The organism is Streptomyces sp. NPDC012466, from assembly GCF_042955215.1.
Lineage (GTDB): Bacteria > Actinomycetota > Actinomycetes > Streptomycetales > Streptomycetaceae > Streptomyces.
Map to the genome: position 1 here is coordinate 261,310 of NZ_JBIBEQ010000003.1, position 55,954 is coordinate 317,263.

The following is a 55,954-nucleotide window of genomic DNA, read 5'->3' on the forward strand; positions in this document are numbered from 1 at the left end:
GTACAGTGGCGCGCTCCACCTGGACGCCATGAACCACGCCTGCTCCACGGTGTGTGGGTCGACGGCGTACGGGATGGGAGCTGGGGAGAGCGGTGGGTTGCTGAAGCAGGTAGCGCGACGCACCGCGATGAAGCCGCTAACGGCATCTAGAACCATCTAGGGGTAACTGGAGGCAAGACAGATATAGTGGGTTGACATTGCAACCTCGGATTGCAAGCCCGCAGCGCACCTAGGCCCTCCAGCACGGAGGCCCGGCCCAGGTTTGCCGACCAGGACCGGGCTCGTGCGTGGAGTAATCGAAGCGGGTCCGGCCGAGTTAGAGACGGTCGGACCCGCTTCGTTGCGGTCCACCATCGCCCGGCACCACTTCAACTCACGGCACTAGAGCCGCGCCAGCTGCTCCACACAGGCTGCGATAGCCGCCGCAGCGGTCAGAGTAGCGATCAGGAGCCGGAACCACCGCGGGTCCGGGTCGCGATCAGGCTTCTCTTCCCGCTCCTCAGGCTGTCGCTTCTCCATCTCTTCTCCTCACCTGAGTGGTAGGCCCGGCGAACCTGGGCCCCCTCGACCGTGTACAGGTCGAGAGCAAGGGTCGGTGAGAAGTCAGATGGCGACAGCTTACCTGTCGCGTTCAGCGCTCCACGGAGCGTAATTGGTAGAGCGAATTACCAAGCCGCGCAGATCAAATCATTCCTTCCAAGGTTCGCCGTGGCACGCCCTGGCTCAATCGGATGCCGAAATCCGGTATCCGATTCACATGCGTCCCGGACAGCGTACAGTACGACCAGCCGTAGTAGACGCGGCTGGACTAAGGAGGCGAGCAACCGTGACGGAGGTGAGCTCCGCGGAGCGCGAGGCCATCGAGTGGGACCTCGAACCAGGTGATGTGATCGAGCGCAAGCAGCTGCACGCCAAGTACGGCGGGCGGACGCAGGGCGGCATCGGACCATCGGCGAAGACGCCGAACGTGATGATCTTTACGGATCCGATCGCCGGCGAGAAGCATGGGTACTACGACGGCTGGATGCCCGATGGGCTCTTCCACTACAGCGGGGAAGGGCAGTACGGAGACCAGCGGATGCTCTCCGGCAACGCCAGCATCCTGAACCATGAGGCCGAGAGGCGAGCCCTGCGGGTCTTCCAGGGCGCCCGCGGCAACGTGACCTACCTTGGCCGTTTTGTCGTCGCGGGATGGTACGAAGCAGACGCGCCGGAGACCGGAGACGGCCCGCTGCGCAAGGTCATTGTCTTCAAGCTTCGGCCCTTGGACATCCCAGCCAAGCACCCTGGCACGAAGTTGGGCCGGCTACTCGCGGATCAGCATGAGACGGTCACTGAGATCGACATCGAGCGGCTCGAAACCGAGAAGACGTTCGTTGACCCGAACCGCGAGCCGTACGAGGCCGAGCGCCGAGAAAGCAAGCTGGTGCTGGACTTCAGCGCGTACCTGCGCACCAAGGGCTACCGGGTGATCCGCCAGCGCATCCTGCCAGGAGGGGAGACCAGGCCCCTCCTCACGGACCTCTACGTGCCAGACCTGGATGTTCTGATCGAGGCCAAAGGTAGTGTGACCAGGGAAAACATGCGTATGGCCCTGGGTCAGTTGATCGACTACAACCGCTTCGTGCGCGCCAGGTACCAAGCCGTTCTCGTGCCGAGCAAGCCCCGAGCTGACCTCATTGAGCTCGCGGATGCTGCTGGCCAAGCGATCATCTGGCCCCAAGGGAACGGCTACAAGTGCTCCGACGCTGACCTCCTACCCCACACTTGATCACCGTTCACGGGTTCCCTTGGTGGTTTCTCTGCCCAGGTGTCAAGGGGAGCCCTGACACCTGACACCAGCGGCTGACACCAACAGACGCGGACGAGGGCGGTCAGACCCGGCTCCCAGCGGAAGCGCCCCCGAGGCCGGGAGCTCGTTAGATGGTGCCGTCAGCTCGCCGTGATCGACCTGATAAGGATGAGGCCACAGGTTCAAATCCTGTTAGCCCCACCAGCGACACGAACCCCAGTCGATATCGGCTGGGGTTCTTCGCTGTACAGGGCCGCCGTCAGCCGCGGTCCGGTTCTCCCACCCAGCGCTTGAACCGCCTGTTTTCGAGCCATCCCCGTGCCTAGACTCGGTAAATGACCTTGGAATGGGAACAGGTAATCGTTCACGCGGTGGATCCGGTGGCCCTGGGGCAGTGGTGGGCCGACGCGCTGGGCTGGGTGGTGGTGTACTCCTCCGACGACGAGTTCGAGATCCGCCCCGAGCCGGATCGCATGCCAGGGCTGGATTTCGTCCGCATCGAGGAGGCCAAGCAGTCCAAGAGCCGGCTGCACCTCGACTTCAGGCCCGACGACCAGGCCGCCGAAGTGGCTCGCCTAGAGGCGCACGGCGCCAAGCGGGTCGACATCGGCCAGGGCGATCAGTCGTGGATCGTCATGGCCGACCCGGAGGGCAACGAGTTCTGTGTCCTCGGCCAGCGGAAGCAGTGAGAAGCGCATCGGCGCGATGACCCCCGACCGGTGACGGTCGGGGATTTTCCGTCTCTCCGGTGTGTCCTCGCGCGGTCGGCGGCGGGGGCCGGGACATGCGTGAGCCCGGCGGCTCTGTCGAGCTGCCGGGCTCTGTACGCGGGATCGCCAGGACGTCGTGCCGGAGGTTCAGCGCTGCAGGGGGGTGAAATGGTCCGCCTCGGCGTCGGGGTCCTCATCCGTGCAGTCGGTGCTGGGGGAGGCCGCCGTGTCCGCGGGCGAGCGGTGCCGGCAGCGGGGGGTCTTGCCATGGGCCTCGGCGCGGATGCGCTGCTTCATCGTGGGGGGCAGGGCCTTGGGGGAGGACCAGGGGAAGGCCGCCGGTGCCGCTGTCCGCTGCTGCGGGATGCTCGCGCCGCCGCTGTTGCTCTTCTGCTCGCTCTGCGGTACCGCCGCGGCGGCGGTCGTGGTGACGAGTCCGAGCGCCGTGCACAGCGCGAGGAAGGCGGTGACGATGGCGGTCCACAGCGTCATGACCTTGTTCCGGGCCATAACCCCTCACTTTCGGGTTGGGCGATTTGCGTACTTTCCTCATGATGTGTATGGGCGCCGAGAAGTGGTGGATCTCGACCCGTGGCGCGTCGATGTTCAGATGAACACCACCCGTATGGCCGCAAGGGGGGTGAAAACGTGAGGAGAGCGATGAAGAGAGGTCAAAGTAACCGTCCGTCCAGGTGTGATCACCCTCCGATCGGAACGATGTACTCCGCTTCTATCCCGGTTTCCGGGACGGGAGTTGACGGCCGACTCAGGTCACCGATCGGTCTCGGTCGGTGTGTATAGTCGGGCGCCAGAGGTCCCCTACGTCAAGGAAAGACGAGGTAGCGCGGTGAAGAAGCTTCTCCTGGTCGCACTGGCCGCCATCGGCGGGCTCCTCGTGTACCGCCAGATCCAGGCGGATCGCGCCGAGCAGGATCTGTGGACGGAGGCGACTGACTCCGTGCCCACGGGTTCGTGAGTCACGACAACCCAGACCGAGCACACCCCGGCCGCCTCGCGGTCGGGGTTTTGTGTGCCGAGGGCCGGTCGTGGACCCGGCCGACGCGGCAGGATGGGCCACGGTTTCACGGGCTGTGTGGTCCGGCGACGTGAGGGGTGGCGCGTGAGGGGACGGTGTCGTACGGCGCGGGGACGGCGCGCGGGAGCGTGGCGCGGCCGTCCGGCGCGGGCCGTACGCCTGGGGGCCGTGGCGGTGGTGCTGGGGACGACGGCGGCCGTGACGCCCGGCCGGGCCGACGCTGCCGGAGAGGCCTCCGCCGCCCCGGCCCCGTACGCCTTCGCTGACGGCGCGCAGAGCGTCGAGGGCGCGGCGAGCACCGGGGACGCCGCTCTCCTGGAGCCCGGCCGGACCTACAAGAGCTCCCTGCCCGGCAGCGGCAAGGTCAGCTACGGCCTCGAACTCGACGCCGCGACGAACGCGTACGTCTCCGTCACCGCCGTCCCCTCCCCCGGCAGCACCGTCTCCGTCATCGACGGGGTCAAAGTGACCGTGCAGGACGCCGAGGGGAACACCTGCTCCGTCGACAACACCGACTTCGGCGCCTCCCGCAGCCCCCACCCCATCGCCGCGTGGGGCATGCGCGAGATCTCGCCCAACAAGTCGCTGTGCCGCAAGGCGGGTGCGTACTACGTGTCGGTCGAGCGCGTCGACCCCGAGGGCGAGGGCTCCTCACCGGACGCCTGGGACCTGGAACTCGTCGCCATGACGGAACCGCGGACGGAGACGACCGGGGCGACCAGCGCTCCCGAGGTGTGGAACTCCGCCACGCCCCAGCCGGTCCAGGGACAGTCCCAGCGCCGGAAGGGCGGCGCGGGCTTCACCGGCGCCACACCCCTCGACCAGGGAGTCTGGCGGGACGACATCCGGCCCGGCCAGACACTCTTCTACAAGGTGCCCGTCGACTGGGGACAGCAGGTCTCCGTCACCGCCGATCTCGGCAGCTCGGGCTCCGGCGCCACCGGCTACACCTCCGACGCGCTGAACCTGGCCCTCTACAACCCGGCACGCGGTGACGTCGCCGACGTGGGTGTCGGTTACGACGGCGGCCAGAAGTCCGGGAGCCTGCCCCCGCTCCCACCGGTCGACCACGCCAACCGCTACGCCGCCACCGCGCAGGTGAGCGCGCTGCGCTTCGCCGGCTCCTACTACCTCGTCGCCCACCTCTCCGAGGGCGTCGCCGACACCTTCGGCGACGGGCCGTTCGTGATGACGCTGCGGGTCCGGGTGAGCGGGGAGGCGCGGAGCGGGCCCGAGTACGCGGGGGAGTCCGAGCCGAAGGGCGTCTTCGAGGTCTCGGACGAGGACCTGGAGGCGGCTGCGCAGGGCGTGGCCGGGGGCGATGACACCGCGATGAGGGCGCTCGCCGTGGGCGGGATCGGCACCGGCAGCGCGCTGCTGGTGGGGCTCGGGGTGTGGACCCTGGTGGCTCGGCGGAGGAACGCCGCGTAAAGGGAGAGCCGGGCGCTCCCCGGTCCGCCGCCGGACCCCTCAGATGCGGGTCAGGGCCCAGAAGCCCACGGCGTAACAGGCCAGCGCCAGGAGCAGCAGGGGCACCGCCACCTTGGCCGGAGGGCCGGGGCGGGAAGGCTTGTGCGCACGGTGCCGCGACGGTGCCTGGGGGACCGGCGGGGCCTGCGGGGTCCAGGCCGTGTACGAGGCGGTGGGGGCGTCCGTGCGGTACTGCTCCGCAGGGGGCAGGGAGGGGCCGGAGTACACAGGGGGGAGCGGCTGGGCGGTGGACAAAGGGTGCGTGGGGTCGTGAGGGGAGACCGGAGCCTGCGGGCGCGGGCCCTGGGCCGGTGCGGGGCGTGGTGCTCCGGGCGCCGGGGACGTGGTGACGGTGGCCTGCGGAGGCGGCAGCGGGAAGCTGCCGGTGTCCGACATGGAAGACGGCTGGGCGGCGGCCGACGGGTCGGTGGTCCGTCGCGGGTCGGACGATATTGACGACGCGCTCGCCTGGGACCGGGCATGACGTGACACGTCTGCGTGCTGCCCGCCGGGGACCGGCAGGTCCGCCTCGTCCGCTCCCCGCCCGGACTGCTCCTCGCCCGTCCCCGGGTGGGACGGCTCCGCTCTCGGGCCCAGCCCCTTCGCCCTCTCCAGCGGCCCTTCGGGCGCGAACCCCCGGGGAAGCGGGCCGAGTTGATCGAAGATCTCGATCAGCTCGTCGTCCGGGCCCGGCTCCGGGAGGAGCTCCGCGGCGGCGGCGAGTGCCTTGCGCGCCCCCGTCGCCGTACGGAACCGCGCCTCCGGATCCGGCTGGAGCAACATGGCCACCACCTGCCACAGTGGCTCCGGAATGCCTTTGGGCGCACCGGGCGTTCCGTGCTCGGCGAAGTACTGGATGAGCGCCTTGCTGTCCGGCTTGGCGCCCTCCAGCAGATACAGCGCGACCAGCCCTACGGCGAACAGGTCGGCGGGGAAGTCGGGTTCGGCGCCCATCATCTGCTCGGGCGCGAGATAACCGGGCGTCCCGACGACGAGATTGGTCTCGGTCAGCCGGGGCTCGCCCAGCCGCATCGCGATGCCGAAGTCGGACAGCCGCAGCCGCGGCCGGCCCGTGCCGGTGGCCTCCAGGAGCACGTTGGCGGGTTTGACGTCACGGTGCACCACGCCCTCCGCGTGCACCGCGGCCAGGCCGGCCAGCAACTGGTCGAGCAGGGTGCAGACGAAAGCCGGCGGCAGGGGGCCGTAGTCCCCGACGAGATGGACCAGTGATCCGCCCGCCACCAGGTCCATGGTGAACAGGACCTCGTCGTCGTCTGCGGCCCAGCTGGTGGGGGCGAGCACATGGGGGTGGTCGATCCGCAGGGCCTGTTCGCGGACAAAGCGCAGCAGCGAGTGCGCGTCGCTCTGGAGCAGGACCTTGGCGGCCACGTAGCGACGGCGGCGGTGGTCCCAGGCGCGCCAGACGGCACCGACCCCTCCGCGTCCGATCGGGTCGACCAGTTCGTACCGGCCGGCGAAGACCTCACCCATGGCTGTACGTCGCTCCTCCCCCTGGCGGCTTCCCCCCTTGCTTCCCCCTCGGTGAGCGCTACGACTCCCCGACGGGCGAAACGGCTCCCCCTGACGCCCCCCGACTCCCCCGATGAGTGATACGTCCCCCTCGCGTCGACCGGTCCCCCGTACGGCGCACGCCCCCTCGTGCCCGCCCGTACCGTGACGCGTCCCCCGTCACCTCACCCGCAGCCCGCTGCCGAACCCCCTTCGGCGGTCGGGCCGGGGATCAGCTCTGGTGGGACTGGTAGTGCGTGACCGCGTCCGAGGTGCGGCCGGCCCCGTAGACCCGGAGGAACTCTGCCAGCTCCGGATGGGTCGGGGCGAGGGTGTCGGCGGCGTCGATGATGTCACCCGCCGCCGCGACCGACCGCAGCAGCGACTGGATCTCGCGCACGACGCGCTTGACCGTGGGCGCCCCCGAACTGCTCGTGGTCTGTGTGGTGTTGCTGAGCACCGAGCCCCCTTGTGACTTCTTGATCTCCTCCATGCGCTCGGTGGCCTCGGCCGCGCTCACGCTGCCGTCCGCGACCTGACCCGCCAGGTCCTGGAGCAGCTGCACTCGCTGCACCACGGCCGGGTTGCCGATCTTCGCCCGCTGACCGCTCATCAGCTGTGACAGCATCGGAGCGGACAGTCCCAGAACCCCCGCGAGACGAGCCTGGTTGAGACCAAGATCGTCGATGAGCCTACGGAAGAGCGCCCCCAACGGCTCCCCGTACCAGTTCCGCTGCAGTTCCCGCGCTCTTGCGGTCGCTTCCTGCTGTGCGGCGTCCATTGCGTCTCCCCATCGCTTCCCCATGTACGGCGGTTCGCGGTAGCGAACCACGCCGAGCATCTTACGGAGAGTGGTCGACGACGGGGACCCCCAATCTTTTTGCGGAACTACGGGGGTGACCCGGTACTCTGGTCTCCGACGCCCGCCGGGACGCGGTTCCTCCGGTGGGATGTCACCTTCCGGGGCCTTAGCTCAGTTGGTAGAGCGCTGTCTTTGCATGGCAGATGTCAGGGGTTCGACTCCCCTAGGCTCCACCCCGAAAATGCCCTCCGAGCTGCGGAAACGCAGCCTCGGGGGGCATTGTGCGTTTCCGGGCGGATCCCGGTGACGCGTGTTTCACGTGAAACAGCACGGCGGGGCGGGAGACCCTCAAGTCTCCCGCCCCGCCGTGCTGTTGAATCCGGCGCCCTCAGGGACGGTCGTCGCGCTGCGAGGCCTCGTCCTCGGCCTGCTTCGCCTCGACCTCAGGATCCAGTACCGACTGGCCCGTGCCGTCCACGGAAGACAGGTGCCCCGACTCGGGCACCTCCGTCGCGGCCGGCGGCTCCACCAGCCAGTCCGGGTTGGCCTGCTTGTCCCACCACTTCCACGCGGCGAAGGCACCGCCCGCCACGGCACCCAGGATCACCAGCGTCTTCATGGCCTTACCGGCCCTGGCCCGCCTCTCGTGCTTGCGGACCAGCTTCTGGATCTCCTTCGACGAGACCTGACCGCGCAGCGCGGCCATGGCGGCCACGCTCCGGGCTGCGGCCTCGGCCGTGACAGGCACGGCCGCGGCCACCGCCTGCTCGATCCTCGGCCTGGAGTACTCCGCCGCCTGGCGGGCAGCCTTGCGGGTGCGTTCGGCGGCTTCCTGGGCGGCCTGGTCGACCTTCGGCGGCACATGCGTGCGGGCCTGCTCCAGATACGGCTGCACAAGGGTGCCGTACTGGACGCGCGCCTGCCCTGCGGCCTGCGTCACCTTGGGCGCTAGCCGTACGCGTGCCTCGTGTGCGTAGTGCGCGGCCCTGTCCTTGGCCGTGTCGGCGTAGGGCGCCACCACTTCCGCGGCGTGCAGCACGCTGTCCTTCGCCGAACCAGTCGCGGCGCGCACGCTGTCGATGCGGGTCACGGGTTCCTCCTCCTCGGTGGCGTACGGTATTTCGACTTTCCACCCTTTTACGGATCATGCCTCCCGGTGCACGACCAGGCATGCGCGGACGGGCATCCGGGTCACGCGAACCGGCATCCAGTGCCGATCGCGTGCGATAGCGGACGAAATAGGGGGCAACAGGAGCTTGTCGTCGACAATGCCACGGATCTCCGCCGCGCGCCCCCGCCGCGGGACTACTCGACCGGTTTTCTGTGAACCCCGCCGAGGGTTTCCCCCCGCTGCACCGAGCTCAGGCGACGGCGGGGCTGGTCCGTGCGAGGATCAGGGGGTCACGGAAAGACAACGGAAGGCAGATCGTGGCTGAGCAGCTCTATGCCACCCTGAAGACCAATCACGGCGACATCGAAGTCCGGCTTCTGCCGAACCACGCGCCCAAGACGGTCAAGAACTTCGTCGAGCTCGCCCAGGGCGAGCGGGAGTGGACCCACCCGGAGACGGGCCAGAAGTCCACCGACAGGCTCTACGACGGCACGGTCTTCCACCGGGTGATCAGTGGCTTCATGATCCAGGGCGGTGACCCGCTGGGCAACGGCACCGGCGGCCCCGGCTACCAGTTCGAAGACGAGTTCCACCCGGACCTGCGCTTCGACAAGCCCTACCTGCTGGCGATGGCCAACGCCGGCCCGGGCACCAACGGCTCGCAGTTCTTCATCACCGTCTCCCCGACCGCGTGGCTGAACCGCAAGCACACCATCTTCGGTGAGGTCACCGACGCGGCCAGCCAGAAGGTCGTGGACACCATCGCCACGACCCAGACGAACCCGCGCACCGACCGCCCGCTGAACGACGTGGTCATCGAGTCGGTCGTCGTCGAGACCCGCTGAGCGCGAAGGCTCCCGCAGGGAACCAATCGCCCCGCTCATCCGTAAGGATGGGCGGGGCGGGCTTTTCTCACACGACCTAGGGGAGACCATGGACGACCAGGCTGCGGGCAGCCCGCAGGACGCCCACAGCGTCCCCATGTGCTACCGCCACCCGGACCGCGAGACCGGGATCCGCTGCACCCGCTGCGAGCGCCCGATCTGCCCCGAGTGCATGGTCAACGCCTCCGTCGGCTTCCAGTGCCCCGAATGCGTCCGCACCGGCTCCGGCACGGGCCACTCGCCCACAGCCGCCATGCCCCGGACGATCGCGGGCGGTTCCATCGCCGCCGACACGCGGCTGCTGACCAAGATCCTCATCGGGATCAACCTGGCCGTGTTCATCGCCGTCCAGGTCCACGAGGCACTGCTGAGCGACCTCGTCCTCCTCGGCGCCTGGCCGCCCGCGCCCTTCACGCCCACCCAGGGCGTGGCGGGAGGCGAGTGGTACCGCATGGTGACATCGATGTTCACGCACCAGGAGATCTGGCACATCGCGTTCAACATGCTCAGCCTGTGGTGGCTCGGCGGTCCGCTCGAAGCCGCGCTCGGCCGCGTCCGCTACCTCGCGCTCTACTTCATCTCCGGACTCGCGGGCAGCGCCCTGGCCTATCTGCTGGCCTCCCCGAACACGGCCACACTGGGCGCCTCCGGCGCGATCTTCGGCCTCTTCGGTGCCACGGCCGTGCTGATGCGCCGGCTCAACTACGACATGCGGCCGATCATCGCCCTGCTGGTGATCAACCTGATCTTCACCTTCAGCCCGGGCTTCAACATCTCGTGGCAAGCCCACATCGGCGGCCTCGTCGCCGGTGTCGTCGTGGGATACGCCATGGTCCACGCCCCGCGCGAGCGGCGCGCACTGGTCCAGTACGGCACCTGCGCCCTGGTCCTGGGAGTGGTCGTGCTGGTGACCGTTCTGAGGACCGCGCAGCTCGTCTGAGCAGGCGTTGTCCACAGCGGGTGCCGGATCTTGTGCACGCTGTGCAGGAACACGTGTGCCCCCTGTCACCGACCTGCGTTTCCGCAGGTCAGGCAGGGGGCGAACAAGTTTTCGAGTGCCGGTACTTCCGTCATACCGGCGTCAACGTCCCGCGAGTTATCCACAGATCGTCTTTCTTTTCCCCATGTGGAAAACCGCTGTGGATAACTCAGTGAACAGCCCTGGGCAGAGCTGCGTTCACCTTCCGGTGACCGCTACTTCCACTGGGTCGAGACGCCGAATCCGGCGGCGATGAAGCCGAAGCCGACCACGATGTTCCAGTTGCCCAGCGAGTCGAGGGGCAGCGAGCCGTCGGTGACGTAGAAGACGACGATCCAGGCCAGGCCGATGAGGAACATGGCCAGCATGACGGGCGCGACCCAAGCACGGTTGCTCAGCTTGATGGCGGTCGTCTGCTTGGCAGCCGGCGGCGTGTAGTCGGCCTTCTTGCGGATACGTGACTTCGGCACGAGGGTCTCTCCTGTCGATGCGCTGCGTGGCCGCGCAGGTAACTGGGTCGGTCTGGGGCAGCGTAAGGGGACTCCGATTGCTCCCCCGGGCGTCCGTTAGCGTAGTGCTTCCGCCGCGCCGAAGGAGATAAGGGTACGTTGAGCAATTCTGCCGACTCCCCCGGGACGGGATCCACCCCTGGGCGCTCGCGCCGTTTCCGGCCGGTGCGGGTCCTCACGGCGGCCGTCTTCGCTCTCGCGGGTCTCATCTTCTTCACCAGCTTCGACACCGCCAAGGGCACCAACATCCGCACGGACTCCTCGCTGCTGAAGTTGTCCGACCTCATCCACGAGCGCAGCCGTGAGAACGGCGAGCTGGACGAGACCAACGGCACCCTGCGCAAGGACATAGAGGCGCTCGCCGAGCGCGACGACGGCAGCACCAAGGCGGAGGACGACAAGCTCTCCGCCCTGGAGAAGCGGGCGGGCACGCAGGCGCTCAAGGGCGACTCGCTCTCGGTCACGCTCAACGACGCGCCGCCGGACGCCACCGCCAAGCTCCCCGGCTATCCCGAGCCGCAGCCCGACTACCTGGTCATCCACCAGCAGGACCTCCAGGCCGTGGTGAACGCGCTGTGGCAGGGCGGTGCCAAGGGCATCAAGGTCATGGACCAGCGGCTGATCTCCACCAGCGCGGTGCGCTGCGTGGGCAACACCCTGATCCTGCAGGGCCGTGTCTACTCACCGCCGTACAAGATCACCGCGGTGGGTGACCCGGACAGGCTGCAGAAGGCGCTCGCGGCCTCCCCGGCGATCCAGAACTACATGGTCTACGTCAACGTCTACGGGCTCGGCTGGAAAGTCGAGGAGAACGGCCCGGTGACTCTGCCCGGCTACTCGGGCACAGTGGATCTGCACTACGCGAAGCCTGTGGAGTAGAGGCGAGGCCCGGGGGAGCCGCCGGTGCGCGTGATCGTCAGGACCGTCAGCGAACTCTGCATCACCGTCGGCAGCGTGATCGTGCTGTTCGTCGTCTACGTGCTCTTCTGGACCGGGGTGCGGGCCGACGGCGTCATGGACGACCAGATCGACCTGCTCCGGAAGGAGTGGTCCAAGCCCCGCCCGCCGGCCGGCGGCTCCCCGGCGGACCCTCCCGAGCCGGCGACGTACGCCGAGGGCAGGCCCTTCGCGATCATGTACATCCCGCGGCTCGGTTTCACGTGGAACAAGCCCGTGCTCGAAGGCACCGCCACCGGGACCCTGAAGAAGGGACTGGGCCACTACGCCGAGACCGCCCGGCTCGGGCAGGAGGGGAACTTCGCGGTCGCCGGTCACCGCCGCACCTACGGCGACCCCTTCAAGGACTTCCCCGAGCTCAGACGCGGTGACGCGGTGGTGCTGACCGACGGCACGACCTGGTTCACGTATCGGATCGACAAAGGCCCGTACAAAACAGTGCCCTCGGACATCGAGGTGATCGACCCTGTCCCACGTACATCCGGGTACACGCGTTCGGGACGCTATCTGACGCTGACCACGTGCGAACCGGAATGGGGGCACAGTCATCGGCTGATCGTCTGGGCGCACCTGGACTCCACCCAGCCCGTGGAGGCCGGGAAACCAGAGGCGCTGCGCCGTTAGTCTGGTGGCTGTACGGCGTGGGTCTGGTGCCGTGGTACGACGGAAGGGACGGCATGTACGGCTGGATCTGGCGGCATCTGCCGGGGAACACGTGGGCGAAGGCAGTGATCTCACTCGTCCTGGTCGTGGCCGTGGTCTACGTCCTCTTCCAGTACGTCTTCCCGTGGGCGGAACCGCTGCTGCCCTTCAACGATGTGACGGTGGACAACCAGTGAGCGCGCGCATTCTCGTCGTCGACAACTACGACAGCTTCGTCTTCAACCTGGTCCAGTACCTGTACCAGCTGGGCGCCGAGTGCGAGGTCCTGCGCAACGACGAGGTGTCGACGGCGCACGCCCAGGACGGCTTCGACGGCGTTCTGCTCTCCCCGGGCCCTGGCACGCCGGAGCAGGCCGGGGTGTGTGTCGACATGGTCCGGCATTGTGCCGACACGGGTGTCCCGGTCTTCGGTGTCTGTCTCGGCATGCAGTCGATGCAGGTGGCGTACGGCGGTGTGGTGGATCGTGCGCCCGAGCTGCTGCACGGCAAGACCTCGCTGGTCGAGCACGGTGGCGGGGGCGTCTTCGCGGGCCTGCCCTCTCCTTTCACGGCGACGCGCTACCACTCGCTGGCCGCCGAGCCGGCGACGGTCCCGGCCGAGCTGGAGGTCACGGCCCGTACGCACGACGGCATCGTGATGGGCCTGAGGCACCGCGAACTGCCGGTCGAGGGTGTGCAGTTCCACCCCGAGTCGGTGCTGACCGAACACGGGCACCGGATGCTGGCCAACTGGCTGGTGGAGTGCGGCGACCAGGGCGCGGTGGCGAGGTCGGCCGGGCTCGCCCCGGTGGTGGGCAGGGCCACGGCGTGACCGCGCTGCGCCCCGAGCGCGAGTCCGACACCTCGTACGGGCAGCAGTCGTACGGGGTGCCGGGTGCGTTCGAGGAGTGGCCGGGCGGAGGGACGTACGGTGCGACCCCGCAGCCGCAGCCGTATCCGGCGGGGCAGGGCGGGCAGCCGCAGTCGGACCCGCCGCAGCCGGAGCCGTACGCGTCGTACGAACCCGTCTCGGACGAGCGGTTTCTGCCGCCGGTCGACGAGGAGACGGTGGCGCTGCGGATACCGGACCCCCCGCCGGGGACCGGCGCGTCCCCAGCGGGCTCTGCGGCTTCCTCGGCCTCCCGGCAGGACGGATCCGCCCCGGGAGGTCGCGCGGCCCGCAGAAAGGCCGCCAAACGCCGTCACGGGCGTCATGGCGGGGCCTCGGACGCCCCGTCGGCCGCCCACAGCGGCAGCGACACCGGCAGCGGCTCCGCCACGGGGAGCCGGTCGCGGGCGCCGCTGTCACGGGTGGAGGCGCGGCGGCAGGCGCGGGCGCGCAAGCCGGGCGCCGCGGTCGTCGCGAGCCGGGCGATAGGCGAGGTGTTCATCACCGCCGGCGTGCTGATGCTGCTGTTCGTCACCTACCAGCTGTGGTGGACGAACGTGCGGGCGCATGCCCAGGCCGGCCAGGAGGCCAGCAGTCTCCAGAACGACTGGGCGAGCGGCAAGCGCAGCCCGGGAGCCTTCGAGCCGGGCCAGGGTTTCGCGATCCTGCACATTCCCAAGCTGGACGTGGTGGTCCCGATCGCCGAGGGCACCAGCAGCAAGGGCGTGCTGGACCGGGGCATGGTCGGCCACTACGCCGAGGGCGCGCTGAAGACGGCGATGCCCGGTGACAAGACCGGTAACTTCGGGCTCGCGGGCCACCGCAACACCCACGGAGAACCGTTCCGTTACATCAACAAGCTCGCTCCGGGCGATCCGATCGTCGTGGAGACGCAGGACGAGTACTTCGTCTACAAGATGGCGTCGATCCTGCCGGTGACGCCGCCGAGCAACACCAGCGTCCTGAATCCGGTGCCCACGGGGTCCGGATTCACCAAGCCCGGCCGCTACATCACGCTGACCACGTGCACGCCGGAGTTCACCAGCAAGTACCGGATGATCGTCTGGGGCAAGATGGTCGAGGAACGGCCGCGCAGCAAGGGCAAGCCGGATGCGCTCGTCAGTTAAGGGCAGATGACCAGTGGCAGCGACCACCGACACGGACCACGAGAAGCACACCGGCGGGGCGTCCCGGCCGCCTGCGGCGCGCCGCAGGCCCGGCCCGATCGCCATGACGGTCAGCTTCTTCGGGGAACTCCTCATCACGGCGGGGCTGGTCCTCGGCCTGTTCGTCGTCTACTCGCTGTGGTGGACGAACGTGGTCGCCGACCGCGCGGCCGGCAAGCAGGCCGACGAGGTCCGCGAGGGCTGGGCCCACGGCCGGGGCGGCCCCGGGGCGCTGGACACCAAGAACGGCATCGGCTTCCTGCACGTCCCGGCGATGAAGAACGGCGAGGTCCTGGTCGAGAAGGGCACGTCGAACAAGATCCTCAACGACGGTGTCGCCGGTTACTACACCGACCCCGTGAAGGCGACGCTGCCGATGTCGGGCAAGGACGGCAACTTCTCCCTCGCCGCCCACCGGGACGGCCACGGCGCGAAGTTCCACAACATCGACAAGATCAGGAAGGGCGACCCGATCGTCTTCGAGACGAAGGACAAGTGGTACGTCTACAAGGTCTACGACATCCTTCCCGAGACCTCGAAGTACAACGTCAAGGTCCTCTCCCAGGTCCCGAAGGAGTCCGGCAGGAAGAAGCCGGGCCACTACATCACCCTGACGACCTGCACGCCGGTGTACACGAGCACGTACCGGTACGTCGTGTGGGGTGAGCTGGAGCGGGTGGAGAAGGTGGACAGCGAGCGGACTCCGCCGAAGGAACTGGGCTGACCCGGCGGGCGGTTCGCGCGGCGCTCGGCTGAACCGAAAGGGGGGCTCGTCCCGAGTGTCACTCGGGACGAGCCCCCTATGCGCTACCGGTCAGCCGACGCGGCTCAGGTGGTGAGGTTGTGCTTGAAACCGCTGAACTTGTCACCGCTCTTGATGAGCGAGACCCGGACGCCGACCTTGATGTTCTCGGGCACCTGGCTCCCGAAGCACTTGTACTCGTGCGACTGGGCGGGCTGCGTCGTCTTCAGTTCGGCGATCGTCTTGTAGTCGCTCATCCTGAACAGGTGGATCTCGACAGCGTAACCATCGCTCTGGTCGTCGTAGACGGTCAGGCAGTCGCCGTCGTGGCCGAAGGCCCCCTTGCCGCCCGGGTCCCAGTCCGTCGTGTAGACGAAGCCGCTGTTGGTGCCGGCGTTCGCCGTTCCCGTCGCGAGGAAGGTCAGGGCGCAGGCGGCGCCGACGGCAGTGAGAATTCGCTTCTTGATGATTTCCCCCAATGGTCATGTCGCGTTCAAAACGCGACCAAGGACGGATCCTAATCGATCATCAAGAGGAGATGGCGAGAATTAAGCGTGGTGGACGGTCACGCCCTCCTGGCGCGGACAGCAGGGCGCCCCGGCACTCTCGGAGTGCCGGGGCGCCCTGCGTCACGAAGCGCGGATCAGTCGTCCTCGCTGCGGCCGATGGCACCTCCGAAGATGCCGCCGCCGCCGTTGTCACCGCCGCCGTTGTTGTTGTTGCCGCCGCCCGCGGTGGTCAGGGTGATGGCCTGGCCGCCCGGGTTGTCGACCTCGGTACCCGGCTGCGGATCCTGCTGGGTCACCACGGCGTTGTCGTCCTGCGAGCCGGACACCTGGATGTTGGTGAACCCGTTCTGCTGCAGGATCTGCTTGGCCTGGGCCAGCGTCCGCAGCCGGACCTCCGGCACCTTCACCTTCTGCTGTTGCTGCTTCGCCTTGCCGACGACGATCTGCACCGACGAGTTCTTGTCGACCTGCTGATTGGCCGACGGAGTGGTGGAGATGACCTTGCCGACCTGGTTCGGGTCGTCGGTCTCCTGCTCGGAGCACTGACCGGTCAGGTCGTTGGCCTCCATCTGGGACTTCGCAGCGTCACAGGTCTGACCGACGACGTCGGGCACGGTGGCCTTCTCCTCGGCCTTGGCGACGGTCAGGGTGATCGTCGAACCCTTCTCCACCTCTTCGCCCGTGGTCGGGTTCTGGTCGAGCACGGTGCCCGGTTGTTCGGGGGACGTCCGGGTCCTCGTCTCGATCTTGAACGCGTACTTGTCGCCCGCCAGCTTTTCCTTCGCCTCGTCGACACTCAGGCCGGTGACGCTGGGAACCGTCACCTTCGGCGCGCCCGTCGACACCACGACTTCGATGGTGGAGTACTTCTCGACCTCGGTCGTGGGGGCCGGGTTCTGCTCGCAGATCTTGCCCTTGCTCTGCTTCTCGCAGGGCTTCTCCGTGGTGCTCAGCTTCAGGTCGCTGTTCACGGCCAGCCGCTTGGCATCACTCAGCTTCTGGCCGACGAGATTGGGGACGGTAGCCGGGTCGTCGGCCACGTCGTTGCCGCTGAACGCCCACCGGCCGATCAGGATCGCCCCGACCAGGACGAGGATGCCCGCCACCACCAGCAGGATCGTGGAGGTGTTGGACTTGCGCTGCTGGCCGCGGCGCCGGTCGGGGCGGTCGTCGTAGCCGTAGCCGCCGTCGTCCGGGTTCATCGGGGGCAGCATGGACGTGGCGCCGGCGCCGGAGTCCGCGCGCAGGGCCGTCGTCGGCTGGTCGTCGGGGTAGCCGCCGTAGCCCACAGCGCCCATCGCGGCGGTGGCAGCGACGGGCTGGCCGTCGAGGCAGGCCTCGATGTCGGCGCGCATCTCGTCGGCCGACTGGTAGCGGTAGTCCGGGTCCTTGACGAGCGCCTTCAGCACGATCGCGTCCATCTCGGGCGTGATCTCGGGGTCGAAGACGCTCGGCGCCTGCGGCTCCTCGCGGACGTGCTGGTAGGCCACGGCGACCGGGGAGTCGCCGACGAACGGCGGACGCACAGTCAGCAGTTCGTAGAGCAGACAGCCGGTGGAGTACAGGTCGGACCGGGCGTCGACCTGCTCGCCCTTCGCCTGCTCCGGCGAGAGGTACTGGGCGGTGCCGATGACCGCGGAGGTCTGCGTCATCGTCATGCCGGAGTCGCCCATGGCGCGGGCGATGCCGAAGTCCATGACCTTGACCTGGCCGTTGCGCGTCAGCATGACGTTCGCCGGCTTGATGTCGCGGTGGACGATGCCGGCGCGGTGGGAGTACTCCAGGGCCTGGAGGATGCCGATGGTCATCTCCATGGACCGCTCCGGCAGCAGCTTGCGGCCGGAGTGCAGCAGCTCACGCAGGGTCGAGCCGTCCACGTACTCCATGACGATGTACGGGATCGACACGTTGTCGATGTAGTCCTCGCCCGTGTCGTAGACCGCGACGATCGCGGGATGGTTGAGCGAGGCGGCCGACTGGGCCTCCCGGCGGAACCGGGCCTGGAAGGAAGGGTCGCGCGCGAGATCAGCGCGCAGCGTCTTCACCGCCACGGTGCGTCCGAGGCGGGTGTCATGCGCGAGGTAGACCTCCGCCATGCCACCACGCCCGAGCACCTGGCCCAGTTCGTACCGGCCGCCGAGGCGACGCGGCTCTTCCATAGCTACCTACCAGCCCTCTCCGTCGGTCCCGACCGGCACGCTTGTACGGTCGAGGCTGCCGTCCGGGCCTACCGTACCCGGCTCGCTTTGTGTGACCTGGCCAAGCCCGTCAGCCGATACAGGACCGGTATCGCAACGTGCACCGATGTGAAGCGGACGTGATCGGGGTCACTTCTTGCTGTTGATGACCGCCTCCATCACGTTCCTCGCGATCGGAGCCGCGAGGCCGCCACCGGAGATGTCGTCACGGACGGCGTTGTCGTCCTCGACGACGACCGCCACGGCGACCGGCGAGCTGTCGTCGTCGCCCTTGGCGTAGGAGATGAACCACGCGTAGGGGTTCTCGCTGTTGTCGACACCGTGCTGGGCGGTACCGGTCTTGCCGCCCACCGTGACCCCGGGGATCTTGGCGTTCGAGCCCGTGCCCTTGTCGACGACCGTCTCCATCATCGACTGCAGGATCTGGGCGTTCTCCGCCGACAGCGGCTGGCTCAGCTCCTCCGGATCGGTCTTGGCGATGGGGTCGACGCCGGGCGACTGGAGCTCGTCGACCATGTACGGCTTCATCAGCTTGCCGTCGTTGGCGACCGCCGAGGCGACCATGGCCATCTGCAGCGGGGTGGCGGCGGTGTTGAACTGACCGATCGAGGACAGCGCGGTCTGCGAGGGGTTCATGCCGTCGGAGAAGACCGAGGCGTTGGCGCGGACCGGCGTGAACTGCTCCTCGCCGAAGCCGAACTTCTTGGCCATGTCCAGCATCTTGTCGTTGCCGAGGTCCGAGCCGATCTTGCCGAAGACGGTGTTGCAGGAGTACTGGAGGGCCACCCGCAGCGTCGCGTTCTTGCAGGGGATGTTGCCCTCGTTGGGCAGCTTGGTGGTGGTGCCCTTCATGATCCAGGGGTCCGGCGAGTCCGTCTTGGCGTCGGCGCTGGTGTACAGCTCGTCCTCCAGCGCCGCGGCCGCGGTGACCACCTTGAAGGTGGAGCCGGGCGGGTAGGTCTCGCGCAGCGCCCGGTTGAGCATCGGGTCGTTCGGGTTGACCTTCTTCTGCAGCTTCTGCCAGGCCTTGGTGTCCGTCGTCGTGGAGTTCCCGGCGAAGGACGTGGGGTCGTACGACGGGTAGGAGGCCAGGGCCAGGATCTTGCCCGTCGACGGCTCCAGCGCGACGACGGCGCCCTTGCCCCCTTGCTTCTTCAGGCCGTTGTACGCGGCCTTCTGAGCGGCGGCGTTCAGCGTCGTGACGACATTGCCGCCCTGCTGCTTCTCACCGGTGAGCATGTCGAGGGTGTTGCGGAAGAACAGCCGGTCGTCATTGCCGGTGAGGATGCCGTCCTCGAGGGACTCCAGCTGGGTGGCGCCGAAGGCCTGCGAGGCGTAGCCGGTGACCGGCGCCCACATCGGGCCGTCCTTGTAGGTGCGCTTGAACTTGAAGTCGCTGCCCGGCGTCTCGGCGGAACCGGTGATCGGCTTCCCGTCGACGATGATGTCGCCGCGGGGGGAGGCGTAGCGCTCGATGATGACGCGGCGGTTGTTCTTGTCGGTCCTGAGCTCGTCGGCCTGAACGTACTGGATCCAGTTGTCGCGGATCAGCAGGGCCAGAACGAGCAGACCGCAGAAGATCGCGATCCGGCGCAGGGGCTTGTTCATGACGGGCGGACCACCTGGGTCATCTCGGCGTCGGGGTTGGCGGCGGGAGCGGGGGCCGGACGGCGGGCCGTGTCGCTGATTCTCAGCAGGATCCCGATCAGGGCCCAGTTGGCGATCACGGAGGAACCGCCGTACGCCACGAACGGCAGCGTCATACCGGTCAGCGGGATGAGGCCCATCACACCGCCGGCGACGACGAACACCTGGAGGGCGAAGGCGCCGGACAGGCCGATCGCCAGCAGCTTGCCGAACGGGTCGCGGGCCGCGAGGGCGGTGCGCACACCCCGCTCGACGATCAGACCGTAGAGCAGCATGATCGCCATCACGCCGGCCAGGCCCAGTTCCTCGCCGAAGGTGGCGAGGATGAAGTCGGAGTTGGCGGCGAAGCCGATGAGGTCGGAGTTGCCCTGCCCGAGACCGGTGCCGAGGGTGCCGCCGGAGCCGAAGGCCCACAGGGCCTGCATGGCCTGCTCGGAGTGGACGATGCCGTCCTGGACGCCGGCGCGGGAGAGCTCGAACTCGTGCATCGGGTCGAGCCAGGCCTGCACACGCGTCTGGATGTGCGGCTCGAAGCTCGCCACGCCGACGGCGCCGACCGCGGACATCAGCAGACCGAAGACGATCCAGCTGGTCCGCTCGGTGGCGACGTACAGCATGATGATGAACATCCCGAAGAACAGCAGGGACGTACCGAGGTCGGTCTCGAAGACCAGGATGAGGATCGAGATCACCCAGACCACGAGGATCGGACCCAGGTCGCGGCCGCGCGGCAGGTACAGGCCCATGAAGCGGCGGCTGGCCAGGGCCAGGGCGTCCCTCTTGACCATGAGGTAGCCGGCGAAGAACACCGCCAGGGCGATCTTCGCGAACTCACCGGGCTGGAGCGTGCCGAGACCTGGGATCTTGATCCAGATCTTGGCGCCGTAGATGTTCGCGCCGAGTCCGGGCACCAGCGGCAGGATCAGCAGGAGCAGCGCGCCGGCCATGGAGATGTACGTGTAGCGCTGCAGGACCCGGTGGTCCTTGAGGAAGATCACCACGACCGCCAGCAGGGCGACGCCCATCGCCGAGTACAGCAGCTGCCGCGGTGCGGCCTCGGCGTAGTTGCTCAGCCGCTTGGACTGGTCGAGCCGCCAGATGACGACCAGACCCAGCCCGTTCAGCAGGGTGGCCAGCGGCAGCATCAGGGGGTCGGCGTACGGCGCGAACTTCCGGACGACGAGATGGCCGACACCCGCGAGCAGCCCGAGCCCGAGCCCGTAGCTCAGCAGGCCCGGAGGCACCGAGTCGTGAAGGGCCAGGCCGACGTTGGCGTAGGCGAACACCGGGATGACTACGGCGAACACCAGCAGCGCGAGCTCGGTGTTGCGCCGGCTCGGCGCGCCGATGGCGCCGATCGTGGACGTGTGGTGCGTCGGCGAGTGCGACGTATTCGTACCGCTCATCGTGTGACAGGGCCTCTCACGGCTACTGCTTACCGCACAGCGAGACGACCTTCTGCTCTTCCTCCGAGAGGCTGGGGCCGGGGCTGGGAGTGGGTGCGGTCGTGGTCGGGGGCGTGGACTTCTCCGGCGCCGAGGGTGAGCCCGACGGGTTGGACGGGTTCGGCGTCGGTGTGGCCTTGGACGTGAAGGAGGCGGGAGTGGTTCCCGTGGTGCCCCCGGCCTCGCCTTCGCCGGTCTTGGAGTTGTTCTGGCTCTCGGCTTCGCGCCGCTGCGCCTGCTTCTTGCACGCGGAGGCCTGCACCGACAGTTCCTGGATCTTCGCCTGGGCGTCCTTCAGACCGCCCTCGGGGATGGTCGCCTCGACCAGCTTCTGCTGGTAGGGCGGCAGGTACTTGAGTTCGATCTCGGGGTGGTCCTTCTCGACCTTCGAGAGCGAGACCCAGGCCAGGTCCTGACTGATGCCCCGGTACAGCGCGACGTGCTCGTCCTCGGTGCCGACGTAGTACTGCGTCTGCGTCCAGCGGTATCCGCCGTACAGACCGCCGCCGATGACGGCCAGTGCGAGGACGCCGTAGAGGGATCTCTTCAGCCACCGGCCCTTCTTGCGGGGCTTGGTGAAGTCGTCGTCGGCGTAGTCGAAGCCGCCCGCCGGGATGTAGCCGGTGGTGTCGCCGGAGCCGGGCGGGCCGAACTCGCCGCCCCCGCCCTGGCCGTGCCCCTGACGGCCGAGCCCGGAGGCGCGGCCGGCGGGGGTCTGCATGATGCCGTTGTCGTGCAACTGGTGCTGGTTCTCCGCGACGGCGCCGACCACCACCGGGGTGTCGGACAGCTGACCCGCGAGGGTGTCGCCGGTGTCCAGGTCGAGGACGTCGGCGATGATGACCGTGATGTTGTCCGGGCCGCCGCCGCGCAGCGCCAGCTCGATCAGGTTCTGGACGGTCTCCTGGGGGCCCTGGTAGCTGGCGAGGGTGTCCTCCAGGGTCTGGTGGGACACCACGCCGGACAGGCCGTCGGAGCAGATCAGGTAGCGGTCGCCGGCGCGGACCTCGCGGATGGACAGGTCGGGCTCGACGTGGTCGCCGGATCCGAGGGCGCGCATCAGCAGCGAGCGCTGCGGGTGCGTGGTGGCTTCCTCCTCGGTGATGCGGCCCTCGTCGACCAGGCGCTGCACCCAGGTGTGGTCCTGGGTGATCTGCGTGAGGACGCCGTCGCGGAGCAGGTAGGCGCGCGAGTCGCCGACGTGGACCAGGCCGAGGCGCTGGCCCGTCCACAGCAGGGCGGTGAGGGTGGTCCCCATGCCCTCCAGCTGGGGGTCGTCCTCGACCATCGAGCGCAGCTGGTCGTTGGCGCGCTGCACCGCCGTGCCGAGCGAGGTGAGGATGTCGGAGCCGGGGACGTCGTCGTCGAGCGCGACGATGGTGGAGATGGCCTCGGAGGAGGCGACCTCACCGGCCGCGGCGCCGCCCATGCCGTCGGCGATGGCGAGCAGGCGCGGGCCGGCGTATCCGGAGTCCTCGTTGCCCTCCCGGATCATGCCCTTGTGCGATCCGGCCGCGAAGCGCAGGGAGAGACTCATGCGCACCTCGCCTGTCGGCTCCGGGTACAGCCGGTCGTGTCGAGCCACACTGCCCACCCTCCGGTCGGGAGCGCGCCGGGGGCCGGGGTGGGGCCCGCCGCTGCGTGCTCGCTCCGCTCGCGCCTATCCATGATGTAGCACTACTTCCGCAGCTCGATGACGGTCTTGCCGATGCGGATCGGCGCGCCCAGCGCAATCGGTGTGGGAGTCGTCAGCCGGGACCGGTCCAGGTACGTGCCGTTGGTGGAGCCGAGGTCCTCGACGATCCACTGGCCGTCGCGGTCCGGATAGATCCTGGCATGGCGGCTGGAGGCGTAGTCGTCGTCCAGCACGATCGTCGAGTCGTGCGCCCGGCCGAGGGTGATGGTCTGGCCCTGGAGCGCGACCGTGGTGCCCGTGAGGGTGCCCTCGGTCACGACCAGCTTGGTGGGGGCGTTACGGCCGCGCCGGCCGCCGGTGGGCTGCTGGCGCTGGGGTGGTGGCGCCTGGCGGGCGGCCTGCTGCTGCCGGCCTGCCTCGCGGCGCGATCCGCGCTGGGTGACGCGCGTACCGAACAGGTCGCTGCGGATGACCTGCACGGCCACGATCACGAACAGCCACAGTACGGCCAGGAAACCCAGCCGCATGACCGTGAGGGTCAGCTCTGACATTGCCCCCGCTTCACCCTTCGGCTTGCCGGTAAATGATGGTGGTACTGCCCACGACGATCCGCGAGCCGTCGCGGAGCGTAGCGCGGGTGGTGTGCTGCCCGTCCACCACGATGCCGTTGGTGGATCCGAGATCCTGGATCGTCGAGGGCGTTCCGGTCCGGATCTCGCAGTGCCGGCGGGAGACGCCGGGGTCGTCGATCCGCACGTCGGCGTCGGTGCTGCGGCCCAGCACCAGCGTCGCGCGGGAGATCTGATGGCGGGTGCCGTTGATCTCGATCCAGTGGCGGGTGCGTCCGCCGGCGGCCGGGGCGGCCGGGGGCCGCTGGGCGCTCGCGGCGGGCGGGTAGCCGTACCCGCCGGGGCGGCCGCCGGGGGGCGGCGAGGCAGGCATGGGCGGGGCGCCGCCGGACGCGGCGGACGGCGGGTAGCCGTAGCCGCCGGGGCGTCCACCCGGCGCGGCGGCGGGCGCGGCGCCGCCCCCCGGGCCGCCCTGCTGGCTGCTGGAGGAGGCGAGCGTACGGCTGCGCACCCGGTACAGGCCGGTGTCGAGGTCGTCCGCCTTCTCCAGGTGCACCTTGATCGGGCCCATGAAGGTGTAGCGCTGCTGCTTGGCGTAGTCGCGGACCATGCCGGCGAGTTCGTCGCCGAGCTGGCCGGAGTAGGGGCTGAGCCGCTCGAAGTCCGGGGTGCTCAGCTCGACGATGAAGTCGTTGGGCACGACCGTCCGGTCGCGGTTCCAGATGGTGGCGTTGTTGTCGCACTCACGCTGGAGAGCTCCCGCGATCTCCACGGGCTGGACCTCGGACTTGAACACCTTGGCGAAGGTGCCGTTGACCAGACCTTCGAGACGCTGCTCGAACTTCTTCAGGACTCCCATGGGGCACCTCCTCCGTCGCTGCCGTCCTGTGTACTGCCCTGCGGGCCACTTGCCTGGTACTGCTTACTGATCGTATCCACGCGCCGCTCGATCGGCTGGTTCCCCCTGTCGGCTCCGCCGACGGGTGTCGACGCAGGACGAAGTTCCCTGTGGAGCTCGTCTTCGAACTCCTCCGGTGGTACTGCTGCGCGTAACCGCCTCACGTATGCCTGACATGGATCGTAGAGGCGGCCGTGGACCAGTGTCCCGCACCTGACTGTGGACCCGGACCCCCTCCTGCGGAGACGGCGGGTACCGGTACGAGGTTGATACGTGAACCGGTACGCGTTGATACGTGGCGGGGACATCGAAGGTTCGGCGGGGGGGTCTGCCTGCGGGGATAAGGGATGTGAACCCACCCCTTCCAGCGTGCTAATGTTCTGGGTGTCGGAAGGCGCCCGCCCCAAGGGGCAGACGCCCAGGACACACCCAATGCGCGGGTGGCGGAATAGGCAGACGCGCTGGATTCAGGTTCCAGTGCCCGCAAGGGCGTGGGGGTTCAACTCCCCCCTCGCGCACTGTGGGAACGGGCGGCATCGATCAGATGCCGCCCGTTCTTCGTGTTGGGGCAGGTGACGGTACGCCTCGGGCGCGCCCCGGGTCCCCGTCGTGTGAGGAAGCTCTCAGGTCTGGCCGGCCCGGCCGTCCCCCAGCGTCCGCCCCGGGGCGAAGCGTTCCCGTACGACCGGGTCGTCGAGGAGGCGGGCCGGGTAGCCCGGGCCGGTGCGGACGGTCATGTCCCGCTGACGCAGCGGCTCGCCGCAGGCGGAGCAGACGACCCGGGCCTCGGTGTCGTGGTCGCACGGGGTGTGGTGCAGGACCACCGGGGCGCCCTCGTCGCCGGCCAGCCAGCGGTCGCCCCAGGCGTTGATCGCGGCGATGACGCCGAAGAAGTCGCGGCCCTTGTCCGTCGGCAGGTACTCGTGGCGCACCGGGTCGCTCTGATAGGCGCGCCGCCGCAGCAGGCCCTCGGCCTCCAAGCGCCGCAGCCGGTCGGTGAGGGTGTTGCGGGCGATGCCGAGCGTGCCGATGAAGCCGTCGAAGCGGGTTTCGCCGTAGAAGACCTCGCGCAGCACCAGCAGGGTCCAGGCGTCGCCCAGGATGTCGGCGGTGCGGGCGATCGAGCAGGGCCAGCTGCCGAACGAGGTCCGTCTCATGGCTTCCACTGTAGGGGCCCTCCCCTGGTTGGTCTCATGGTGAGATCGACCAGGGCGGAGGGCTTACTCGCGTACCCCGGCCAGGTCCGCCGGACGGCGGCGCAGGGCGAGGGCGGCGGGGACCGTCGCGGCGGCCACCGCCAGCAGGGCGCAGGCGCCCGCCGTCGTGCCGAGGGCCTCCCACGGGAGGGTGAGGGCGGGTCGCACCGACAGCAGGGCGAGGGCGCTCCACAGGCCGGCCAGGTTGACGCAGGTGACCAGCACGCCGAGGAGCGCGCCGGCCGTCACCGCCGTCAGGGCCTCGGCGCCGGTCAGCCGCAGCAGCTGCCAGCGGGTGGCTCCGGCCAGCCGCAGCACGGCCAAGTCGCGGACCCGGTCGGAGGCCGCCATGACCGTGGTGTTGACCACGGAGATGCCCGTGTAGAGCAGGGCGATGCCGAGGACCAGGAAGAGGCCGAGGCGGGTGGTGCGGTTGGTGTCGGGATGAGTGGCCCGGAGCCACGCCTCCCGGGTGAGGACCCGGCCGCCCCCCGTGTCGAGCGCCTCGCGCAGGGCCGTGGCCACGGTGGCCGGGGCCGCGCCGTCCTCGAGGGCCACGTCCACGCGGTCGACCGTGGCGCCGGGGGCGTTGCGCGGGGTGACGTAGACGCCGTTGTCGCCGGTGCCGGTGGTCATCACGGCGGCGACGCGGAGGGTGCGCGGCGTCCCGTCACCGAGCCACACCTCGACCCGGTCGCCCACCCGGTGCCGCTGCCACTCCTCGTTGACGATGATCGAGTCGTCGTCGAGATCGCCCGGTCTGCCCGCCGCGAGCGGCAGGCGCGTGGTGGCCGCGAGGTCGCCGGGTGTCGCGGCGCGGGCCTCGGAGCGGATCAGGGCCACGCCGTCCTCCAGGACGTGGACGGCCGTCGAGGACGTCGGGGAGACCCGTGCCCCCGGTACCGCACGCAGTCTGCGCAGGGTGTCCGCGTCGAAGCCGGCTCCGGTCGCCGGGGTGACGACGAAGGCGGCGGTGGTGCGGTCGCTCGCCTCGGTGCTCTTCGCCTGCCGCAGGGTCGCGGTGGCACCGAGGAGTGAACCGGCGAGCGCGACCGTCACCAGGACGGGGGCCGCGAGCGCGGCGGTCCGGCGGACTCCGGTGGCCGTGTTCTCCCGGACCAGCATGCCCACGGCCGAGGGGAGGCAGGTCAGCAGCCGCGTCAGGGGGCGCAGCACGAGGGGGGCGAGCAGGGCGGTCGCGGTGATCAGCAGCATGGGGCGGCTGATGTACGTCTTGCGGTGGAGCAGGTCGGACGGGTCGCCGATGAGGGAGAGGGTCGTCAGCACGGCGGCCGTGAGCAGGAGGGCCGTGCCGCACAGCAGGCGGCCCCGGGTCAGGGGCCCGCTGTCCACGGCTGCCTCGCGCAGGGCCTCGGTGGGGGCGGTGCGGCCGGCCCGCCAGGAGGCCGCGGTCGCCCCGCACAGGGCGACGAGCAGGCCCGTCCAGAAGGCCGCGTGGTACGGCCAGGTGTGCTCCCCGATGGTGAACCAGGCGGGGGCGAGGCCCTCGTCGACCACCCGGGCCGCCAGCAGCGGTGCCCCCCGGGCGCCCAGCGCGCAGCCGGCGGCCGAGGCGAGGACGCCGACGGCGAGAGCCTCGGCGAGGACGCTCCGGCGGATCTGGGCCGGGGTGGCCCCGGCCGTGCGCAGCAGGGCGAACTCCTTGCGGCGCTGGGCGACCGCGAAGGCGAAGGTCGACGCCACGACGAAGACCGACACGAAGGCGGTGACGCCGCCGGCGGTGCCGAACAGGGCGTTCATCGCGGTGAGCGCCTCGCGGTCCCGGCCGGGGTCGGCGTCGGCGAGGCGGCGCGCGCCACCGGTGAGGACCCGGGCGCTGTCGCCGACGGCCTTCCGTACGGACGCCGGGTCGGCATGCACGACCAACTGGGCCGTGGCGCCCTGAAGTCGGGCGGCCCGGGCGTCCGTGAAGAACACGGCGTTCTCGAAGCCGCGTGCGGTGAGGGTGCCGACGACGCGTACGGTGCCGAGGCCGGTGCGGACCCGCTGGCCCGGGTGTGCCCAGTCGCCGGTGACGACGGCCTCGTCGGCCGTGCGCGGTGCCCGCCCGGTGGCGAGGTCGTAGGGGGCGTACGCGGCGGTGGACCAGGGGTGGCCCACCAGGTCGGCGGGCCCGCCCTCGGCCCGGACGGGGAACGAGCGGTCCTCGACGACCGGGCCCAGCCGCCGCAGCCGCGCGACGGTCGCGGCCGGTACGGGGCGCGGGTGGGCGAGGGGGGATTCACGGGCGCCGATCGGGGTCGGCACGCGCAGGGTGTCCCCGCCCTTGACCACGACCGGGGCAGTCGCGAAGCGCTCGGGGGCCCGCTCCGGGGCGGTGACCGTCGAGGCCAGGGCCAGGCCCGTCACGGTGAGCAGCGCCACGCCCAGGCAGAGCGCGACGAAGCTGCCGGTGAAGGTGGTCCAGCGGGTGCGCAGGGTGCGCAGGGTGACGCTCAGCACGGCACGGCCTCCAGACGGGTCATGCGGGTGGCGATCGTGTCGGCGTCGGCGCCGGTCAACTCCCCGCTCACGCACCCGTCGACGAGGAAGACCACACGGTCGGCGTACGCGGCGGCCACCGGGTCGTGCGTGACCATGACGACCGTCTGGCCCTCGCGGTCGACCATGCCGCGCAGCAGCCCGAGCACCTCGCGGCCGGTCCGGGTGTCCAGGGCGCCGGTCGGTTCGTCGCCGAACAGCACATCGGGCCGGGTGATCAACGCGCGGGCCAGGGCGACGCGTTGCTGCTGGCCGCCGGAGAGCTGGGACGGCCTGTGCCGGGCCCGGTCCGCGAGACCGACCTGCCCCAGTGCCTGGCGCACCCGGGCTGCCGGCACGCGGTGGCCGGCCAGACGCAGGGGCAGGGCCACGTTCTGCTCGGCGGTCAGCGAGGGCAGCAGGTTGAACGCCTGGAAGACGAACCCGACGCGCTCGCGCCGCAGCAGGGTCAGCCGGCGTTCGCTCAGCCCGGTCAGCTCGGTGCCGCCCACGGTGACGGACCCGCAGGTGGGCCGGTCCAGACCGGCCGCGCACTGGAGCAGCGTCGACTTGCCGGAGCCGGAGGGCCCCATGACGGCGGTGAAGGTCCCGGCCGGGAACGCGAGCGAGACTCCGTCGAGTGCGGTCACGGACCCGTACGTCCTGGTGACGGCGTCGAGCCGGACGGCGTCGTGTGTCATGGGTTCCCCCTGGTGTCGGTGTCGCTTCCACGAAACCGGGCGGGGGCGGGCCGGCGCAGTGCGGCAGGGCCTAGACCTGGGGTAGGGCCAGGCATACCCCCGGGCTTCCGCCAGGGCCCATGGCCGGGGGCGCGGCCCGCTTCTACGGTGATCCCCATGCATCCTCGCAACGTGTGGCAGGCCCTGTCCCGCCCCCGATACCTGCTGTCGGCATGGCCGTGGCGGTCGGCCGGATACCTGCTCACCGGCGCGGTGACCGGTGCCGTCCTGCTCGTGGGGATCGTGGTGTCGGTGGCGGCCGGCGGGGTGCTGGCCGTCGCGCTGGTGGGGTTGCCGTTGCTGCTCGGGACCGCTCTGGCGGGCATTCCGGTGGCGGCGGTGGAGCGGTTGCGGCTGCGGCTGGTCGACGCGGAGCCGGTGTCCGACCCGCACCGGGCGCCCGGGGAGCCGGGGCTGCGGGCCTGGCTGTCGACCCGGTTGCGGGAGCGGGCCACCTGGCGGGAGCTGGGCCACGCCCTGCTGTTCGCGGGGCTGTTGTGGCCGGTCGACGCCCTCGCGTTCACCGTCCTCCTGCTGGGGCCGCTCTCCGTGGTGGCGACCCCGTTGCTCATGGCCGTCCTCGGCGAGGCGAAGGTCCTCAAGGTGTGGCTGGTCACCACCTGGCCCGCCGCCGTCGGGTGCGCCGTCCTCGGGCTGGTCCTGCTGGCGCTGGGCGCCTGTCTGCTGGGTGTGGTGGCCGGGGCCCGGGCCGGGCTGGTACGGCTGCTGATCGCGCCGCAGGAAGCCGATCTCGGCGCCCGGGTGGTCGAACTGGCCCGGTCCCGGGTGCGGTTGGTGGACGCCTTCGAGGCCGAGCGGCGTCGCATCGAGCGTGATCTGCACGACGGGGCGCAGCAGCGGCTCGTCGCCCTGACGATGACGCTCGGGCTGGCCCGTCTCGACGCCCCGCCCGGACCGCTCGCCGACCAGCTCGCCACGGCGCACCAGGAGGCGGGCGCGGCCCTCGCGGAACTGCGCGAGCTCATCCACGGCATCCACCCCAAGGTCCTCGCCGACTACGGCCTCGAAGCGGCCGTCGCCGACGCCGCCGACCGTTCGGCCGTGCCCGTGGACGTCGACCTGGACCTGCCCGGGCGGCTCTCCCCGGCGGTCGAGGCCGCCGCCTACTTCGTGGTGTGCGAGGCGCTCGCCAACGTGGGCCGGCACAGCGGCGCGAGCCGGGCCGAGGTGAGCGGCGGGCACCGCGACGGGCGGTTGCTGCTGCGGATACGTGACGACGGGCGCGGTGGGGCGCGGGCCGGGGAGGGCAGCGGACTGACCGGACTCGCCGACCGGGTGTCGGTGCTCGATGGCAGACTCTCCCTGTCCAGTCCGCCCGGCGGACCGACCCTGCTGCGTGTGGAGATCCCTTGTGACCCTGCGAGTTGAGCGGCCGCTGCGGGTCGTCCTGGCGGAGGACAGCGTGCTGCTCAGGGACGGGCTCGTCGGACTGCTCACACGCTGTGGGCACGAGGTCGTCGCGGCCGTGGGGGACGCCGGGGCCCTGGTGGCGGCCGTCGGGGAGCACGACCCGGACGTGGTCGTCACGGACGTGCGGATGCCGCCCGGCTTCCAGGACGAGGGCCTGCACGCGGCCGTGCGGCTGCGCGAGGAGCGGCCCACGCTGCCCGTGCTGGTCCTCAGCCAGTACGTGCAGCGCCGCTACGCCGCCGAGCTGCTGGACTCCGGCGACGGCACGGGCGTCGGCTATCTGCTCAAGGACCGTGTCGGCCAAGTGGAGGAGTTCGTCGAGGCACTCGGGAAGGTGGCGGACGGCGGCACGGTCGTCGACCCCGAGGTCGTACGGCAGTTGCTGCGCCGCCGCCGCGACCCGCTGGAGCGGCTCACCCCGCGCGAGCGGGAGGTGCTGGCGCTGATCGCCGAAGGCAGGTCCAACAGCGCGATCGCCCGCGAACTGGTCGTCTCCGAGGCGGCCGTGGGCAAGCACGTCTCCGGCATCCTCACCAAGCTGGACCTGCCGCCGGCGGACGCGACCCACCGCCGGGTGCTGGCGGTGCTGGCGTATCTGCGTGCTTAGCGGGTGTCCACAAGGCGCCGCTGTCGTCGACGCGTTGCAGGGAAACCCGCGAGTCGGCTGATCGCGGCGCCATCAGAGCCACGGGTGACCAGACAGGGCCGGGCCGCCCGGGCCCGTCTTGCGCTGATCCGGTCGGTGGCCGAACAGTTCGAACCCCCGGGGGTACGTCCGGGCCGGCCTGACGGAGATCAGCGCGGGAGCCGGCGTCAGCTCCGGCGCGCCGCACTTCCACTCCGCCCACAAGGCCGCCGTCGCCGAGGCCGTCGAGCACGTGGCCGAACGTGCCCTGCGCGCGGTAGCGGTCCGCGGCCACGACGGCTGTGCCCTGCAACGCCTCGTGGACGTCACGCACCACGCCGCCCGGCCGCTGCGCGCGGACATCGTGGTGCGGGGCGGGGCTGCGGCCGAACGGAGAGGGGGCCCGGACGTGCGGTGGAGGCGGGCAGGGCGGGGCTCGCGCTGCCGACGTCACCCGCCCTGGTCACCCTCCCCTGGCCAACAGTGGGTGAAGTGGTGACCAAAACAAACCGGTTGGCAAGTTTCGCCGTCGGCCGGACCGCACCATGGTCCCCCAGCCTCTGGACCGAGGAGCGATGAGTCATGGCACAGCAGGCCTGCCCCTTCCTGTCGATCGACCCGTCCGGTCAGGACCTCTACGACGAGATAGCCCGCATACGTGCCCAGGGCCCGGCCGTGGAGGTCGAACTCCCCGGCGGCGTACGGGCGTGGTGGATCACCGGCCTGGAGCTGAACAAGCGGCTCCTGGCCGGCCCCGAGACGAGCAAGGACGCCTACCAGCACTGGCCGGCCTGGATCAACGGCGACATCTCCCGCACCTGGCCGCTCGCCATCTGGGTCTCGGTGCGCAACATGGTCACCGCCTACGGATCCGACCACAGCCGGCTGCGCAAGCCCATGGCCGCCGCCTTCACCAAGCGCCGTGTCGACGCGCTGCTGCCGCGCGTCCAGGAGATCGTCGACCGGGCGCTCGACGGTCTGGAGCGCGTCCCGGAGGGCGAAGTCGTGGATCTGCGGGCGGCGTTCGCGGCGCCGATCCCGCACGAGGTGGTCTGTGAGCTCTTCGGCGTACCGGCCGGCGAGGACGGCCCGCGCGCGGCCCTCTACCGCATCATCAACCGCTTCTTCGACACGGCGATCACCCTGGAGGACGCCCAGGCCAACGCCGTCGACCTCTACGGCACGCTGACCGCGTTCCTCCGGCACAAGCGGGAGCACCCGGCCGACGACCTGACGACGGCGCTCATCGCCGCGCGGGACGAAGGCGGCCTCAGCGAACAGGAGTTGATGGACAACCTGATCCTGCTGCTCACCGCGGGCTTCGAGACGACCGTCAACCTCATCGACAACACCGTGCACAGCCTGCTCGCCCATCCCGATCAGCTCGACCTCGTCCGCTCCGGGCAGGTGACCTGGGAGGACGCCCTGGAGGAGTCACTGCGCTTCGAGGCGCCCGGCGCCATGTCGGGTCTGCGCTACGCCGTCGAGGACATCGAGATCGAGCCGGGCCTGACCATCCCCAAGGGCGACCCGCTCGTGGTCTCCTTCGCCGGTGCCGGGCGCGACCCCGAGCGGCACGGGCCGGACGCCGAACGGTTCGACCTCACGCGCGCCACCAGCCGCGACCACGTCTCCTTCGGCCACGGCGTGCACCACTGCCTGGGCCGGCCCCTGGCCATGGCCGAGGCGACGGTGGCCCTGACGTCGCTGTTCGCCCGCTTCCCGCGGCTGGCCCTGGCCGACCCGGCGCAGCCGCCGAAGCGGCTTCGCTCCATCATCTCCACCGGCCACGAGGAGCTGCCGGTGTTGCTGCACGGCCGGGGTCCGGACCCGCGCCCGCAGGAGGCCGAGGCCGAGGCGATCAGGAAATCCGGCCCTGGTGGAACGCGCGGTACCAGGGCGCCGCGAGGCTGAACGCCGCCCCGAATCCCTCGCCGGGCGAGCAGTCGACGTCCTTCCAGAACATGTCGTCCACGAACCAGTGGTCGACGGTGAGCATGCCGAGGTGATGGAGGGCGAGCGGGGACCCGGCGGCCCGGTCCAGAGCGGTGGCGACGTCGACGGCCGCACCGCCGCCGGGCTCGCCCAGCTCCCGGCCCACGGCGGCCAGCAGGTCGGGAACCGCCACCGGCTCGGGGTGGCCGACGTGGCGCACACCGCCGCCGTGCGCCGGGGAGAGGGCGGCGGCCACCACCGCACGGCCCAGGGAGTCGACGTCGATCATCGACTGGAGTGCCCCGCAGCCGGTGAGGGTGGCCGACAGTTCGTTCATCAGCCACACCAGTCCGGGGACCACCCAGCGGTCGCCCTCGCCGTACACGAGGTGGGGGCGCAGCACCAGACCGCCGGCGTCGAGGACGTACCGTTCGGCGGCGGCCCGGGTGCGGCTGGTGTGCGACGCGGGCGCGATCGGCACCTCACCGGGGCGTACGCCGCGGAACGGGCCCCGGCCGAGGACGGCGGCCGTGCCGACGTACACGATCCGGCGCACTCCGGCCCGCACGGCCTCCTCGACCAGGGCCCGGGTGCCGTGGTCGTTGACCGCCTGGACGGTCTCCGCGGCGCCGCCGATCCGCGAGGCGCAGTGCACGAGGACGTCGGTGTCGGCGCACGCGCCGCGCAGGGAGGGCGGGGCGCAGAGGTCGCCGTGGACGTACTCGGGGCCGGGCGGTGCGTGGCGGGACAACAGGCGGACGTGGACGTCCGGTTGCCGCTGGGCCGTGGCGGCGACCCGGCTGCCCACGAAGCCGCTCGCGCCCGTGATCAGAAGCTTGACCGTCACGACAGTGACCGTACCGGCGCCGGCCGGGCGCAGGTCAGGGTGGCGGTGAAGACGGACTCGCCGTCCTGCCGCCCCGACACCCGGACGGTCGTCTCACCGGGGTCGGTGAGTACCTCGGTCTCGATCCGGCACGGGCTGTGCAGTTCGGCGTACCGGGTGAAGCCGGCCGTCATGGTGCCCGGCAGGAAGGGGCGCAGGCCGGACGCGGCGGTCGCGGCCTGGCGGGCCGCCTCGAACAGGACCATCCCGGGGACGTGGTCGTTGGGCCGCTGGAAGAGGACCGGATGGCCGGTGTCGACGCGCAGGTGCCAGACGCCGGGGCGGTCGGCGGGGGCGAGGACGACGTCCTCCGGGCGGGCCCGTCCCGCGGACCGCGGCGGTATGCCGGGCAGCAGCGGCACCGGTATGTCCAGGGCGTCCAGCTTCGCCGCCCGCAGGCGGCGGTAGGCGCGCGGCGAGGTGCAGCCGGTGCTGCCGGTGCCGCTGGCGACGAACCGTCCCGCGCGCCGGAACTCCATCGTGGTCCGCATGCTGTGCAGGCCACGACCGCGGCGGCGGATCTCGGAGCACACGACGTCGACCTCGACCGGTTCGGCGGCGTCCGCCAGCAGCAGCGCGGACGGGTCGACGCGGACCGTCAGGTCCCACATGACGAAGTGCGTGTCGGCAGGAGCGCCGAACTCGGCGTGCGCCAGAACCATCGAGGCCTGCCGCAACGTTTCTCCCACGACCATCGGGTCCTGGTGCCGGTCGTCCACGGGGCCGAAGAAGGAGTGGGCGGCCGGCCAGTGCGCGGTGAACCGGAAACGCGTGTCGGAGATTCGGGTCCACCGGGTGGGGAAGACGTCCGTCTCTGTGGTGCGGTGGGCGAGTTCCTTGGTGACGGCGGTGTGGGAGTGGGGGACAGGGTGTTCGGCGACGGGGGACGGTGGCGCCGGCTCTGCGGCGACCACGGCCGGCGCCGCGGGTTCCGCGGCGGCGGTGGCCGGTGACGCGGATTCCTCGAGGGCGGGACGCGGTGGCGCGATCCCCAGGTGCACCACGGCATGTGGCGGGTTCTCGACGGTCGTAGCGGTTCCGTTTGCCGGACGGCCCCCGCGTCCGGTCTGATCGTCCGTGAGTGCGCTTAAAGGCCCTGTCTGCGGCATGAGAACCCCCAGGATCGGCTGGCTGGCCGCGGTCGACGCCTGACTAAGATACGGACGAACCGGTTCTTTCCAAAGCGGGGCAAACCGCTGGGACAGGCTCTCGCGCCCTCGCCACACAGCGACTTCACAGGGATCGACGGAGATCAGGAGGCACCCGATGGCGCGACAGGAGCGCGCGATCCGCACCCGGCGGACCATCCTGGAGGCGGCAGCGGCCGTCTTCGACGAACGCGGCTACACCTCGGCGACCATCGGCGAGATCCTGGACCGGGCGGGCGTCACCAAGGGCGCGCTGTACTTCCACTTCGCCTCCAAGGAGGAGCTGGCGATCGGGGTGTTCGAGGAGCAGCTCGCGATCACGCTCCCGCCACAGTCCAGCAAACTCCAGGAACTCGTCGACTCCGGTCTGGTCATGGCCCGCCGGCTGCGGTCCGAGCCGCTGGTGCGGGCCAGTGTGGGGCTCGCCCTCGACCAGGGGGCCATGGACCTCGACCGCACCCCGGCCTTCCAGATGTGGATCGACCAGAACGTGCAGCTGCTGGGCGAGGCGAAGACGCGGGGCGAACTGCTCCAGCACGTCAACGTGGCGGAAACGGCGGAACTGCTGGTCGGGAGCTTCTCCGGGGTGCAGCTGCTGTCCCAGCTGCGCTGCCAGCGGCAGGACCTGGAGCGCCGTGTCATCGTCCTGTTCGAGCACTTCCTGCCCAGCATCACCGTGCCCGCGGTGCTGGCCCGGCTCGACATCACGGTGGACCGGGCCGACAGGGTGCTGGCGCAGGTGCGGGCGGAGGAGGAAGCGGCAGTGGCCGTGGAGACCTCCGTGCCCTCCGGGGCGTAGCGCGCCCCGCCGCACGGGCCCGGCGCGACTGCCCACGGCTGTGGAGTCGTCCACAGGGTCTGACGCGTTTCGGCCGCCGGTTGTACGGTCGGCACGAGTCGATGTTCGTGCGCGTGCGGGGGAGGCGGTCTGGATGACCAGGGCTGGAGCTCAGGACGAGGGCGGGACCACGGCGGGGGACGGGGCGCCGCGCCGGCTGCCCCGGGTGCGCGGCTTCGCCGCATGGCCGGCCGAGGGCTCGCCCAAGGACGAGGGCAAGGCCCTGCGCAAGCGGATCCCGCGCAGCGCGCACGCCACGCTCGACCTGGACGCGTCCCGGCCCGACGCGGTGAGCGCGGTCGAGGAGTCGGGCCGCGGGCGGCTGCCCGAGCTGGCCCCGATCAGGGTCGGCCGCATGACCGCCACCCCCTTCGCCTTCCTGCGCGGCGCGGCGGGCCTCATGGCCCACGACCTCGCGCGCACGCCCATGACCCGGATCCGGGCCCAGATCTGCGGCGACGCCCACGCGGCCAACTTCGGCCTGTACGGCGACGCCCGCGGCGGACTGGTCATCGACCTGAACGACTTCGACGAAACGGTGCCCGGCCCCTGGGAGTGGGACCTCAAGCGGCTCGTGGCCTCCCTGGTGCTCGCGGGCCGGGTGGCGGGAGCCGACGAGGACCGGTGCCGCAAGGCGGCGTACGACGCGGCCGGTGCCTACCGCAGGACCATGCGGCTGCTGTCCGGGCTCCCGGTGCTGGACGCGTGGAACGCCATCGCGGACGAGGAACTCGTCTCCCACACGGACGCCCATGACCTGCTCGGCACGCTGGAGCGGGTCTCCGAGAAGGCCCGCCACAACACCAGCGGCCGGTTCGCGGCCAAGTCGACCGAGGCCACCGAGGACGGCGGGCGTCGCTTTGTCGACGCCCCGCCGGTGCTGCGGCGCGTCCCGGACGCGGAGGCCGCGGCGGTGGCGGCGTCCCTGGAGGAGTACGTCGGCACCCTCCAGGAGGACCGCCTGCCGCTCCTCGCCCGGCACGCGGTGCAGGACGTGGCCTTCCGCGTCGTCGGCACGGGCAGCGTCGGCACCCGCTCCTACGTCGTGCTGCTCCTGGACCACCGGGGCGAGCCGCTGGTGCTGCAGGTGAAGGAGGCGCGGGCGTCGGCGCTGGTTCCGCATCTGGCGACGGCCGGCTTCGAGGTACCGGACGCCGGTCACGAAGGCCGGCGGGTCGTGCTGGGCCAGAAGCGCATGCAGGTCGTGAGCGACAATCTGCTGGGCTGGACCACGGTCGACGGCTTCCACTTCCAGGTCCGCCAGTTCCGCAACCGCAAGGGCAGCGTCGACCCGGCCGCCCTCGCCCCCGACCAGCTGGACGACTACGGCCGCATGACCGGCGCGCTCCTGGCCCGCGCCCACGCGCACAGCGCCGATCCGCGGCTCATCGCCGGGTACTGCGGGAAGAACGAGGAGCTGGACGAGGCGATGGCGGCCTTCGCCGTGGCGTACGCGGACCGGACCGAAGCGGATCACGCGGAGCTGGTGGCCGGGGTGAAGGCGGGGAAGGTAGCGGCGGAGATGGGGGTGTAGGGCGGCCGGGACGGGGTGCAGGGGCGCGCGGGCCGGGCGGGCCGCCGGCGGCCCAGGTCTCCCGGTCTGCCCGGTCGGCTGCCGGGCGTGGGTGTGCCCGGGGCGTGCGTGTCGCCCGGGCAGCCGCGGCGCCGGAGTACGGGGACGTCACCGGCCTCGTCCTGCGGGGCGAGGCCCCGGGGGTTCGTCACCTAGGCTGGTCGGGTGACGACCCCGGAAGCTGAGCAGGATGGCGGCGACGCCGCACGGCCGGAGGCGCGGCTGGAGCGGGCCGTGCGGGCCGCCGAGCAGGCGTTGATCGAGTACGAGATCGCGGTGGAGACCTTCCGCGTCGAGGTCGAGAACTTCTCCCGGCTGCACGAGCAGAAGCTCGGCCCGCTGTACGCGCGGCTGGAGGAGCTGGACGCCCGGATCCTCGAAGCCAGAGCCGCCCGCAGCGGCGACCCCGCCGACCGGCAGCGGGCCGAGGAGGCCAGAGCGCGTCTCGCCCCCATCCCCGGCGTCGAGGAACTGCTGCACGGCTGGATGGACGGCAGCGGTCTGTTCCCGGAGGCCTCGGCGATGCTCACGGACCAGCCGGTCCGGCCCCCGCAGCGGGTCCGCCCCAGCGAGGAGGCCCGCCGGCTCTACCGCGACCTCGCCCGCAAGGCCCACCCGGACCTGGCGCAGGAGGAGAGGGAGCGTCAGCGGCGCGAGGAGTTCATCACGCGGGTCAACGCCGCCTACGCCCGGGGCGACGAGGCGGAGCTGCGCGAGCTCGCCGAGGAGTGGGCCAGGGGACCCGAGCTGAAGCGGGGCCCGAGCCGCGCCGAGGAGCTGTACACCCGCCTCGAATGGCTCGCCCAGCGCAAGGAACTGCTCGCCCTGCTCGCCAGGGAACTGGAGGACAGCGCCATCGGCCACATGCTCCAGCTGGCCCCGGACGACCCGGACCGGCTCTTGGACGAGATCGGGCAGGGACTGCTCGCCCAGGTCACCGAGCGGGAGACGGAGCTCGCCGCGCTGCTCGGCGAGGGCGCGGGCGAGAGCTGAGGAGAGGGCGGGGGCCGGGGCCGGGGCCGTGCCCCGGCCGGCGTTCGGGCCGGGTCCGGTAGCGTCGGACGCATGAGTTTTGGAGCTGGTGTGCCCACGGTCGCGGTCGCGGACCTCAAGGACGGCGACTTCCTGCTGGACGTCCGGGAGGACGACGAGTGGAAGGCCGGTCACGCCGAAGGGGCGCTGCACATCCCGATCAGTGACTTCGTCGCCCGCTACGGCGAGCTGACCGAGGCCGCCCCGCAGGACGGCCGGGTCCATGTGATCTGCCGTTCGGGCGGCCGTTCCGCCCAGGTCACGATGTATCTGGCCCAGCAGGGCATCGACGCCGTGAACGTCGACGGCGGCATGCAGGTGTGGGAGGCGGCGGGGCGCCCCGTCGTGACGGACGACGGACAGCAGGGGTTCGTCCTCTAGGTCTGCCTGTTCCGTCAGGCCGGCGGGTGGGCGGCCAGCAGGTCGCCCAGGGCCTCTTCGTGTGCCGACGCCGGGCCGAGTGACAGTTCCAGGTGCTTGGCCCAGGCGTGGTACCGGTGCAGGGGGTAGTCGACGTCGGCGCCGAACCCGCCGTGCAGATGCTGCGCGGTCTGCACGACCCGGCGGACGCCCTCCGCCGCCCAGATCTTGGCGACGGCCACGTCACCGGCTGGGGGCAGGGCGCCTGGTGCCCCGGAGGCGATCCGCCACGCGGCCTGCCACAGGGTGGCCTCCATCGCGCGCAGGTCGATGTAGCGGTCGGCGGCCTGCACGGCGACGGCCTGGAAGGTGGCGATCGGGAACCCGAACTGCTCCCGCTCGCTCGTGTACTGCCCGGTCATCCGCAGCACACGCTCCCCGAGGCCGAGCGCCAGCGCACACGTCCCGGTGGCCAGCAGATCCCGCAGCCACTCCCACGCCCCATCGGTGTCGATCACGTCCCGGGCGGCGAGCCGCGCCGACTCCAGCCGCAGTTCGCCGAGCCGCTCGCCGTTGGTGGAGAACTGCTCGGCGAGGACGGCGCCCTCGAGCCCGCGCGGCACCAGCGCCAGCAGGGTGCGGCCGGTGCCGGTGTGCGCGGGGACGAGCGTGACGTCCGCGTCGTAGGCCCACGGCACCGCCGTCTGCACCCCGTCCAGCACCCACGTCCCGCCGTCCTGCCGGGCGGTCACGGCCTGCTCGGCCGGGTCGTGGCCGGTGCGGCCGTGCGCGGCGACGGTCAGGACGAGTTCGCCCCGGCCGGCCCGGGCGAGCAGGTCCGCCTTCGCCTCGTCACTGCCGTAGGCCTGGACGGCCGCCGCCGCCGCGCTGGTCTCCAGCAGAGGCACCCTGGCCAGCACGTGCGCCGACTCCCGCAGCACCAGGCACAGCGCGACGGCGTCCAGGCCGGCCCCGCCGTGGCGCGGGTCGAGCAGCAGGCTCAGCAGGTCCGCGTCGGCGAGCCTGGCCCACAGGGCGCGGTCGTACGTCTCGGCGACGGCGCCCGCGGTGAGGGCCGGGCTGGGCACGGCGTCGGGCGCGACCCCGGCGAACACGCCCTGTGCCGCCTCGGCCGCCGCCTGCTGCTCCTCGGTGAAGGTGAAGTCCACGGTGCCTGTCCTTCCGGATCCCGTTGAGCTGACGGGGCGTCAAGATAGAACAGGTTCTAGAAGAAGGGAATGGGTGTACGGGCGGGCGCCGTAGGGTGTCACTCCTGTGGACGACCGCCCGGACCGCCCTGTGGATAACCTGCGGGGGTCCCCTGTGGACCAAGGGGACCGCGGCTCCCGGGCGGGTGCACGCGCCGTACGGTCATCCGCGCGGTGTGGCGACGGCCACGGCGGGACCGGCGGACAGGGGCTGTGCCCGGGTGGGTGTCCTGAGTACCGTTCCCGTGCCGATGCCGCGCGCCGGTGCGCGGGTGGGGCGACGCCCTCGCGGCCGGGCGGACGGAACGACGGACCGGGATCGTGGAACGGGGCGGAATGGACGCGTACGACGAGGGCTCGAACGCCCGGCACGGCCCGGGCACGCCGAGCCGGCCGGCCTCGCCCGCGGTCCGGGGCGCACCCGGGGAGTCCGCAGGCCCGGGGGTGCCGTCCGGGTCCACCGAACCGGGCGGGCCGCTCGCGCACTCCGAGCCGTCCGCGCACTCCGAGCGGCCCGGACCGGTCGGGCCGCCCGGGCCTGTCGGACCGCCGGGGCCGGTCGAGCCGGGCCCGTCCGGTGAACCGCGAACCGGCATCGCCGCGCTGTCCCTGCGCTACCAGATCGGGGTCGCCCTGGCGCTCGCGGTCGTCGCCATCGGGGTGTGTGTGCATCTCGGGATGACGTTCCTGCACGTCGCGCCGGCGAACACGGTCACCAGGGCGCACGGCGAGGCCGTGGACGACTGGATCTATCCGGAGTTCGAGCAGAACTGGAAGCTCTTCGCGCCCAACCCGCTTCAGCAGAACATCTCGATCCAGGTCCGGGCGGGGATCCGCGGGCCGGACGGCATGACGCTGACCACCGGCTGGTACGACCTGTCGGCCGAGGACGGCGAGGCCATCGACGGCAACCTGCTGCCCAGCCACACCCAGCAGAACGAGCTGCGCCGCGCCTGGGACTTCTTCGTCGCCACGCACGACGGCGAGAACCGGCCCGTGGGCCTGCGCGGCTCGCTCTCCGAGGCGTATCTGCGCCGGATCATGGTGCTGCGCCTCGACCGCGACGCCGCGGTGCGGGCCACGACCGGGGGCGCCGGGGTCATCGAGCGTGTGCAGGTCCGTTCCCGCACCAGCAACGTGCCGCCACCGGAGTGGAGCCGGGAGAAGGTCTCCACGACGCCGTCCTACCGGGAGCTGCCCTGGTGGAAGGTGCCGCAGGACGAGGCTCAGGGGGGCGTGCGGTGAACCGCTTCTCGCTGGCCGTCTCGGGCGGCATCGCCCGCGTCACCGAGGCCGCCCTGGGCCCCTACCAGACGGCCGTCATCCGTATCGGCTTCAGCGCCACCTGGCTGCTGTTCCTGCTCCGCGAGCTCCCTCACCGCCACGAGCTGTACGGGCCCGACGGCCCCTGGAGCTGGGATCTCGCCCAGCAGCTGGTCGGGTCCAACGGCTCCTTCACCATCCTGATGTGGTCGGACGGCCGCGTCTGGTTCGAGATCGTCTACGCGCTCGCGGTCCTGTCCAGCGCCCTGCTGCTGCTGGGCTGGCGCACCCGCACCATGTCGGTGCTGTTCATGGTCGGGGTGCTGTCGCTGCAGAACCGCAGTGTCTTCATGGGTGACGGCGGCGACAACGTGCTGCACCTGATGTCGATCTACCTGGTGTTCACGCGGTGCGCCCAGGTGTGGTCGCTGGACGCCAGGCGGGGCGAGCGGGACCGGGCGGCCCGCGCGCGGGGCGAGCGGGTCACGGACCGGACCGGCCCTGCCCTGTGGGGCGCGCTCGGGTTCGTGCTGGTCGCGGTCACCCTGGCCGACCGGATGCAGGGCGACTGGCTGATACCGGCCCTGCTGTGGACGGTGTGGGTGGCGCAGGCCCTGTGGTGGCTGGCCGGACGCAGGTCCGGGACCGGTGAGCCGCGGATCCTGCTGGACGTCGTCGCCGCCGTCGTGCACAACGGCGCCCTGCTCGTGATCATGGCCGAGGCCTGTCTGATCTACGCGACGGCCGGCTGGTACAAGATCCAGGGCTCCCGCTGGCAGGACGGCACCGCGGTCTACTACCCGCTCCACCTGGAGTACTTCTCGCCCTGGCCCGCCCTCGCCGACCTGCTGTCGGCCAGCGGCACGATGGTGATGCTGGTGACGTACGGGACGGTCCTCGTGCAGGTCGCCTTCCCGTTCACCCTGTTCAACCGGCGGGTGAAGAACGTCCTGCTGGCGGTCATGATGACCGAGCACGCGGTGATCGCCGTGGTCCTCGGACTGCCCTTCTTCTCGCTGGCGATGATCGCGGCGGACGCGGTGTTCCTGCCGACGGGTTTCCTGCGTCGGCTGGGCGGCCGGGTGGCACGCGCGCGGGACCGGCTCCCGCGCCGGGGCGGGCGTACGCCGGCCCCGCGGCAGCGCGCGCCCGAGAGCCCCGAGGCGGCGCACGTAGGCTTCGGGGCATGACCGACCCCGTGACCGCCTGGCACCGGCTCGCCGGCGACACCGTCCTGCTCGACGGGTTCCACGCCCTCAAGCACGCGCTGCGTTTCGGCGCCGAGGTGCCAGTGGCGGTCACCGCCGACCGGGCGGCCGCCCTCGCCCTCGCCGACGAGCTGGCCCCGGACGTACGGGACACGCTGGCAGGGCTGCTGACGGAGGTGCCGCACCGGACGTACGCGTCGTTCGTGCCGCGTCCGCACCCGACCGCCGTGGCCGCCCTGGCCGTCCGGCCGTCCCGCGCCTGTCACCTGGAGAAGCTGGCGCACGTGCCCCGCACGGCCCCGGTCGTGGTGCTCGACAACCCGCGCAACCTCGGCAACGCGGGCGCGGTGATCCGCCTGGCCGCCGGTTTCGGTGCGACCGGCGTGGTGACGACCGGGACGGTCGACCCCTGGCACCCCACCGTCGTGCGCGCTGGGGCGGGTCTGCACTTCGCGACGGCGGTGGAGCGTCTCGAGGTGTCCGAGCTGCCGCCCGGACCCCTGTTCGCCCTCGATCCGGAGGGCGACGACATCCGGGGCGTCACACTCCCGGACGACGCCGTCCTCGCCTTCGGCTCCGAACGCACCGGCCTGTGCACGGAACTACGCGCGCGTGCGGACCACTTGCTGTCGCTCCCGATGCGCCCCCAGGTGAGCAGCTACAACCTGGCGACGAGTGTGGCGATGACCCTGTACCACTGGAGCTGCGGTGCGCCCTAGGCGTCCCGCCGCACCTCGACCACTCGGAACCGGTTGGCGACGAACGCCCCGTCACACAGCGCCGCACTCGCCGCCGGGTTGCCCCCCGACCCGTGGAAGTCGGAGAACGCGGCCGTCTGGTTCACGTACACCCCGCCCGTGAGGTTCAGCGACAGCTGCGCCGCCTCCTCCAGGCAGACCTCCTGCACGGCCTGCTCGACCTCCGGGTCGGTGGTGTACGCCCCGACGGTCATCGCGCCCTTCTCGCGGACCGTCCGCCGCAGCAGCTCGGTCGCGTCCGCGGCGGAGTCGACGGCCACGGCGAAGGACACCGGCCCGAAGCACTCGCTCATGTACGCGGCCTCGGCGTCCGGCTTGGCCCCGTCCAGCTTGACGATCACCGGCGTGCGGACGACCGCACCCGGGAAGTCCGGGTTGGTGATCTCCCGGGAGGCCAGGGCGACTTCGCCCAGCCCGGAAGCGGCCTCCAGGCGGGCCTTCACGTCCGGGTTGACGATCGCGCCGAGCAGCGCGTTCGCCCGGGCGTCGTCGCCGAGGAGCCCGTCGACCGACCGGGCGAGGTCCGCGACCACCTCGTCGTAGGACTTGGGGCCCTGGTCGGTGGAGATGCCCTCGCGGGGGACGAGCAGGTTCTGCGGGGTGGTGCACATCTGGCCGCTGTACAGGGACAGCGAGAACGCCAGGTTGGAGAGCATGCCCTTGTAGTCGGACGTGGAGTGGAGGACGACGGTGTTGACGCCGGCCTTCTCCGTGTAGACCTGCGCCTGGCGGGCGTTGGCCTCCAGCCAGTCGCCGAACTCGGTCGAGCCCGTGTAGTCGATGATCCGGATCTCGGGGCGCAGCGCGAGGGTCTTGGCGATGCCCTCGCCGGGGCGCTCGGCGGCCAGCGCGACCAGGTTCGGGTCGAAACCGGCCTCGGTGAGCACCTCGCGCGCGACCTGCACGGTGAGCGCGAGCGGCAGCACCGCGCGCGGGTGGGGCTTGACCAGGACCGCGTTGCCGGTGGCGAGGGAGGCGAACAGGCCCGGGTAGCCGTTCCACGTCGGGAAGGTGTTGCAGCCGATCACCAGGCCGATGCCGCGCGGGACCGGCGTGAACTGCTTGGTCATGGCGAGCGGGTCGCGCTTGCCCTGCGGCTTGGTCCACTCGGCGTTGTCGGGCGTGCGGACCTGCTCCACGTACGCGTACGCCACCGCCTCCAGGCCGCGGTCCTGCGCGTGCGGCCCGCCCGCCTGGAACGCCATCATGAAGGCCTGGCCGGAGGTGTGCATGACCGCGTGTGCGAACTCGTGCGTCCGGTCGCTGATGCGCTTGAGGATCTCCAGGCAGACCACCGCGCGCTGCTCGGCGCCCGCGTCGCGCCAGGCCCGCTGACCGGCCTTCATGGCGGGCAGCAGCACGTCGAGGTCCGCGTGCGGGTACGTCACGCCCAGGTCGACGCCGTACGGGGACGTCTCGCCGCCCACCCAGTCGTCCGTCCCGGGCTGGCCGAGGTCGAGGCGGGAGCCGAGCAGGGCGTCGAAGGCGGCCTTGCCCGCCGCCGCGTCCAGGCTGCCGTTCTCCCCGTAGGCCTTGGGGTGCTCGGGGTGGGGGGACCAGTACGCGCGCGTGCGGATCGCTTCCAGCGCCGGGTCGAGGGTGGACCGGTGCCGGGCGATCAGCTCGTGCGCCGAGAGTGCGGCGGTCATGCGTGACCAACTCCTCGTCTCAAGAACTCTTCGTCGAGTTCATGACCTGGGCAGAAACCTGGGCGGGAACACTCGGACAGAGCTAGAGTAACCGAACGATCGGTCGGTTCAAGGGGGTCCGCCGCATCTGTGGAAAACCCCGTGCGGGAGGATCGCGCACATGACAGCACTCGACCTCAGCAGCCCCGTGGCCGTCGTCGGCACCGGCACCATGGGCCAGGGCATCGCCCAGGTCGCGCTGGCCGCCGGCCATCCCGTACGGCTGTACGACACCGTTCCGGGGCGGGCGCGGGAGGCGGCCGACGCGATCGGCGCACGCCTGGACCGGCTCGTCGAGAAGGAGCGGCTCACCGGCGCCGACCGGGACGCCGCCCGCGCCCGGCTGCGGCCCGCCGAGGACCTCGCCGAGCTCGCCGACTGCGCCCTGGTCGTCGAGGCGGTCCTGGAGCGGCTGGACATCAAACAGGAGCTGTTCTGCGAGCTGGAGGGCATCGTCTCCGACGACTGCCTGCTCGCCACCAACACCTCGTCGCTGTCCGTCACGGCCATCGGCGGCGCCCTGCGCGTCCCCGGCCGGTTCGTCGGCCTGCACTTCTTCAACCCCGCGCCGCTGCTGCCGCTGGTCGAGGTCGTCTCCGGGTTCGCCACCGACGTCACGTACGCCACGCGCGCGTACGAGACCGCCCGCGCCTGGGGCAAGACGCCGGTCGCCTGCGCGGACACCCCCGGCTTCATCGTCAACCGCATCGCCCGGCCCTTCTACGCCGAGGCCTTCGCGGTCTACGAGGCGCAGGGCGCCGACCCGGCCACCATCGACGCCGTGCTGCGCGAGTCGGGCGGCTTCCGGATGGGCGCGTTCGAGCTGACCGACCTGATCGGCCAGGACGTCAACGAGTCCGTCACGCAGTCGGTCTGGCAGGCCTTCTTCCAGGACGTGCGCTTCACCCCGTCCCTCGCCCAGCGGCGCCTGGTCGAGTCCGGCCGGCTCGGCCGCAAGACCGGCCAGGGCTGGTACGCGTACCGGGACGGCGCCGAGCGCCCCGAGCCGGACACCGCCGAGAAGCGGCAGCCGCCCGCGTACGTCGTCGCCGAGGGCGACCTGGGCCCGGCCGCCGAGCTGCTCGCCCTGATCCGCGAGGCGGGCATCCCGGTCCGCGACGAGGACGACGAGGAGGGGGGAGCGTGTCTGCTGCTCCCGAGCGGCGGCCGGCTCGTCCTCGCCGACGGGCAGACGGCCGTGGAGTTCCCGGACTTCGTCTACTTCGACCTCGCCCTGGACTACCGCAAGGCCACCCGGATCGCCCTGTCCGCCTCCCAGGACACCTCCCCGCAGACCCTCGCCGAGGCCACCGGCCTCTTCCAGGCGCTCGGCAAGCAGGTCAGTTTCATCGGCGACGTGCCCGGCATGATCGTCGCCCGCACGGTCGCGCGGATCATCGACCTGGCGCACGACGCGGTCGCCAAGGGCGTGGCCACCGAGGAGGACATCGACACCGCGATGCGCCTCGGTGTCAACTACCCCCTGGGCCCCTTCGAGTGGAGCCGCCGGCTCGGACGTTCCTGGGCCTACGCCCTCCTGGACGACCTCCACCGCTGCGATCCCTCGGGACGCTACGCGCCGTCCCTGGCGCTGTACCGCCACGCCCACGCCTCCGACCCGCGGGAGGGCACCGCCTCATGACCACCGCCAAGCGCGACACCTACACCCCGGACACGCTGCTGTCCGTCGCCGTCCAGGTGTTCATCGAGCGCGGTTACGACGGCACCTCCATGGAGCACCTCTCCCGGGCGGCCGGCATCTCCAAGTCGTCGATCTACCACCATGTGTCCGGCAAGGAGGAACTGCTGCGCCGGGCCGTGAGCAGGGCGCTGGACGGCCTCTTCGGGATCCTCGACGAGGAGCACGCGCGCGTGGGGCGCGCCGCCGACCGCCTGGAGTACGTCGTCCGGCGCATGGTCGAGGTGCTCATCAGCGAACTGCCCTACGTGACCCTCCTGCTGCGGGTGCGGGGCAACACCGACACCGAGCGGTGGGCCCTGGAGCGGCGCCGGGACTTCGACCACCGGGTGTCCGACCTGCTCAAGGCGGCCGCCGCGGACGGGGACGTGCGCGCCGACATAGAGGTCCGGCTGGTGACCCGGCTGGTCTTCGGCATGATCAACTCGATCGTCGAGTGGTACCGGCCGGACGTCCGCGGCATGAGCGAGCGCGAGGTGGCCGACGCGGTGGTGCGGCTGGCGTTCGGGGGCCTGCGCAAAGCCGCCTGACGGCGGCCCCTCCCGCGTGAGTACCCGCGCGCGGGCGGGATGAGTACGCGTGGCGATGTCCCGGCCGCCCCTCGGTGATGGGGTGGGCGCATGCCCGGAAATGACGCGCCGCCCTCCCCCGCCGCCCACCGGACGTGGTGGCGGGCCCCGCTCGTGGCCACCCTGCCCGGTCTGCCGCTGCTCGCGCTGGAGTACCGCTGGTTCGCGTCCCAGGACGGCCCCGGTGCCTTCTCGGGCGTGCTGTTCTGGGCGGCCGGCCTGCTCGTGCTCGCCTGGGTGCTCCCGCACCGCCGGTCCCTGCGCGGACTGCGGATGGCGGCGGCCGGCGCCGGGCTCGGATGCGCGCTGCTCCCGGTGATGTTCGCGGTGCTGCTGGGCGTCGCGTTGGCCGCGAGCTGACGGGCGCGGCCCGGCCGTTCACCCCTGCGGCTCCAGGTCCTCCTCTTCGAAGACCAGCAGCGTGCGCGTGCTGAGCACCTGCGGGATCGCCTGGAGCCGGGTCAGCACCAGCTCGCGCAGCGCCCGGTTGTCGGACACGTGGACCAGCAGCAGCACGTCGAAGTCCCCGCCCACCAAGGCGATGTGCGAGGCCCCGGGCAGCTGTCTGAGCTCCTCGCGCACCGTGCGCCAGGAGTTCTGGACGATCTTCAGCGTGATGTACGCGGACGTGCCCTGACCGGCCCGCTCGTGGTTGACGCGGGCGCCGAAGCCACGGATGACCCCGTCCTCGACGAGCCGGTTGATGCGGGCGTAGGCGTTGGCGCGCGAGACGTGCACCCGCTCGGCGACCGACCGTATCGAGGCGCGGCCGTCCGCCTGGAGCATGCGCAGGATGTCCTGATCGATGGCGTCCAGGGGCCGCGGCGGCGGCAGCAGGCCGCTGTCGTCCTGTCCCTCGGCCATTTGTTCAGCTGGCACCCGCCCCCGCCTCTCTGCCATGGACGTAGTGCGTCCATCTCAGGTTGTGGAGAACCGTTTGTCCACAGCCTGAGGCCACCCGTAGCCAAAATGTGCCGGCGACCGAACAATCGGTAGGTGAGACGCATCACAGCCGATGCGCCTCTCCAAGCCGCTCCCACGAGGAGGTGCCGTCATGACGGTCATGGAGCAGCGGGGCGCTTACCGGCCGACCCCGCCGCCCGCCTGGCAGCCGCGCACGGATCCCGCGCCGCTGCTGCCCGACGCGGAGCCGTACCGCGTCCTCGGCACCGAGGCGGCCGCGAAGGCCGACCCCGAGCTGCTGCGGACGCTGTACGCGCAGCTGGTGAAGGGCCGCCGCTACAACGCGCAGGCCACCGCCCTCACCAAGCAGGGCCGTCTCGCGGTCTACCCCTCCACCACCGGCCAGGAGGCCTGCGAGGTCGCCGCCGCGCTCGTGCTGAAGGAACAGGACTGGCTCTTCCCCAGCTACCGCGACACCCTCGCCGTGGTGGCCCGCGGGGTGGACCCCGTCGAGGCGCTCACCCTGCTGCGCGGCGACTGGCACACCGGCTACGACCCGTACGAGCACCGGGTCGCCCCCCTGTGCACCCCGCTCGCCACCCAGCTGCCGCACGCCGTCGGTCTCGCGCACGCCGCCCGCCTCAAGGGTGACGACGTGGTCGCGCTCGCCATGGTCGGCGACGGCGGCACCAGCGAGGGCGACTTCCACGAGGCGCTGAACTTCGCCGCCGTCTGGCAGGCCCCGGTGGTCTTCTTCGTGCAGAACAACGGCTTCGCGATCTCCGTCCCGCTCGCCAAGCAGACCGCGGCCCCGTCGCTGGCCCACAAGGCCGTCGGCTACGGCATGCCCGGCCGCCTGGTCGACGGCAACGACGCCGCCGCCGTGCACGAGGTCCTCTCCGACGCCGTACGCCGTGCCCGCACGGGCGGCGGTCCCACTCTCGTCGAGGCGATCACCTACCGCGTCGACGCCCACACCAACGCCGACGACGCGACCCGCTACCGCGGCGACGCCGAGGTCGAGACCTGGCGCGAGCACGACCCGATCCGGCTGCTGGAGCGCGAGCTGACCGAGCGGGGCCTGCTCGACGAGGCCGGCATCGAGGCCGCCCGCCAGGACGCCGAGACCATGGCCGCGGCCCTGCGCGAGCACATGAACCAGGACGCGGTGCTCGACCCGATGGACCTGTTCGCCCACGTCTACGCCGAGCCGACCCCGCAACTGAGCGAGCAGCGGGACCAGCTGCGGGCCGAGCTGGAGGCCGAGGCCGGCACCGAGCCGGAGGGGGGCACGCACCGATGACCACCGTCGCCGTCAAGCCGGCCACCATGGCGCAGGCCCTCACGCGCGCGCTGCGCGACGCCATGGCCGCGGACCCCGCCGTGCACGTCATGGGCGAGGACGTCGGCACCCTCGGCGGTGTCTTCCGCGTCACCGACGGACTCGCCAAGGAGTTCGGCGAGGACCGCTGCACGGACACCCCGCTCGCCGAGGCGGGCATCCTCGGCACGGCCGTCGGCATGGCCATGTACGGCCTGCGCCCGGTCGTGGAGATGCAGTTCGACGCGTTCGCCTACCCGGCGTTCGAGCAGCTCATCTCCCACGTGGCCCGCACCCGCAACCGCACCCGCGGCAGGATGCCCCTGCCGATCACCATCCGCGTCCCCTACGGCGGCGGCATCGGCGGCGTCGAGCACCACAGCGACTCCTCCGAGGCGTACTACATGGCGACTCCGGGGCTCCATGTCGTCACACCCGCCACCGTCGCGGACGCCTACGGGCTGCTGCGCGCCGCCATCGCCTCCGACGACCCGGTCGTCTTCCTGGAGCCGAAGCGGCTGTACTGGTCGAAGGACTCCTGGAACCCCGAGGAGCCGGCGCCCGTCGAGCCGATCGGCCGCGCGGTGGTGCGGCGCCCCGGCCGGAGCGCCACGCTCATCACGTACGGGCCGTCCGTACCCGTCTGCATGGAGGCGGCCGAGGCGGCCCGGGCCGAGGGCTGGGACCTCGAAGTGGTCGATCTGCGCTCCCTGGTGCCGTTCGACGACGAGACGGTGTGCGCCTCGGTGCGGCGGACGGGACGCGCGGTCGTCGTCCACGAGTCGGGTTCCTTCGGGGGCCCGGGCGGGGAGATCGCGGCCCGGGTCACCGAGCGCTGCTTCCACCACCTGGAGGCGCCGGTGCTGCGCGTGGCCGGGTTCGACGTCCCGTACCCGCCGCCGATGCTGGAGCGCCACCACCTGCCCGGTGTGGACCGGATCCTGGACGCCGTGGGGCGTCTTCAGTGGGAGGCCGAGAGCTGATGGCACAGGTGCTTGAGTTCAAGCTGCCCGACCTCGGGGAGGGGCTCACCGAGGCGGAGATCGTGCGCTGGCTGGTCGAGGTCGGTGACGTGGTCGCCATCGACCAGCCGGTCGTCGAGGTCGAGACGGCCAAGGCGATGGTCGAGGTGCCCTGCCCTTACGGCGGTGTGGTCACCGCCCGCTTCGGCGAGGAGGGCACGGAACTTCCCGTCGGCGCACCGCTGATCACGGTGGCGGTGGGGGAGCGGCCGGCCCCCGGCGCCGGGGACACCGGGACCGGGGACACCGGCTCCCGGGGCTCGGGCAACGTCCTGGTCGGTTACGGCACCTCCGAGGCGCCCGCGCGGCGCCGCCGGGTCCGGCGGGAACGGCCGGTGTCCGGCACGTCCGCGACAGCCGGGCAGACCGGTGGGCCCGCAGCGGTGAACGGGCGGACCGACGCCGCCGCTGCCCCGGTGAACGCGCAGGCCCCGGGCCCCGCGACGACGGTGGACCGGCAGGCCGGCGGCGCCGCGACGACGGTGAACGGGCAGGGCGGCGGCCTCGTGACGGAGGACGGACCCGTCCCCGTGATCTCGCCCCTGGTACGCCGGCTCGCGCGCCAGAACGGCCTGGACCTGCGGGAGCTGACCGGGTCCGGCCCGGACGGGCTGATCCTGCGGGCCGACGTGGAGTACGCCCTGCGGGCCGCGGGGCAGGGCGTCACGGCATCCCCGGCGGAGCCGCACCCTGGCCTGCCGCAGACATCCGCGCCCTCGCCCTCGATGGCCTCCTCCGCAGCGGCCCCCGGTGAGATCCGCACCCCGCTCAAGGGCATCCGAGGCGCCGTCGCCGACAAGCTGGCGCGCAGTCGCCGCGAGATCCCCGACGCCACCTGTTGGGTGGACGCCGACGCCACGGAGCTCATGCGGGCGCGTACGGCCATGAACGCGGCCGGCGGACCGAAGATCTCCCTCCTGGCCCTGCTGGCCCGGATCTGCACGGCGGCCCTCGCCCGCTTCCCCGAGCTCAACTCCACGGTGGACGCGCAGGCCAGGGAGATCGTCCGGTTCGACCAGGTGCACCTGGGCTTCGCGGCGCAGACCGAGAGGGGCCTCGTCGTCCCGGTCGTACGGGACGCGCACGCGCGGGACGCCGAGTCGCTGACCGCCGAGTTCGCCCGGCTGACCGAGGCCGGCCGGACGGGGACGCTGACGCCCGCCGAGCTGACCGGCGGCACGTTCACGCTGAACAACTACGGCGTCTTCGGCGTCGACGGCTCCACCCCGATCATCAACCACCCCGAGGCCGCCATGCTCGGCGTCGGCCGCATCGTCCCCAAGCCGTGGGTGCACGAGGGCGAGCTGGCGGTGCGGCAGGTCGTCCAGCTCTCGCTCACCTTCGACCACCGGGTGTGCGACGGCGGCGTGGCGGGCGGGTTCCTGCGGTACGTGGCGGACTGCGTGGAACAGCCGGCGGTGCTGCTGCGGACGCTCTGACCCCGCATCCGGCCGCAGCGACTCCCGTCCGGCCGCAGCGACTCCAGCGCGGACGCGGTGCCTGCCGTGCGGGCGCCGTGCCTGCCGTGCGGACGCTGCGCCTGTCGTGCGGACGCCGGGATTCCTGTTCAGTACGAGATCCGCGTCCCGTGATCGTGTCGGTTCCCCCGCGTTCCCTGTGATCGCGGGGCCGCGCATACTCGGGGGGTGACCGCCTACGAGCACCCCGGTGAACCCGGCGCCGGCCCCGGCCCCGCCCAGGGGGAGGACCCCGCCGGGTACGACGCCGTCGTGCTCGCCGGTGGTGCCGCCCGGCGCCTCGGAGGTACCGACAAACCCGGTGTCCGCGTGGGCGGGCGGGCCCTGCTCGACCGGGTGCTCGCCGCCTGCGCCGGTGCCCGGAGCACCGTCGTCGTCGCCGCACCCCGGCCGACCGCACGGCCCGTCACCTGGGCCCGCGAGGACCCGCCGGGCGGCGGACCGCTCGCCGCGCTCGACGCCGGGCTCGGCCACACCACGGCGGAACATGTCGTGGTGCTCTCCGCCGACCTGCCGTTCCTCCGGGACGCGACCGTCGGCCGCCTGCTGAGCGCGCTGCGGGAGAGCGGCGCCGACGGCGTGCTGCTGACCGACCCCGGCGGCCGTGACCAGCCGCTCGTGGCCGCCTACCGCGCGCCGCGGCTGCGCGAGGAGCTCGCGCGCCTCGCCGGCCGGCACGGTGCTCTCGCCGGTCTCCCCCTGCGGCGTCTCACCGCCGAGCTGAACCTCACCCGCGTCTCCGACCCCGTCGCGTCCTTCGACTGCGACACCTGGGACGACATCGCCACCGCCAGGGCACGTATCAGGGAGCATGGGCACGTGTTGGATGAATGGATTTCCGCCGTCAAGGACGAACTGGGGATCGACCTCGATGTCGACACCCGCGGCCTGCTCGATCTCGCCCGCGACGCCGCCCACGGTGTGGCCCGGCCCGCGGCGCCGCTGACCACCTTCCTCGTCGGCTACGCGGCCGCGCAGGCCGGCGGAGGCCCCGAAGCGGTCGCCGAAGCCGCCCGCAAGGCCGCCGCCCTCGCCGTCCGCTGGGAGGAGGAGAGCGCCTCCGGGGCCCAGCCGCTCGCCGGCACCGCGCCACAGGTCCCTCAGGGCGATGTGGCTCCCGACGCCACGCCCGACACCCGCCCGGACGCCGGATGACCCCGCACGGCGCCCGTGCCGGTGAGGACGCCGAGGACCTCGACGTCGAGGAGGTGCTCGCCCTCGTGAAGAACAGCAACGGCAACCACCTGCCCGGCCCCACGGCACGAGGCGGGGCGGACGGTGCCCGCACCCCCCACCAGGAGGACCCTTCCGACCGGCCCGACACCCGCCACCGCGCCACCCCCTGGCCCGAGGCGCGGGCCCTCGCGGAACGCGCCGGCCGCGACGCCGCCCGGGCAGCCCGCCGCGCCCCGGTCTCCGCCCCCCTCGACACCGCCCTCGGCCTGACCCTGGCCACCCCGCTCGACGCCCTCACCGACCTCCCCTCCTTCGACACCTCCGCGATGGACGGCTGGGCGGTCTGCGGCCCCGCCCCCTGGCACGTACGGGAGGAGGGCGTCCTCGCCGGGCACGCCGCGCCCGCGCCCCTCACCGACGGTGAGGCCGTCCGGATCGCCACCGGCGCACGCATCCCCCCGGACACCACCGCCGTCCTGCGCAGCGAGCACGGCCGCACCGACGACAAGGGCCGTCTGTACGCGACCAGGGACGTCGTCCACGGCCAGGACATCCGCCCGCGCGGCCAGGAGTGCCGCACCGGTGACCAGCTCCTCGCCGCCGGCACCCTCGTCACCCCGGCCGTCCTCGGGCTCGCGGCGGCGGCCGGATACGACACCGTCACCGCCGTCCCCCGGACGCGCGCCGAAGTCCTCGTCCTCGGCGACGAACTGCTCACCCAGGGACTGCCGCACGACGGCCTGATCCGGGACGCGCTCGGCCCGATGCTGCCGCCCTGGCTGCGGGCGCTCGGCGCCGAGGTCACCGCCGTCCGGCGCATCCGCGACGACGCCGATGCCCTGCACCAGGCCGTCACCAGCTCAGACGCCGACGTCATCCTCACCACCGGCGGCACCGCCGCGGGCCCCCTCGACCACGTCCACCCCACCCTCGGCCGCATCGGCGCCGAACTCCTCGTGGACGGCGTCAAGGTGCGCCCGGGCCACCCCATGCTGCTCGCCCGCATCACCGAGACGCAGCACCTCGTGGGCCTCCCGGGCAATCCGCTCGCCGCCGTCTCCGGCCTGCTGACGCTCGCCGAGCCGCTGCTGCGGATCCTCGCGGCCCGTCCGGCCCCGGAGCCGTACACGATGCCGCTGCGGGACGCCGTGCACGGGCACCCGCACGACACCCGGCTCGTCCCCGTCGTCCTGCGCGGGGACGAGGCCGTGCCGCTGCACTACAACGGCCCCGCCATGCTGCGCGGCATCGCGGCGGCCGACGCGCTGGCCGTCGTACAGCCGGGCGGCGCCCGCCCGGGCCAGGAGGCGGAACTGCTCGACCTGCCCTGGGCGTCCGGAGGAATCGGGGTGTGTTTCACGTGAAACTTCCGGGCCAGGACGCGATCGCCCGACAGGCCGACGAGCATCTGGTGACCTATCGGGTGAGGCTCCCGAGGAAAGTGGTGGAGCACCCGATCCGCCAGGTCGCCAAGCGGCTGTCCATGGCACTGCTGGTCCTCGTCGTGACCGCGCTGATCGTCTATGCCGACCGCGCCGGATACAACGACAACGCGGGCGGCGGCCTCAGCCTCCTCGACGCGTTCTACTACGCGACCGTCACGCTCTCCACCACCGGCTACGGTGACATCACCCCGGCCAGCGAAAGCGCCCGGCTCACGAACATTCTCGTCGTCACGCCCCTGCGCGTGCTGTTCCTGATCATCCTGGTCGGCACCACGCTCGAAGCCCTCACCGAACGCACTCGGGAGGAGTGGCGACTGACCCGCTGGAGGTCCACGTTGCGCGATCACACCGTCGTCATCGGGTTCGGCACGAAGGGCAGGTCGGCGATCCGGACCGTCTGCGCGACGGGTCTGAGGAAGGAGCAGGTCGTCGTGGTCGACCCCAGCTCCAAGGTGGTCGACGCCGCGACCGCCGAGGGCTACGCGGGCATCGTTGGGGACGCGACCCGCAGCGAGGTGCTGAAGCAGGCCGAGGTGCACCGGGCGCGTCAGATCATCATCGCGACCCAGCGCGACGACACCGCGGTCCTGGTGGCGCTGACGGCCCGCCAGCTCAACCGCGGGGCGAAGATCGTGGCCACGGTCCGGGAAGAGGAGAACGCGCCGCTGCTCAAGCAGTCGGGTGCCGACGCGGTCGTCACCAGCGCCAGTGCCGCCGGCCGGCTGCTCGGCCTGTCCGTGCTCAGCCCCTCCGCCGGCATGGTGATGGAGGACCTCATCCAGCAGGGCAGCGGTCTCGACATCGTCGAACGGCCGGTCGTCAAGGCCGAGGTGGGCAAGGCGCCGCGGGAGGTCGCCGACCTGGTGGTGAGCGTCATACGCGGTCACCGTGTCCTCGGCTACGACGATCCGGCCGTGGGGAGGCTGGAGTTGACCGACCGGCTCATCACGATCGTCCGCAAGACCCCTGCCACCCAGGTCGCGCCGGACATCCGTCCGATGCCCCCGATGCCCCGCAACAACTGACGGACCGAGCGAACGGCCGGCCGCCCCGCACCCCTCCGGTGCGCGACGGCCGGCCGAGAGCCCTGGCTTCGAGGGCTACTTCCGGTTGTACAGGCGCATCGTGACCGGCCCGAAGACCAGCACGAACAGGGCCGCCCAGCCCAGCGACCAGGCGACCTCGTCGGCCGGCCAGTCACCGCCCATCAGGCCGCGCACCGCCGACGCCAGATGGGTGATGGGGCTGTTGTTGACGAACGCCTGCAACCAGCCCGGCATGGTCTTCGGGTCTACGAACACGTTGGACAGGAACGTGAGCGGGAAGATCACCATCATGCTGACGCCCATCACCGACTTCTCGGTGCGCAGCATCAGCCCGAACATCGTCCAGATCCACGAGAAGGCGAACGAGAAGGCCACCAGCAGGGCGATCCCGGCGAGCACACCGGCCACCCCGCCGTCCGGCCGGTAGCCCAGGATGATGCCGACGGTGAGCATCACGACCGACGCGATCGTGTACCGCAGGGCGTCGCCGAGCAGATAGCCGACCATCGTCGACGGCCGCCAGATCGGCAGGCTGCGGAACCGGTCGAAGACGCCCTTCTCGATGTCGGTGTTCACGGAGACACCCGTGTACATGGTGATCATCACGACCGACATCACGAGGATGCCCGGCAGCAGGAACTGGATGTACTCCTTCGGCGACCCGGCCAGCGCCCCGCCGAACAGGTACGTGTACATCAGCACCATCATGATCGGGAACGCCGTGACGTCGAAGAGCTGCTCCGGCACGTGCTTGATCTTGAGGATCGCCCGCCAGCCGAAGGTCATCGACGCCGACCAGGCGCTGGGCCGCGGCGGCCGCTCCTT

At 71.4% G+C, this 55,954-nt stretch carries 52 protein-coding genes and 2 tRNA genes (1 of these 54 cut by a window edge); 33 read left to right on the forward strand and 21 right to left on the reverse strand.

Annotated features, from left to right (window positions below; translation table 11 throughout):
- The first annotated feature begins 826 nt into the window (after positions 1–826).
- Together ACFY9E_RS13585 and ACFY9E_RS13590 are read left to right on the forward strand one after the other, a co-directional pair.
- On the forward strand, positions 827–1,771 hold the full coding sequence (locus tag ACFY9E_RS13585) for a restriction endonuclease (RefSeq protein ID WP_390982619.1): 945 nt from the start codon (positions 827–829) through the stop codon (positions 1,769–1,771).
- Between the two features lie 356 nt (positions 1,772–2,127).
- The gene (locus ACFY9E_RS13590) at positions 2,128–2,481 is read left to right on the forward strand and encodes a VOC family protein (RefSeq protein ID WP_390982621.1); all 354 of its coding nucleotides are present in this window, start codon (positions 2,128–2,130) and stop codon (positions 2,479–2,481) included.
- Positions 2,482–2,649: 168 nt separating this feature from the next.
- On the opposite strand, the gene ACFY9E_RS13595 is transcribed toward ACFY9E_RS13590, so the two are convergent.
- On the reverse strand, positions 2,650–3,012 hold the full coding sequence (locus ACFY9E_RS13595; RefSeq protein ID WP_390982624.1) for a DUF6344 domain-containing protein: 363 nt from the start codon (positions 3,010–3,012) through the stop codon (positions 2,650–2,652).
- A gap of 337 nt (positions 3,013–3,349) precedes the next feature.
- Here ACFY9E_RS13595 and ACFY9E_RS13600 point away from each other — a divergent pair, with 337 nt between their 5' ends.
- Together ACFY9E_RS13600 and ACFY9E_RS13605 are read left to right on the forward strand one after the other, a co-directional pair.
- Positions 3,350–3,478 carry a DLW-39 family protein gene (locus ACFY9E_RS13600; protein ID WP_003999697.1) on the forward strand — a complete coding sequence of 43 codons (129 nt, stop codon included), beginning with the start codon at positions 3,350–3,352 and terminating at the stop codon, positions 3,476–3,478.
- Between the two features lie 144 nt (positions 3,479–3,622).
- Positions 3,623–4,969, forward strand: a complete 1,347-nt coding sequence (locus tag ACFY9E_RS13605; protein ID WP_390982627.1) for a hypothetical protein — start codon at positions 3,623–3,625, stop codon at positions 4,967–4,969.
- Between the two features lie 39 nt (positions 4,970–5,008).
- On the opposite strand, the gene ACFY9E_RS13610 is transcribed toward ACFY9E_RS13605, so the two are convergent.
- Both ACFY9E_RS13610 and ACFY9E_RS13615 read right to left on the reverse strand, forming a co-directional pair.
- A complete protein-coding gene (locus tag ACFY9E_RS13610; protein WP_390982630.1) occupies positions 5,009–6,499 on the reverse strand; it encodes a protein kinase in 1,491 nt (496 codons plus the stop codon).
- 250 nt (positions 6,500–6,749) lie between these two features.
- Entirely contained in the window at positions 6,750–7,298 is a 549-nt protein-coding gene (locus tag ACFY9E_RS13615) for a DNA-binding protein (RefSeq protein ID WP_190900819.1), read from the reverse strand.
- Positions 7,299–7,479: 181 nt separating this feature from the next.
- Between ACFY9E_RS13615 and ACFY9E_RS13620 the strand changes: the two genes are divergently transcribed.
- Positions 7,480–7,552: transfer RNA gene (locus tag ACFY9E_RS13620), tRNA-Ala, on the forward strand.
- A 155-nt stretch (positions 7,553–7,707) separates the two neighbouring features.
- On the opposite strand, the gene ACFY9E_RS13625 is transcribed toward ACFY9E_RS13620, so the two are convergent.
- Entirely contained in the window at positions 7,708–8,409 is a 702-nt protein-coding gene (locus tag ACFY9E_RS13625; RefSeq protein WP_390982632.1) for a DUF5324 family protein, read from the reverse strand.
- A gap of 338 nt (positions 8,410–8,747) precedes the next feature.
- Here ACFY9E_RS13625 and ACFY9E_RS13630 point away from each other — a divergent pair, with 338 nt between their 5' ends.
- Positions 8,748–9,275 (forward strand): peptidylprolyl isomerase, encoded by a 528-nt coding sequence (locus tag ACFY9E_RS13630; protein WP_390982635.1) that lies wholly within the window; start codon positions 8,748–8,750, stop codon positions 9,273–9,275.
- Between the two features lie 88 nt (positions 9,276–9,363).
- Positions 9,364–10,254 carry a rhomboid family intramembrane serine protease gene (locus ACFY9E_RS13635; protein WP_390982638.1) on the forward strand — a complete coding sequence of 297 codons (891 nt, stop codon included), beginning with the start codon at positions 9,364–9,366 and terminating at the stop codon, positions 10,252–10,254.
- Positions 10,255–10,508: 254 nt separating this feature from the next.
- Here the strand turns inward: ACFY9E_RS13635 and crgA are convergent, their stop codons facing one another.
- On the reverse strand, positions 10,509–10,763 hold the full coding sequence (gene crgA, locus ACFY9E_RS13640; RefSeq protein WP_390982641.1) for a cell division protein CrgA: 255 nt from the start codon (positions 10,761–10,763) through the stop codon (positions 10,509–10,511).
- 138 nt (positions 10,764–10,901) lie between these two features.
- Between crgA and ACFY9E_RS13645 the strand changes: the two genes are divergently transcribed.
- From ACFY9E_RS13645 to ACFY9E_RS13670, 6 genes are read left to right on the forward strand one after another with little or no spacing between them, the layout of a single operon-like run.
- Positions 10,902–11,681 carry a DUF881 domain-containing protein gene (locus tag ACFY9E_RS13645; RefSeq protein ID WP_390982644.1) on the forward strand — a complete coding sequence of 260 codons (780 nt, stop codon included), beginning with the start codon at positions 10,902–10,904 and terminating at the stop codon, positions 11,679–11,681.
- Positions 11,682–11,705: 24 nt separating this feature from the next.
- Positions 11,706–12,383: a class E sortase gene (locus ACFY9E_RS13650; RefSeq protein WP_390982646.1), complete on the forward strand. Its 678-nt coding sequence runs from the start codon at positions 11,706–11,708 to the stop codon at positions 12,381–12,383.
- Between the two features lie 17 nt (positions 12,384–12,400).
- Positions 12,401–12,598: a hypothetical protein gene (locus tag ACFY9E_RS13655; RefSeq protein WP_037668147.1), complete on the forward strand. Its 198-nt coding sequence runs from the start codon at positions 12,401–12,403 to the stop codon at positions 12,596–12,598.
- Complete coding sequence (locus ACFY9E_RS13660) at positions 12,595–13,233, forward strand: aminodeoxychorismate/anthranilate synthase component II (RefSeq protein ID WP_104779146.1); 639 nt, start codon at positions 12,595–12,597, stop codon at positions 13,231–13,233. Before ACFY9E_RS13655 ends, ACFY9E_RS13660 begins: the two co-directional genes overlap by 4 nt.
- Positions 13,230–14,417: a class E sortase gene (locus ACFY9E_RS13665; protein ID WP_390982649.1), complete on the forward strand. Its 1,188-nt coding sequence runs from the start codon at positions 13,230–13,232 to the stop codon at positions 14,415–14,417. The genes ACFY9E_RS13660 and ACFY9E_RS13665 overlap by 4 nt, the downstream gene beginning before the upstream one ends.
- A 13-nt stretch (positions 14,418–14,430) precedes the next feature.
- Complete coding sequence (locus ACFY9E_RS13670; RefSeq protein ID WP_390982651.1) at positions 14,431–15,180, forward strand: class E sortase; 750 nt, start codon at positions 14,431–14,433, stop codon at positions 15,178–15,180.
- A 104-nt stretch (positions 15,181–15,284) separates the two neighbouring features.
- Here the strand turns inward: ACFY9E_RS13670 and ACFY9E_RS13675 are convergent, their stop codons facing one another.
- From ACFY9E_RS13675 to ACFY9E_RS13705, 7 genes are all read right to left on the reverse strand, one after another.
- Positions 15,285–15,677, reverse strand: coding sequence for a hypothetical protein (locus ACFY9E_RS13675; protein ID WP_390982654.1), 393 nt, complete (start codon positions 15,675–15,677; stop codon positions 15,285–15,287).
- 164 nt (positions 15,678–15,841) lie between these two features.
- Positions 15,842–17,866, reverse strand: a complete 2,025-nt coding sequence (gene pknB / locus ACFY9E_RS13680; RefSeq protein WP_390982657.1) for a Stk1 family PASTA domain-containing Ser/Thr kinase — start codon at positions 17,864–17,866, stop codon at positions 15,842–15,844.
- A gap of 168 nt (positions 17,867–18,034) precedes the next feature.
- Complete coding sequence (locus ACFY9E_RS13685) at positions 18,035–19,513, reverse strand: penicillin-binding transpeptidase domain-containing protein (protein ID WP_390982660.1); 1,479 nt, start codon at positions 19,511–19,513, stop codon at positions 18,035–18,037.
- A complete protein-coding gene (locus tag ACFY9E_RS13690) occupies positions 19,510–20,958 on the reverse strand; it encodes an FtsW/RodA/SpoVE family cell cycle protein (RefSeq protein WP_390982662.1) in 1,449 nt (482 codons plus the stop codon). Before ACFY9E_RS13690 ends, ACFY9E_RS13685 begins: the two co-directional genes overlap by 4 nt.
- 22 nt (positions 20,959–20,980) lie before the next feature.
- The gene (locus tag ACFY9E_RS13695; RefSeq protein ID WP_390982665.1) at positions 20,981–22,534 is read right to left on the reverse strand and encodes a Stp1/IreP family PP2C-type Ser/Thr phosphatase; all 1,554 of its coding nucleotides are present in this window, start codon (positions 22,532–22,534) and stop codon (positions 20,981–20,983) included.
- Between the two features lie 140 nt (positions 22,535–22,674).
- The gene (locus tag ACFY9E_RS13700; protein ID WP_283968366.1) at positions 22,675–23,184 is read right to left on the reverse strand and encodes an FHA domain-containing protein; all 510 of its coding nucleotides are present in this window, start codon (positions 23,182–23,184) and stop codon (positions 22,675–22,677) included.
- Between the two features lie 10 nt (positions 23,185–23,194).
- Positions 23,195–24,061 carry an FhaA domain-containing protein gene (locus ACFY9E_RS13705; protein WP_390982668.1) on the reverse strand — a complete coding sequence of 289 codons (867 nt, stop codon included), beginning with the start codon at positions 24,059–24,061 and terminating at the stop codon, positions 23,195–23,197.
- A 473-nt stretch (positions 24,062–24,534) separates the two neighbouring features.
- Here ACFY9E_RS13705 and ACFY9E_RS13710 point away from each other — a divergent pair.
- Positions 24,535–24,618: transfer RNA gene (locus ACFY9E_RS13710), tRNA-Leu, on the forward strand.
- 105 nt (positions 24,619–24,723) lie between these two features.
- Here the strand turns inward: ACFY9E_RS13710 and ACFY9E_RS13715 are convergent.
- The 3 genes from ACFY9E_RS13715 to ACFY9E_RS13725 form a co-directional block, all read right to left on the reverse strand.
- Positions 24,724–25,257, reverse strand: a complete 534-nt coding sequence (locus ACFY9E_RS13715) for a winged helix-turn-helix transcriptional regulator (protein WP_390982671.1) — start codon at positions 25,255–25,257, stop codon at positions 24,724–24,726.
- A 63-nt stretch (positions 25,258–25,320) separates the two neighbouring features.
- Positions 25,321–27,759, reverse strand: coding sequence for an FtsX-like permease family protein (locus tag ACFY9E_RS13720; protein ID WP_390982673.1), 2,439 nt, complete (start codon positions 27,757–27,759; stop codon positions 25,321–25,323).
- Positions 27,753–28,478 (reverse strand): ATP-binding cassette domain-containing protein, encoded by a 726-nt coding sequence (locus ACFY9E_RS13725; RefSeq protein WP_390982675.1) that lies wholly within the window; start codon positions 28,476–28,478, stop codon positions 27,753–27,755. The genes ACFY9E_RS13720 and ACFY9E_RS13725 overlap by 7 nt, the downstream gene beginning before the upstream one ends.
- A gap of 156 nt (positions 28,479–28,634) precedes the next feature.
- On the opposite strand from ACFY9E_RS13725, the gene ACFY9E_RS13730 reads away from it, so the two are divergent.
- The 3 genes from ACFY9E_RS13730 (at position 28,635) to ACFY9E_RS13740 (ending at position 32,487) form a co-directional block, all read left to right on the forward strand.
- The gene (locus ACFY9E_RS13730) at positions 28,635–29,906 is read left to right on the forward strand and encodes a sensor domain-containing protein (RefSeq protein WP_390982677.1); all 1,272 of its coding nucleotides are present in this window, start codon (positions 28,635–28,637) and stop codon (positions 29,904–29,906) included.
- Positions 29,896–30,555 carry a response regulator gene (locus ACFY9E_RS13735; protein WP_390983681.1) on the forward strand — a complete coding sequence of 220 codons (660 nt, stop codon included), beginning with the start codon at positions 29,896–29,898 and terminating at the stop codon, positions 30,553–30,555. Before ACFY9E_RS13730 ends, ACFY9E_RS13735 begins: the two co-directional genes overlap by 11 nt.
- 600 nt (positions 30,556–31,155) lie before the next feature.
- Positions 31,156–32,487, forward strand: coding sequence for a cytochrome P450 (locus ACFY9E_RS13740; protein ID WP_390982680.1), 1,332 nt, complete (start codon positions 31,156–31,158; stop codon positions 32,485–32,487).
- Here ACFY9E_RS13740 and ACFY9E_RS13745 read toward each other — a convergent pair.
- Together ACFY9E_RS13745 and ACFY9E_RS13750 are read right to left on the reverse strand one after the other, a co-directional pair.
- Positions 32,435–33,355, reverse strand: coding sequence for an NAD-dependent epimerase/dehydratase family protein (locus ACFY9E_RS13745; RefSeq protein ID WP_390982682.1), 921 nt, complete (start codon positions 33,353–33,355; stop codon positions 32,435–32,437). The genes ACFY9E_RS13740 and ACFY9E_RS13745 overlap by 53 nt on opposite strands.
- The gene (locus tag ACFY9E_RS13750) at positions 33,352–34,398 is read right to left on the reverse strand and encodes a ScbA/BarX family gamma-butyrolactone biosynthesis protein (RefSeq protein ID WP_390982686.1); all 1,047 of its coding nucleotides are present in this window, start codon (positions 34,396–34,398) and stop codon (positions 33,352–33,354) included. The genes ACFY9E_RS13745 and ACFY9E_RS13750 overlap by 4 nt, the downstream gene beginning before the upstream one ends.
- A gap of 262 nt (positions 34,399–34,660) precedes the next feature.
- Between ACFY9E_RS13750 and ACFY9E_RS13755 the strand changes: the two genes are divergently transcribed.
- The 4 genes from ACFY9E_RS13755 to ACFY9E_RS13770 all read left to right on the forward strand — a co-directional run bounded on the left by ACFY9E_RS13755 (position 34,661) and on the right by ACFY9E_RS13770 (position 38,366).
- Positions 34,661–35,341: a ScbR family autoregulator-binding transcription factor gene (locus ACFY9E_RS13755; RefSeq protein ID WP_390982689.1), complete on the forward strand. Its 681-nt coding sequence runs from the start codon at positions 34,661–34,663 to the stop codon at positions 35,339–35,341.
- 133 nt (positions 35,342–35,474) lie between these two features.
- The gene (locus ACFY9E_RS13760; protein ID WP_390982691.1) at positions 35,475–36,914 is read left to right on the forward strand and encodes a DUF2252 family protein; all 1,440 of its coding nucleotides are present in this window, start codon (positions 35,475–35,477) and stop codon (positions 36,912–36,914) included.
- A 204-nt stretch (positions 36,915–37,118) separates the two neighbouring features.
- On the forward strand, positions 37,119–37,946 hold the full coding sequence (locus ACFY9E_RS13765) for a hypothetical protein (protein ID WP_390982694.1): 828 nt from the start codon (positions 37,119–37,121) through the stop codon (positions 37,944–37,946).
- A 90-nt stretch (positions 37,947–38,036) separates the two neighbouring features.
- The gene (locus ACFY9E_RS13770; protein ID WP_390983684.1) at positions 38,037–38,366 is read left to right on the forward strand and encodes a rhodanese-like domain-containing protein; all 330 of its coding nucleotides are present in this window, start codon (positions 38,037–38,039) and stop codon (positions 38,364–38,366) included.
- Positions 38,367–38,380: 14 nt separating this feature from the next.
- On the opposite strand, the gene ACFY9E_RS13775 is transcribed toward ACFY9E_RS13770, so the two are convergent.
- Positions 38,381–39,514: an acyl-CoA dehydrogenase family protein gene (locus ACFY9E_RS13775; RefSeq protein ID WP_390982696.1), complete on the reverse strand. Its 1,134-nt coding sequence runs from the start codon at positions 39,512–39,514 to the stop codon at positions 38,381–38,383.
- Between the two features lie 375 nt (positions 39,515–39,889).
- On the opposite strand from ACFY9E_RS13775, the gene ACFY9E_RS13780 reads away from it, so the two are divergent.
- From ACFY9E_RS13780 to ACFY9E_RS13790, 3 genes are read left to right on the forward strand one after another with little or no spacing between them, the layout of a single operon-like run.
- A complete protein-coding gene (locus ACFY9E_RS13780) occupies positions 39,890–40,798 on the forward strand; it encodes a DUF5819 family protein (RefSeq protein ID WP_390983686.1) in 909 nt (302 codons plus the stop codon).
- Positions 40,795–42,006, forward strand: a complete 1,212-nt coding sequence (locus ACFY9E_RS13785; protein ID WP_390982699.1) for an HTTM domain-containing protein — start codon at positions 40,795–40,797, stop codon at positions 42,004–42,006. The genes ACFY9E_RS13780 and ACFY9E_RS13785 overlap by 4 nt, the downstream gene beginning before the upstream one ends.
- Complete coding sequence (locus ACFY9E_RS13790) at positions 42,003–42,743, forward strand: TrmH family RNA methyltransferase (protein WP_390982702.1); 741 nt, start codon at positions 42,003–42,005, stop codon at positions 42,741–42,743. Before ACFY9E_RS13785 ends, ACFY9E_RS13790 begins: the two co-directional genes overlap by 4 nt.
- On the opposite strand, the gene paaN is transcribed toward ACFY9E_RS13790, so the two are convergent.
- Positions 42,740–44,431: a phenylacetic acid degradation protein PaaN gene (gene paaN / locus ACFY9E_RS13795; RefSeq protein WP_390982705.1), complete on the reverse strand. Its 1,692-nt coding sequence runs from the start codon at positions 44,429–44,431 to the stop codon at positions 42,740–42,742. The two genes, ACFY9E_RS13790 and paaN, sit on opposite strands and share 4 nt — an antisense overlap.
- A 160-nt stretch (positions 44,432–44,591) precedes the next feature.
- Here paaN and ACFY9E_RS13800 point away from each other — a divergent pair, with 160 nt between their 5' ends.
- The 3 genes from ACFY9E_RS13800 to ACFY9E_RS13810 all read left to right on the forward strand — a co-directional run bounded on the left by ACFY9E_RS13800 (position 44,592) and on the right by ACFY9E_RS13810 (position 47,098).
- Positions 44,592–46,112, forward strand: a complete 1,521-nt coding sequence (locus ACFY9E_RS13800) for a 3-hydroxyacyl-CoA dehydrogenase (RefSeq protein ID WP_390982706.1) — start codon at positions 44,592–44,594, stop codon at positions 46,110–46,112.
- Positions 46,109–46,699, forward strand: a complete 591-nt coding sequence (locus ACFY9E_RS13805; RefSeq protein ID WP_390982708.1) for a TetR family transcriptional regulator — start codon at positions 46,109–46,111, stop codon at positions 46,697–46,699. Before ACFY9E_RS13800 ends, ACFY9E_RS13805 begins: the two co-directional genes overlap by 4 nt.
- Before the next feature lie 90 nt (positions 46,700–46,789).
- Positions 46,790–47,098: a hypothetical protein gene (locus tag ACFY9E_RS13810; RefSeq protein WP_390982711.1), complete on the forward strand. Its 309-nt coding sequence runs from the start codon at positions 46,790–46,792 to the stop codon at positions 47,096–47,098.
- An 18-nt stretch (positions 47,099–47,116) separates the two neighbouring features.
- Here ACFY9E_RS13810 and ACFY9E_RS13815 read toward each other — a convergent pair whose 3' ends face one another.
- Positions 47,117–47,602 (reverse strand): winged helix-turn-helix transcriptional regulator, encoded by a 486-nt coding sequence (locus ACFY9E_RS13815; RefSeq protein ID WP_390982713.1) that lies wholly within the window; start codon positions 47,600–47,602, stop codon positions 47,117–47,119.
- Positions 47,603–47,792: 190 nt separating this feature from the next.
- Here ACFY9E_RS13815 and pdhA point away from each other — a divergent pair, with 190 nt between their 5' ends.
- The 6 genes from pdhA (at position 47,793) to ACFY9E_RS13845 (ending at position 55,108) form a co-directional block, all read left to right on the forward strand.
- Positions 47,793–48,944: a pyruvate dehydrogenase (acetyl-transferring) E1 component subunit alpha gene (gene pdhA, locus ACFY9E_RS13820; protein ID WP_390982716.1), complete on the forward strand. Its 1,152-nt coding sequence runs from the start codon at positions 47,793–47,795 to the stop codon at positions 48,942–48,944.
- A complete protein-coding gene (locus ACFY9E_RS13825; protein WP_390982719.1) occupies positions 48,941–49,945 on the forward strand; it encodes a transketolase C-terminal domain-containing protein in 1,005 nt (334 codons plus the stop codon). Before pdhA ends, ACFY9E_RS13825 begins: the two co-directional genes overlap by 4 nt.
- Positions 49,945–51,423, forward strand: coding sequence for a 2-oxo acid dehydrogenase subunit E2 (locus ACFY9E_RS13830; RefSeq protein WP_390982721.1), 1,479 nt, complete (start codon positions 49,945–49,947; stop codon positions 51,421–51,423). The genes ACFY9E_RS13825 and ACFY9E_RS13830 overlap by 1 nt, the downstream gene beginning before the upstream one ends.
- 207 nt (positions 51,424–51,630) lie before the next feature.
- Positions 51,631–52,617 (forward strand): NTP transferase domain-containing protein, encoded by a 987-nt coding sequence (locus ACFY9E_RS13835; RefSeq protein ID WP_390982724.1) that lies wholly within the window; start codon positions 51,631–51,633, stop codon positions 52,615–52,617.
- Positions 52,614–54,002 (forward strand): molybdopterin-binding protein, encoded by a 1,389-nt coding sequence (locus ACFY9E_RS13840; protein ID WP_390982727.1) that lies wholly within the window; start codon positions 52,614–52,616, stop codon positions 54,000–54,002. The genes ACFY9E_RS13835 and ACFY9E_RS13840 overlap by 4 nt, the downstream gene beginning before the upstream one ends.
- Positions 53,999–55,108 carry an NAD-binding protein gene (locus ACFY9E_RS13845; protein ID WP_390982729.1) on the forward strand — a complete coding sequence of 370 codons (1,110 nt, stop codon included), beginning with the start codon at positions 53,999–54,001 and terminating at the stop codon, positions 55,106–55,108. Before ACFY9E_RS13840 ends, ACFY9E_RS13845 begins: the two co-directional genes overlap by 4 nt.
- A gap of 75 nt (positions 55,109–55,183) precedes the next feature.
- Here the strand turns inward: ACFY9E_RS13845 and ACFY9E_RS13850 are convergent, their stop codons facing one another.
- On the reverse strand, positions 55,184–55,954 hold the 3' portion of the coding sequence (locus tag ACFY9E_RS13850) for an ABC transporter permease (RefSeq protein WP_390982732.1). The gene runs 78 nt beyond the window's last position; only the last 771 of its 849 coding nucleotides appear in the window; its start codon lies off the right edge, out of view — the gene reads right to left on this strand; the stop codon is at positions 55,184–55,186.

What these genes read in the sequence shown, in the direction of transcription:
- ACFY9E_RS13700 (WP_283968366.1), bottom strand. Translation starts at nt 23,184, where the DNA reads ATGTCAGAGCTGACCCTCACGGTCATGCGGCTGGGTTTCCTGGCCGTA.
- ACFY9E_RS13740 (WP_390982680.1), top strand. Translation starts at nt 31,156, where the DNA reads ATGGCACAGCAGGCCTGCCCCTTCCTGTCGATCGACCCGTCCGGTCAG.
- ACFY9E_RS13840 (WP_390982727.1), top strand. Translation starts at nt 52,614, where the DNA reads ATGACCCCGCACGGCGCCCGTGCCGGTGAGGACGCCGAGGACCTCGAC.
- ACFY9E_RS13805 (WP_390982708.1), top strand. Translation starts at nt 46,109, where the DNA reads ATGACCACCGCCAAGCGCGACACCTACACCCCGGACACGCTGCTGTCC.
- ACFY9E_RS13800 (WP_390982706.1), top strand. Translation starts at nt 44,592, where the DNA reads ATGACAGCACTCGACCTCAGCAGCCCCGTGGCCGTCGTCGGCACCGGC.
- ACFY9E_RS13610 (WP_390982630.1), bottom strand. Translation starts at nt 6,499, where the DNA reads ATGGGTGAGGTCTTCGCCGGCCGGTACGAACTGGTCGACCCGATCGGA.
- ACFY9E_RS13780 (WP_390983686.1), top strand. Translation starts at nt 39,890, where the DNA reads ATGGACGCGTACGACGAGGGCTCGAACGCCCGGCACGGCCCGGGCACG.
- ACFY9E_RS13695 (WP_390982665.1), bottom strand. Translation starts at nt 22,534, where the DNA reads ATGAGTCTCTCCCTGCGCTTCGCGGCCGGATCGCACAAGGGCATGATC.
- pdhA (WP_390982716.1), top strand. Translation starts at nt 47,793, where the DNA reads ATGACGGTCATGGAGCAGCGGGGCGCTTACCGGCCGACCCCGCCGCCC.
- ACFY9E_RS13730 (WP_390982677.1), top strand. Translation starts at nt 28,635, where the DNA reads ATGCATCCTCGCAACGTGTGGCAGGCCCTGTCCCGCCCCCGATACCTG.
- ACFY9E_RS13755 (WP_390982689.1), top strand. Translation starts at nt 34,661, where the DNA reads ATGGCGCGACAGGAGCGCGCGATCCGCACCCGGCGGACCATCCTGGAG.
- ACFY9E_RS13815 (WP_390982713.1), bottom strand. Translation starts at nt 47,602, where the DNA reads ATGGCCGAGGGACAGGACGACAGCGGCCTGCTGCCGCCGCCGCGGCCC.
- ACFY9E_RS13690 (WP_390982662.1), bottom strand. Translation starts at nt 20,958, where the DNA reads ATGAGCGGTACGAATACGTCGCACTCGCCGACGCACCACACGTCCACG.
- ACFY9E_RS13705 (WP_390982668.1), bottom strand. Translation starts at nt 24,061, where the DNA reads ATGGGAGTCCTGAAGAAGTTCGAGCAGCGTCTCGAAGGTCTGGTCAAC.
- ACFY9E_RS13725 (WP_390982675.1), bottom strand. Translation starts at nt 28,478, where the DNA reads ATGACACACGACGCCGTCCGGCTCGACGCCGTCACCAGGACGTACGGG.
- ACFY9E_RS13595 (WP_390982624.1), bottom strand. Translation starts at nt 3,012, where the DNA reads ATGGCCCGGAACAAGGTCATGACGCTGTGGACCGCCATCGTCACCGCC.
- ACFY9E_RS13685 (WP_390982660.1), bottom strand. Translation starts at nt 19,513, where the DNA reads ATGAACAAGCCCCTGCGCCGGATCGCGATCTTCTGCGGTCTGCTCGTT.
- ACFY9E_RS13615 (WP_190900819.1), bottom strand. Translation starts at nt 7,298, where the DNA reads ATGGACGCCGCACAGCAGGAAGCGACCGCAAGAGCGCGGGAACTGCAG.
- ACFY9E_RS13825 (WP_390982719.1), top strand. Translation starts at nt 48,941, where the DNA reads ATGACCACCGTCGCCGTCAAGCCGGCCACCATGGCGCAGGCCCTCACG.
- ACFY9E_RS13830 (WP_390982721.1), top strand. Translation starts at nt 49,945, where the DNA reads ATGGCACAGGTGCTTGAGTTCAAGCTGCCCGACCTCGGGGAGGGGCTC.
- pknB (WP_390982657.1), bottom strand. Translation starts at nt 17,866, where the DNA reads ATGGAAGAGCCGCGTCGCCTCGGCGGCCGGTACGAACTGGGCCAGGTG.
- ACFY9E_RS13810 (WP_390982711.1), top strand. Translation starts at nt 46,790, where the DNA reads ATGCCCGGAAATGACGCGCCGCCCTCCCCCGCCGCCCACCGGACGTGG.
- ACFY9E_RS13590 (WP_390982621.1), top strand. Translation starts at nt 2,128, where the DNA reads ATGACCTTGGAATGGGAACAGGTAATCGTTCACGCGGTGGATCCGGTG.
- ACFY9E_RS13790 (WP_390982702.1), top strand. Translation starts at nt 42,003, where the DNA reads ATGACCGACCCCGTGACCGCCTGGCACCGGCTCGCCGGCGACACCGTC.
- ACFY9E_RS13715 (WP_390982671.1), bottom strand. Translation starts at nt 25,257, where the DNA reads ATGAGACGGACCTCGTTCGGCAGCTGGCCCTGCTCGATCGCCCGCACC.
- ACFY9E_RS13760 (WP_390982691.1), top strand. Translation starts at nt 35,475, where the DNA reads ATGACCAGGGCTGGAGCTCAGGACGAGGGCGGGACCACGGCGGGGGAC.
- paaN (WP_390982705.1), bottom strand. Translation starts at nt 44,431, where the DNA reads ATGACCGCCGCACTCTCGGCGCACGAGCTGATCGCCCGGCACCGGTCC.
- ACFY9E_RS13635 (WP_390982638.1), top strand. Translation starts at nt 9,364, where the DNA reads ATGGACGACCAGGCTGCGGGCAGCCCGCAGGACGCCCACAGCGTCCCC.